This is a genomic window from Rhodopseudomonas palustris HaA2, assembly GCF_000013365.1.
GTDB lineage: Bacteria > Pseudomonadota > Alphaproteobacteria > Rhizobiales > Xanthobacteraceae > Rhodopseudomonas > Rhodopseudomonas palustris_J.
The window spans coordinates 398,607-454,230 of record NC_007778.1 but is presented as its reverse complement, the minus strand read 5'-3'; the positions used below and the strand labels follow the sequence as shown (position 1 = coordinate 454,230).

Genomic DNA, 55,624 nt, shown 5'->3' with positions numbered 1-55,624 from the left:
GGATCGACAGCAGCCGCGACATCGGCAGATAGATCTCCTCGACCTCGCTGAGGTCGAGCCGGTCGTGCAGCGAGCGCAGCGTCGAAACCTCGCCCGCGTCGAGCGTCATCGGCGTGTCCTGGCGAAGATTGGCCCATTCCGACCGCGAGAACACCCGATACGGGTTGTAGTGGTGCAGTTCCGACCTGGCATCCATCGCGTCGTCCTCGCTTCGTTTCTGGTTCTTGTTGCTTTTGCGGCCGTTGCGGCCGGTAGGAATTTCTCGGACGCGTTTCCAAGACGCGAACCGTTTTCGGTCCGCGCAAAAACGCCTAGTCGCGCTTGCGCGCCGCCTTCTCCTCCAGCCCCGACATTGCGGTGCGCTGCCCCAGCGCCGCCTCGACCTCGTCGAGCGTCACGCCACGCGCCTTCAACAGCACCAGCATATGGAACATCACGTCGGCGGCTTCGGCAATCAGGTGGTCGCGATCGTTCTCGACCGTCGCGATCACCAGCTCGACCGCCTCCTCGCCGAACTTCTTGGCGCAGTGCTGCGCGCCCTTGTCGAGCAGCTTTTTGGTGTAGGACGCCTCGCCGCCCGAGGCCGCGCGGGCCTCGATGGTGGCTTCGAGATCGTGAAGGGTGAAACGGGCCATACGCCTACTCTGCCGGTTTTGCCGGTGCGAGACTACCGCCTCCGCCGGCCCGAATCTAGGGATCGAGCCGCATCGGCAGCCCGCAGCGAACCATATGATCCTTGGCCTGACGAATGGTGTACTCGCCGAAATGGAAGATCGACGCCGCCAGAACCGCCGTGGCGTGGCCGTCGCGGATGCCGTCGACCAGATGATCGAGATTGCCGACACCGCCCGAGGCGATCACCGGGACCTGGATGCTGTCGGCGATCGCGCGGGTCAGCGGCAGATCGAACCCCGATCGCGTACCGTCGCGATCCATCGAGGTCAGCAGGATCTCGCCGGCGCCGAGCGACACTACTTCCTGCGCGAATTCGATGGCGTCGATGCCGGTGCCCTTGCGGCCGCCATGGGTGAAGATCTCCCAACGATCGCGGCCCGGTACGCGCTTGGCGTCGATCGCCACCACGATGCACTGGTCGCCGAATTTCTCCGCCGCTTCCTTGACGAACTCGCGGCGCGCCACCGCGGCGGAATTGATCGAGACCTTGTCGGCGCCGGAGCGCAGCAGCGTCTTGATGTCGTCGACGGTGCGGACACCGCCGCCGACCGTCACCGGCATGAAGCAGGCTTCCGCCGTGCGTCGCACCACGTCGAGCATGATGCCGCGGTTCTCATGGGTCGCGGTGATATCGAGGAAGCACAATTCGTCGGCGCCGGCGGCGTCATAAGCGATCGCAGCTTCCACCGGATCACCGGCGTCGCGCAGATCGACGAAGTTGACGCCCTTGACGACGCGGCCGTCCTTGACGTCGAGGCAGGGAATGACGCGGACCTTGAACATCGCTCGTCCTCAAGCCGCTCTGGCGGCGCCGATCAGCGCCAGCGCTTCCGCCGGGTCGAGCCGGCCGTCATACAGCGCACGGCCGGCGATCGCGCCTTCCAGTTTGTGAGCGCGCGGGCTCAGCATCGCCTTCACATCCTCGATCGAGGCGAGCCCCCCGGAGGCGATTACCGGAATACTGATGGCCTCGGCGAGCGCGATCGTCGCATCCCAGTTGATGCCCTTGAGCAGGCCGTCGCGGGCAATGTCGGTGAAGATGATCGCGGCGACGCCGGCGTCTTCGAAGCGTTGCGCAATTTCCAGCGCGGTGACCTGCGAGCTCTCCGCCCAGCCTTCGACCGCAACCTTGCCGTCGCGGGCATCTAGGCCGACCGCGACGCGGCCGGGGAACGACTTCGCAGCTTGCTTCACCAGCGCCGGATCCCGCACCGCCGCGGTGCCGATGATGACGCGGGCGATGCCTTTGGACAGCCAGGCCTCGACTGTCGCGAGGTCGCGGATGCCGCCGCCGAGCTGGACCGGCATCGACACGACTTTCAGCATCGATTCCACGGCCTGTGCGTTCATCGGCTTGCCGGCGAAGGCGCCGTCGAGATCGACCACATGGAGATACTGAAAACCCTGCGCCGCAAAGCTCTTCGCCTGCGCGGTCGGATCGAGGTTGAACACGGTGGCGCGCGCCATGTCGCCCTGTTCGAGCCGCACGCACTGGCCGTTCTTGAGATCGATCGCGGGGAAGAGAATCATGAATGGCAACCTGTTCCAGCGTTATCCTGAGGTGCGCGCCGCGCAAGCGGTGCGCCTCGAAGGATGCTGATCCGGTGTGCGCGGCCACCCTTCGAGGCCGTCGCTTCGCGACGGCACCTCAGGGTGACGGCTGTGTCCGGATGAAAGCGAAAGCCCATCACGGCTTCCACTTCAGAAAATTCGAGATCAGCGCCAGCCCGAAACGCTGGCTTTTCTCGGGGTGAAACTGGGTTCCCAGCATGGTGTCGCGGCCCACCACCGCGGTGACCGGGCCGCCGTAGTCGGCGCGGGCCAGCACGTCGGCTTCGCTGGTAGCGGCCAGATGAAACGAATGCACGAAGTACGCATGCAAGCCCTTCGGCCCGAGCGGCAGCCGCTCCAGCACCGGGTGCTCGCGCAACACGTCGAGCGTGTTCCAGCCCATATGCGGGATCTTCAGATCCTCCTGGTTCGGCGCGATCCTGACGACGTCGCCGGGAATCCAGCCGAGCCCGTCGGTGGTGACGTGCTCCTTGCCGCGGGTCGCCATCAGCTGCATGCCGACGCAGATGCCGAAGAACGGCCGCGCCTTGACCCGCACCGTCTCGTTCAACGCCTCGACCATGCCGTCGATCGCGTCGAGCCCCTTGCGGCAATCGGCGAAAGCGCCGACGCCCGGCAGCACCACGCGATCGGAGCGAAACACCTGCTCCGGATCGCGGGTGACGATGATCTTTTCGGGGACTTCCATGCTCCGCGCCGCACGCTCGAACGCCTTCGCGGCCGAGTGCAGATTGCCCGAGCCGTAATCGACGATGGCCACGCTCATCGCGACGATCCAGGGCGCGGGAACGAGCCGACGATGTCGCCATAGATCGACGACGACGGCATCGGGACGCTACGGGTCGGCGGCGGCGCGCCGCGGTCGAGCGGAAGAGAGAAGCTGACGGCCGTCGGCTGCCGGCTGGTCCAGCGGTCGAAGAAGCGACGCTCGGCGCTGGGCATATCGTCACCGATCACGACGTCGAGCTGGCGCCAGCCGCGCCGCCTCAACGTCCAGCGCCACAGGCTGGCGGCTTCGAGACCGAGCAGCAGCGCCATCAGCAGCATCACCGCGAAGCGCGGACCGGCGCCGACCCGCAGCGTCGCCAGCGCGACCGTCATCGCCACAACCACTACCAGATAGCCGAGCAGCGCCAGCCAGAGCCGGCGCGTCAGCAGCCACAGCGGCCCGAACACGAAGGCCCAAACATAGAACCCGTCGCGCACGAATACGAAACGGTCCGGTTTGGCGCTACGCTCGTCGTCGACCGGCGGCGGCGCGTGAACTGTGTAGACCGGCATTTTGCCTTCTCCGCCGATGGACGGCGCCCTAGCCGCCGAGCTGACCCTTGGTCGAGGGCACTTCGCCCGCCGCCTGCGGATCGATCGCCACCGCCGCGCGCAGCGCCCGCGCCAGACCCTTGAAGCAGGATTCCGCGATATGATGGCTGTTCTCGCCATATAGGGTTTCGACGTGCAGAGTCACGCCCGCATTCATGGCGAAAGCCTGGAACCACTCGCGCACCAGCTCGGTGTCGAATTCGCCGATCTTGTCACGCGGAAACTCCGCCTTGAACACCAGGAACGGCCGGCCCGAAACGTCGATCACCACCCGGGTCAGCGTCTCGTCCATCGGCATCAGCATGCTGGCATAGCGGATGATGCCCGCCATATTGCCGAGCGCCTGCCTGACCGCCTGGCCGAGCGCGATTCCGACGTCCTCGGTGGTGTGGTGGAAATCGACATGCAGGTCGCCCACAGCCTTCACCGTGATGTCGATCCGGGAGTGCTTGGCCAGCAGATCGAGCATATGGTCGAAGAAGCCGATCCCGGTCGCCGCATTGGACACGCCGGCGCCATCGAGGTTGACGGTCACCTCGATGTCGGTTTCCTTGGTTTTGCGCTTGATCGTGGCCGTGCGCATGAAGCGGGCTCTCCGGTAAAAAACGCCGTCCTTGTAACAGGCTGGTGACGCCTTCGCTACTGCGGGGGCTGCGGCCGCGCCCCGATCTTCGTCCTATGGTGACCGGATTTTGCGCTTGCAGCGCGGCCGAGCGCCCGCCGGTTTGCAAGCCGGCCGCACAGTGCCTAGATCAGCCCTCGCGAAAGGGGTCCTATGACGATGTATTCGGCTGCGGGTGAAAGCTCGCCTCAGATTTGGCACGGCACCACCATCCTGACCGTCCGTAAGGGCGGCAAGGTGGTGATCGGCGGCGACGGCCAGGTTTCGATCGGCCAGACCGTGATCAAGGCCAACGCCAAGAAGGTCCGCAAGCTCGGCAAGGGAGACGTGATCGGCGGCTTCGCCGGCGCCACCGCCGACGCTTTCACGCTGTTCGAGCGGCTCGAAGCCAAGCTCGAGCAATATCCCGGGCAGCTCACCCGCGCCGCGGTCGAGCTCGCCAAGGACTGGCGCACCGACCGCTATCTGCGCCGGCTGGAGGCGATGATGATCGTCGCCGACAAGGACGTCTCGCTGGTGCTGACCGGCACGGGCGACGTGCTGGAGCCGGAATACGGCGTGATGGCGATCGGCTCCGGCGGCAATTACGCGCTGGCGGCGGCGCGCGCGCTCGCCGACACCGACCAGGACGCCGAAACCATCGTTCGCAAGGCGCTCGATATCGCCGCCGACATCTGCGTCTACACCAATCGCAATTTGACCCTTGAGACGCTGACCGCGTGACCGGTTCTTCCCCTCTCCCCTTGTGGGAGAGGGTGCCCGAGCGAAGCGAGGGCGGGTGAGGGGCAGCCTCTCCGTCTCGCGACACCCCTCACCCGGCACGGACTTCGTCCGCGCCACCCTCTCCCACAAGGGGAGAGGGAAAGAAGTAGAATCATGACCGACTTCTCACCCCGCGAAATCGTTTCCGAACTCGACCGCTTCATCGTCGGCCAGGCCGACGCCAAGCGCGCGGTCGCCATCGCGCTGCGCAACCGCTGGCGGCGGCTGCAGCTCGAAGGCGCGCTGCGCGAAGAAGTGCTGCCGAAGAACATCCTGATGATCGGGCCGACCGGCGTCGGCAAGACCGAGATCGCGCGCCGGCTGGCCAAGCTCGCCAACGCACCGTTCCTCAAAGTCGAGGCCACCAAATTCACCGAGGTCGGCTATGTCGGCCGCGACGTCGAGCAGATCATCCGCGATCTGGTCGAAGTGGCGATCGCGCAGGTGCGCGAGAAGAAGCGCAAGGACGTCCAGGCCCGCGCCCAGATCGCCGCCGAGGAACGCGTGCTCGATGCGCTGGTCGGCCCGGGATCGAGCCCGGCGACGCGGGACTCGTTTCGCCGCAAGCTGCGGACCGGCGAGCTCAACGACAAGGAAATCGAAATCGAGACCCAGGCCGGCGGCGGCTCGCCGATGTTCGAAATTCCGGGCATGCCGGGCGGCCAGATCGGCGCGATTTCGATCGGCGACATCTTCGGCAAGATGGGTGGCCGCACCAAGACGCGCAGGCTCACCGTCGTCGATTCGCACGACATCCTCGTCAACGAGGAAGCCGACAAGCTGCTCGACAATGACCAGCTGGTGCAGGAAGCCATCAACGCCGTCGAGAACAACGGCATCGTGTTTCTCGACGAGATCGACAAGATCTGCGTGCGCGACGGCCGCAGCGGCGGCGAGGTCTCGCGCGAGGGCGTGCAGCGCGATCTGCTGCCGCTGATCGAAGGCACCACGGTCGCCACCAAGCACGGCGCGGTGAAGACCGATCACATCCTGTTCATCGCCTCCGGCGCGTTCCACATCGCCAAGCCGTCCGACCTGCTGCCGGAGCTGCAGGGCCGGCTGCCGATCCGGGTCGAGCTCAACGCACTCTCCCGCGACGACATGCGCCGGATTCTGACCGAGCCGGAAGCCTCGCTGATCAAGCAATATGTGGCGCTGCTGCAGACCGAAGGCGTGACGCTGGAATTCGGCGACGACGCCATCGACGCGCTCGCCGACGTCGCGGTCGCGGTCAACTCCACCGTCGAGAACATCGGCGCGCGGCGGCTGCAGACGGTGATGGAGCGCGTGCTCGACGACATCTCCTTCGGCGCGCCGGACCGAGGCGGCGAGACCATCCGGATCGACGCCGACTACGTCCAGAAGAACGTCGGCGATCTGGCGAAGAACACGGATTTGAGCCGGTTCATCTTGTAGTTGAGCGTCGGGCGTTCCTCTGCTCCCACGAACGCCACCACAAACACACACGTCATGCGCGGGCTTGACCCGCGCATCCATCGCTTTTCGCAAGACGATGGATTGCCGGGTCAAGCCCGGCAATGACGGGAGTGGTCGAAGTGGTGCAATGCGCCACAACTGACAAAGGTTTAGCGACGGCCGTTCTCCACCCTCTCCCGTCATCGCCCGGCTCGACCGGGCGACCCAGTATTGCAGGGCTTCTGCGGCTAGTAACAACCGCTCTGGGATACTGGGTCACCCGCTTTCGCGGGTGATGACGATCCGTAGTGCTGGTTCGGGCGGATTAACCGCGCGCCCGGCGCACCCGCACATACAGCGCGCCTTCGCCGCCGTGGCCGATCGCGGCTTCGTCGAAGCCGACGACGTAAGCGCGGAATTCCGGCAGGCTCAGCCAGAGCGGCACCTGGCGGCGCAGCACGCCGCGTTCGGGATCACCGCCGAGCCTCGCGCCCTTGCCGGTGATCACCAGCACGAAACTCAGCCCATCATGGCTGGCGCTTTGCAGAAAGCGCAACAGCGCGTGATGCGCGCGTGCCTGGGTCATGCCGTGCAGATCGATCCGGGCGTCGATGTCCTTGCGGCCGCGCGATAGATGCGAGCGCTCGCGCCGGCCGAGCGAGGCCAGCGGCGGCGGGCTCATCGGCGTCGCCAGCTTGACCGGGCGCTTGATCGGCTGCTGCGTTGCCGGCGGCGGCGGTTTCGCGACGGGCGTATCCGACGGAGCCGCCGGCAGTTCGATCCGGGTCAGTCGCGGGCGGCCGCGCAGCGGCTTGACCTGCTTGGCGACGCTGTCCCACAGCACGCGCTCGTCCTCGCTCAGGCTGCGCTTGCGGCGCGGGGCTGCGGGTGGATCGAGCGGTGGGGCGACGCGCTTCATCGTCGTCAGCGATGGCGTCGGTGATGACGATGCCGGTGAGGCCGGCGGTGCGTTCGCTTCGGTGAAGCGGCCGGCGCTGCATCGGGCCGCGCCTGTGGCGTCGGAACCGCCTGCGCCGAACCTTCCAACGGAGAAGCCGGCTTGGTGGCGGGCGTCGCCGTCGGCTTGGCGGCATCCGCTTCGACCGGCTTGTCTTTCGCGACCGGCGTCGGCGGAAACTGCTTGGCGATCCTGGCCGATGGCCGCGGTTCGGGCAGCGGCATGGTGCGGCCGCGCGCGACCGGATCGAGGCTGTTGGGCAGCAGCATCACGAAGCGGATCGGATGCCGCATCCGCCCAGCCACCGCGCCCGCCTCCGCGCCGGCGCCGAAATACAGATCCGCCCGCGCCGGGCCGATGATCGCCGAGCCGGTGTCCTGCGCGATCATCAACCGTCGGAACGGCGTCTTCGCCTCGGGAGCCTCGACCGGCAGTTCGCCGGTGATGAAGAACGGCGTGCCGTAGACGTGCAATCCCTTGTCGACCGCGATCGAGCGACCCGGCGTCAGCGGCACGCCCTGCGCGCCGACCGCCTCGTCGTCGTCTTTCAGCCTGACCTCGCGGAAGAACACGAAGGAGCGGTTGGCCCGCCGCAATTCCTTGGCGCCGTCCGGATTGGCGTCCATCCATTCGCGGATGCGCTGCATCGACATCTGCTCTTTCGGGATGATGCCGCGATCGATCAGGATGCGGCCGACCGGCGTATAGGGATAGCCGTTGTGGGCGTCGTAATTGATGCGCACGAAGCTGCCGTCCTCGAGCCTGACCCGGGCCGAGCCCTGAATCTGCGAGAACAAGAGATCGGTCTGGCTTTTCAGCCAGCAGATTTCCAGCCCGCGACCGGCGATGGCGCCGTCCTCGATCTCGGCGCGATCATAATACGGCACCAGCTTCCGCCGGCCGATCTTACGATACACCGGCCCGCCATTGGGCAGGCCGGCGCCCTGCGAATAGCCGCGCACGAACAGGTTGGACGGCCGCCGATACACCGGCACATTGTAGACGTCGGTCTGCACACGCGATCCGTCGACGATCGGCTCGTAATAGCCGGTGACGAAGCCTGCGTCCTCGCCGACCCGTGAGATCTGCAGCGGCAGGAAATGGCGTTCGAAGAAGCGGCGGGCCTGAGCGGCGTCGGAGATCTCGGCGACACGCGCCGCGCGGCACGGCGCGACCAACGACGACCCGAGCGCCTTGGTATCCGGCATCGGCTTGCGCCGGGCCAGAACCGGCCGGCAGCTGGCCTGAAACGTCTTGAAGGCGGCGAGCTGATCGTCGGAATCCCAGCCGGGGACCTGGTCCCAGCTCACGGGGGCATACTGCCCGCCGGGGATTTCGATCGGCCCGGCCGGCAGCCGATGCCGCTTGTGTGCGGCGGCGTGGTGGGGCTTGGCGTGATGGCCAGAGGAATGATGGCCAGAGGAGTGGTGGTGGCGCGGCCCGGCTTCGACGGCAGCCGGCGCGAACAGCAAGGCGGCGGCAAGCACGCCGCGCGCCCAGGCAGAGCGCGTTGCGCCCCGCGCGCTAGAGCTCGTTTCCGGTGCCAACCAGCTTCCAGTTCGGATCGCGCGAGCTGATATCGCGGGCGAAGGTCCAAACGTCGGTGATATCGGCGACCTTGTCGGGGCTGCCATCGACGACAGCGCCGGCCTTGTCGCGGGTGACCGAGATCATCTGCGACACGAACTTCACGGTGAGCTGGGCGACGTGGTCGCGCACTTCGGCGCCGAGCAGTTCGGCCTTCTCGATCGCGACGAAGCGTGTCTCGGTCTTCAGTTCGTTCTTCTCGCGATCCTTGATCGCCGCCTCGAAGCTCTCATAGACTTCGCTCGACAGCAGGTCCTTCAGCGCGCGGCGGTCGCCATTGGCGAACGCCATCACGATCATCTCGTAAGCGCCCTTGGCGCCCGAGAGGAAATGGTTGGCGTCGAACGACGAATCCTGGGTGAACACCGCATTGAGGCCGTGCTCCAGCGGCGAATCCGGCTCGGCGATGCCCTTCCAGCGATCCGACGGCGGAACGACGTCGGCGCTCGGAGCAATCGGGGACTGGTCGATCACCGAGCCCGGCATCGACACGACATTGGTGTCCTGCTTGCCCGGGATCATGTCCCGCGCCGCGGCGCGGTCGAACGGCGGACGCTCGCTGCCGGTCCGCTGCCCCAAGACGTTGCGCAGACGCAGGAAGATGAACACCGCAAGCGCAAGGAAGATGATGGTGTAGATATCCACGTCGCTTCACTTTCTCATCGGCGCCGGCCTGAAAGGTGCGGTCTGCACCCGCGGCTCGACGGCCCAGAATCACGATGCGGGCCGGCCCTCACATGTAGTGAGGAACCTGTCCCAGCCAATGGCGCGTTTTGGCACAGCCAACCCGGTTGGCAAGCCCCGTCGCGCCGCGGCCGGGCGTTGATGATCCGAATGTAGGCCGTTCGGCGCAACGGGGAAACCGGATCATTGTAAGAAAGTTCATTCCGCCAGCGATTTGGGCAAGATGCGGGTCCGCCCCGGGGGGCGGCGCCGCCCGCGGAATTCGCGGCGACCGCCCGGAGCGCGCAGGCTGCTGCTTCGGTCCACCTTGTGGATGGCCGCGGGCCTATGATAGCCACTCGCCGATACAATCACCCGCCCCTCGCGCGAAGGCCGCCGCATCACCGGCCGGAGCTTCCCGCACGCTTCAGGAGAGATTTCGATGACCAACGGAAACGGCACGCCTCCGGAAGCCGCCGCTCCGCCGCAGCTCAACGTGCTGGCGCAGTACACCAAGGATCTGTCGTTCGAGAACCCGAACGCCCCGGCGTCGCTGGCCCCGCAGCAGAGCCAGCCGGCGATCAACATCCAGATCAATGTCGGCGCCAACAACCTCGCCGAGAACGAGTTCGAGGTGACGCTGTCGATCGAGGGCAAGGCCGAATCCGGCAGCACCGTGCTGTTCAGCTTCGAGCTCGCCTATGCGGGCGTGTTCCGGATCGTCAACGTGCCGCAGGAGAATCTGCACCCGCTGATCATGATCGAATGCCCCCGGCTGCTGTTCCCGTTCGCCCGCGAGATCATCGCCAGCGCGGTCCGCGACGGCGGCTTCCCGCCGCTGATGCTCGACCCGGTCGACTTCGTCGGCCTGTACCGCCAGAACCTCGAGCGCGCCCAGCAGCAGGGCCAGCCGAGCTGATTCTCGGCTCGAACTGAGATCTGAAACGTCGTGATGGCCAGGCTTGTCCCGGCCATTGACGTTTTCAGGGTGGATGCATCGAGACGGGAATGCCCGGGACAAGCCCAGGCGTGTGGGCCGTGGGGATCCGCGCCGCTCAGGCGGCGGCCGTGTATTCGTTCCAGATCGCCTTGTCGCCCATCAGGGCGATGAAAGCGCGGTGGGCCTCGAGGTCCGCATCGGTGACGCGAGGCGTCAGCGCGATCGAACGCTGCCGGCGCGGCGTGTCGCCGCCGGCGCCGCTGCGCTCCGACGGAACTTCCGCCAGAATCAGTTGCGACTGCCGCGCGCCGATCAGATCGATATAGACTTCGGCCAGCAGCTCGGCGTCGAGCAGCGCGCCGTGCTTGGTGCGGCGCGAATTGTCGATCGCATAGCGCGAGCACAGATCGTCGAGCCGGTTCGACACGCCGGGATGCTTGCGCCGCGCCAGCAGCAGCGTATCGACCAGCCGCTCGCGCGGGATCGCCGCCCGCGACAGCCGCGCCAGTTCGGCGTTGATGAAGCCGATGTCGAACGAAGCGTTGTGGATCACCAGCGGCGCATCGCCGATGAAGTCGATGAACGCGTCGGCGACCTGCGCAAAGACCGGCTTGTCGGCCAGAAACTCGCTGGACAGCCCGTGCACCGCGAAGGCCTCGGCCGGCATGTCGCGCTCGGGATTGATGTATTGGTGATAGACCTGCCCGGTTGGCATCCGGTTGTAGATTTCGACACAGCCGATCTCGACCAGCCGGTCGCCGCGCAGCGGATCGAGGCCGGTGGTTTCGGTATCGAGAACGATTTCGCGCATTGCAGAAGGGCCGCCGGTTGTCGCCGGCGAATCACGGCCGCCGGCGAGGCATCCTAGCAGCCGCGTCGAGGATTTCGCGGATCTGCGCGCGCACCGGATCGAGTCCGTGCGAGGTATCCACCACGAAATCCGCGCGCCGGCGCTTTTCGGCGTCGGGCATCTGCCGCGCCAGGATGGCGTCGAGCTTTTCGGGAGTCATGTTCTCACGCGCCAGGATTCGCTCGCGCTGCACCTCGGGCGAGGTGGTGACGACGACGACCGCATCGACCCGCTTCTCGCCGCCGGTTTCGAACAGCAGCGGCACATCGACCACCGCGACCGGTGCGCCGGAGGCCTCGGCGTCGTCGAGGAAGTTCTGGTGATGGCTGCGCAGCATCGGATGCACGATTTGCTCCAGCCGCTTCATCGCATCGGAATCATGCACGACCTTCTCCGACAACAGCGCGCGGTCGACCTTGCCGTCGACCGTGGTGCCTGGAAACGCCGCTTCGATCGCCGGCACCGCTTCGCCTTCGTAGATCTGATGCACGGTGGCGTCGGCGTCGTAGACCGGCACCCCGGCCTCCCCGAACAGCTTCGCGGTGGTGGATTTCCCCATTCCGATCGACCCGGTGAGCCCGAGTACCAGCATTCCGCCCCTCCGCTTTTTGGCCGGCTCTCGTCAGAACGCCAGCAGTTTCTGGCTACGCAGAAAGCCGAGCAAGGGCAACAGCGGCAGGCCCAGAATGGTGAAATGGTCGCCGTGGATGCCGTCGAACAGATGCACGCCGAGACCCTCGACCTGATAGCCGCCGACGCTCGATGTCGCCTTGTCGCCGGCCAGGTCGAGATAGGCGGCGATCTCCTCATCGTTCAACGGCCGCATCGTCATCCGGGCGATCGACACATCGGCGAACAGCGTGACGCCGTTGCGCACCAGGGCGATCGCGGCATGGAGCTCGTGGCGGCGGCCGGCGAGTTCGCGCAATTGCTTTGCCGCCTCATTGCGGTCGGCCGGCTTGTTGAAGCCGCGCGCACCCAGCGCCAGCGTCTGGTCGGCGCCGAGCACCAGGCGGCCGGGGTGATGATTCGAGACGAACGCGGCCTTCTCCTGCGCCAGCAGCGCGGCGATCTCGCCGGGCGCCGACAGGCCGGAAGCTTTGGCGATGCCGCGCTCGTCGATGTCGGCCGGGATCGCGTCGAACGGAATCCCGGCATTGCTCAACAGCGCCTGCCGGGCGCGGCTCTGCGAGGCCAGCACCAGCGGCCCGGGGCCGAGCCACAGCGTCATTCGGACATCCTCTGGCGTTGCCGATCGGCGAGCAGCTTCATGATCGCGGCCGCGGTCTCCTCGATCGACCGACGGGTGACGTCGAGCAGCGACCAGCCGTATTTGGCGCTGAGCTTGCGCGCCAGCAACACCTCGTCGGTGACGGACTGGCGGTCGATATAGGAATCGTTGCCGGCGCCGGCGCCGAGGCTGAGCAGCCGGTTCTGCCGGACCTGGATCAGCCGTTCGGGCGAGGCGTGCAGGCTGACCACCAGCGGCTTCTTCAGGGTTTCGAGCTGATGCGGAATTGGTATCCCGGCGACCAGCGGCACGTTGGCGGTGCGAATGCCGCGATTGGCGAGATAGATCGAGGTCGGCGTCTTCGAGGTGCGCGATACACCGACCAGCACCACATCGGCCTCTTCGAGGCCTTCGACATGCTGGCCGTCGTCGTGCATCATCGAGTAGTTCAGCGCGTCGATGCGCTTGAAATATTCGGCGTTCAAAGTGTGCTGCGCGCCGACCCGGCCGGTGGTGGAGGCGCCGAGATAGGCCTCGAACAATTGCATCACCGGGCCGATGATCGACAGGCTCGGGCTGTTGATCTCCTGGCACTTGGCTTCGAGCCGGGCAACCAGTTCACCCTCCAGCAGGGTGAACAGCACGATGCCGGGCGATTCCTCGATCTCCTGCAGCACGCGGTCGAGCTGCTTCTGGCTGCGCACCAGCGGGTAGACGTGCTCCACCGCATTGACATTGGCGTATTGCGCCGCGACCGCGCGGGACACCGTGATCAAGGTTTCGCCGGTCGAGTCGGACACCAGATGGAGATGAAAATAGCTGCCGTCGGTCAGCATCATGACCCTGTGTATCCTGTGAACAACGGGGCGAAAGCCGCCGGATGGCGGCCCCGCGGCCGGCACGGGCGGGATAACCCGGTTTTTTCTTCACAGGCCTCGGGTGAGGAAATCGTCACGGGATGGTGTCGAGGTTAGCGGGTGAATGTGGATTTGTCTCTTGATAAAGAGACCGGATCACGGCGCGAGCGCCCGTGTTCAAAGGTCCAAGCCGTTTCAGGCAGACATCGCCCTGGGCTGTGCACATGTGGATGGTGCAAGGACAAGCCGCAGCGTCTGTTGCGCCGGCACAATCCCCCGACACTACGACTCAAACCCTAAGAATCTATAAATATTGTTTAGAGGAGTGGAGCTTGCGGAAAACTCCGTGATCGCGCATTCGAGTAACGCGCTGTGCGGGCGGTGCGTTCCAGATCGGCTCTGGAATTCCGCGCGGCCGGTGGGGCGACCGATGATCGACTGGACCGATATCTATCTTTGGGTGAAGACCCTGCACGTCGTCGCGGTGATCTCGTGGATGGCCGGAATGCTCTACATGCCGCGGCTGTTCGTCTACCACTGCAGCGCAGAGATCGGCTCGGTTCAGTCCGAGACCTTCAAGATCATGGAACGCCGGCTGTACAAGGCGATCATGAATCCGGCCATGATGGTCGCCTGGGCCGCCGGCCTGGTGATCGCCTGGGAGCAGAGCTATTTCACCTCCGGCTGGTTTCACGCCAAGCTCGGCGCGGTGGTGCTGATGACGGTGATCCACCTGATGCTGGGGCGCTACGTGCGCGATTTCGCCGCAGACCGGAACACGCGGACACATAAATTCTATCGGGTGATCAACGAGATACCCACGGTTCTGATGATCGCCGCAGTGATCTTTGTGATCGTCAAGCCGTTCTGATGGCGAAAAATCGGGCGATGGCGGGACACTGAACGCCTTGCGTGCGGCCTGACGATTTTCTATAGTTCGGCTGTCCCACCTAAAAGCAGGCGAATGTGGTTGCGATCTGGTTTTGTTTGAACCGGCCGCCGCATCGGGTTTGAAGCCTCTCCGCACCTTCCTTGCTCAAAGACGTCATCGACCCGAAGACCTGCGGCCTCTCTGTATTTTCCAGTCCCCCGCTCTCTTCCGCTGACGAATCCCCTCTCTCGGTTTTATTCCACAGGACCATCCCAATGCGGGAAATGAAACTTTCAGACCTCAAGGCCAAGACGCCGGCCGAGCTCGTCTCGTTCGCCGAAGAGCTGGGGGTCGAGAATGCCAGCACGATGCGCAAGCAGGAGCTGATGTTCGCCTGCCTGAAGCAACTGTCGGCCAAGGAAACCGATATCATCGGTGAAGGCGTCGTCGAGGTTCTGTCCGACGGCTTCGGCTTCCTGCGTTCGCCCGATGCCAACTATTTGCCGGGTCCGGACGACATCTACGTTTCGCCGTCCCAGATCCGCCGTTTTGGCCTGCGCACCGGCGACACCATCGAGGGCCACATCCGCAGTCCGAAGGAAGGCGAACGCTACTTCGCGCTGCTCAAGGTCAATACGCTGAACTTCGAGGACCCCGAGAAGTCCAAGCACAAGGTCAATTTCGACAATCTGACGCCGCTGTTTCCGGACGAGCGCTTCCGGCTCGAGATCGACGATCCGACCCGCAAGGATCTGTCGGCGCGGGTGATCGACATCGTGGCGCCGATCGGCAAGGGTCAGCGCGCGCTGATCGTGGCGCCGCCGCGCACAGGCAAGACCGTGCTGATGCAGAACATCGCGCATTCGATCACCGCCAATCATCCGGAATGCTATCTGATCGTGCTGCTGATCGACGAGCGGCCGGAAGAAGTCACCGACATGCAGCGCTCGGTGAAGGGCGAGGTGGTGTCCTCGACCTTCGACGAACCCGCGGTGCGCCACGTCCAGGTCGCCGAGATGGTGATCGAGAAGGCCAAGCGGCTGGTCGAACACGGCCGCGACGTCGTCATCCTGCTCGACTCGATCACGCGTCTGGGCCGCGCCTACAACACGGTGGTGCCGTCCTCCGGCAAGGTGCTGACCGGCGGCGTCGACGCCAATGCGCTGCAGCGGCCGAAGCGCTTTTTCGGCGCCGCGCGCAACATCGAAGAGGGCGGCTCGCTCACCATCATCGCCACCGCGCTGGTCGATACCGGCTCGCGCATGGACGAAGTGATCTTCGAAGAGTTCAAGGGCACGGGTAACAGCGAACTGATCCTCGACCGCAAGGTCTCGGACAAGCGCACCTTCCCGGCGATAGACATCTCGCGCTCCGGCACCCGCAAGGAAGAGCTGATCACCGATCCGCAACTCTTGAAGAAGATGTACGTGCTGCGCCGCATCCTCAATCCGATGGGCACCATGGACGCGATCGACTTCCTGCTCGACAAGCTGCGCAACACCAAGAACAACGCCGAATTCTTCGAGTCGATGAACACCTGATCGACCGCGGTTGGAAGCAAGTCTGCGAGGGCGCCCCGAAACGGGCGCCCTTTTTGCTGCGTGCGATTGAGCGTTGCGTCGGACGGTGGCACTCGGCAAGACAGACCGATGCATCCGAACGACCAGACCATCTTCGCCCTCGCGTCCGGCCGGCTGCCGTCGGCGCTGGCGATCGTGCGGGTGTCGGGCGCGCGCGCCAGGGACGTGCTGGCCGCGCTGACGGGGGCATTGCCGCCGCCGCGGACTGTGCGGCGGGTTCGGATTCGCGATGTAAATCATGAGCTTATCGACGACGCCGTGGTGCTGTGGTTCGCCGCGCCGGCGAGCGCGACCGGCGAGGATGTGGCCGAGTTTCACATCCATGGCGGCCGCGCGGTGCTGGCCGCGTTGGTCAAGGCTTTGGCTTCCTTCGACGATGTGCGGCCGGCGGAGCCGGGCGAGTTCACGCGGCGCGCATTCGAGAACGGCAAGCTCGATCTCACCGAAGCCGAAGGGCTCGACGATCTGATTCACGCCGACACCGAGGCGCAGCGACGGCTCGCGGTGCGGCAGCTCGGCGGTCTGCTCGGCGACAGGGCGCGGCGATGGCGGGCGCAGATCATCGAGGCGCTGGCACTGATCGAGGCCGGGATCGATTTCGCCGACGAAGGCGACGTGCAGGGCGAGCTGATGGCGCCGGCGCTGCGGACGATCGCGACGCTGCACGGCGAGATTGCAGAAGTGCTTGCGGCACAGGGCAAAAGCGAACGGCTGCGGGACGGGCTGGTGGTCGCGATCGCGGGGCCGCCGAATGTCGGCAAATCGACGCTGATCAATCGTCTGGCGCGCCGCGAGGTCGCGATCGTGTCGCCGCATGCCGGCACGACGCGTGATGTGATCGAGGTGCAGCTCGATCTCGGCGGTTATCCGGTGACGTTGATCGACACTGCGGGGATTCGTGAGAGCGAGGATTCGGTCGAGCAGGAGGGCGTGCGCCGGGCGAAGGCGCGAGCCGCGGAGGCGGACCTGGTGTTGTGGCTCGGCGCGGATGAGGCGATCGACGTAGCGGTCGAGGGCTCGGCGCCAGTCTGGCGGGTGCGGAACAAGATCGATTTGGTGCCGCAGGCCGATACCGTTGGAGCCGATTCTGGCGGCGCGGGTCTTGCGGCAAACCTGTGGCAAACCGAAGGCAACGTTGCCGCAAGGGAAGCGTTTGGGATTTCGGCGAAGCGGGGCGATGGCGTCGGCGATATGGTCGAGGCGCTGGCGGGATTCGCTGCGCAGTATTTTGCGGCGAGCGGGGAGGCCGCGGTGATCAGCCGGGAGCGGCATCGGCTTTTGCTGCAACAGGCCGAGGTCATGCTGCGGTGCAGCATGACTGTGGGCTTGGCACCGGAGTTGGTTGCGGAGGAACTCAGGCTGGCTGCGGGAGCGCTGGGGCGGCTGCTCGGCCGGGTCGATGTCGAAGACGTGCTCGGCGAGATCTTTGGCCGGTTCTGCATCGGCAAGTGAGATTGTCGAGAATATATAAATATAAATATATTCATTTCTTGATAGGTTCCGATCGAAGCCCGACCGGCAGGCCGAAACCGGATTTCGACTGCGATCTGGCGATGGCTGCGCCGTGGGCCGCTGCCGGGATTGTTTCACGTGAAACAAGCCTTGCGCGTCGATTGCTTGCAGCAGTTTGACCCTGACATGAAATTGAATCGTCATCTGGAGCGGTTTTGATGGAATCAGCGCTCGCGACCAAATGCCGCCGTCATCCTGAGGTGCCGCCGGGCCGCGCTGTGCGCGGCGCGGCGGCCTCGAAGGATGAGCCGCAGGCGCCTGGGCCGCATCCTTCGAGGCGCGCTACGCGCGCACTCAGGATGACAACTCTGCACGCGAGAAGGCCGCATTCCTTCAATCAGTCGATGAAGCGTTCTGAGGAGCCCGGCGAAGCCGGGCCTCTCGAAGGAGGGCGACCCATTCCCGTCCGCCCATGGTTCGAGACGGCGCTTCGCGCCTCCTCACCAAGGCGTTGTGCTGTGGTGACGAGGCGCGTCGCCGGGGCTGATTCCCGGAGACCAACGCACTCGCGTTTCACGTGAAACACGGCCGAATCCAATACCGCTTCAAAGCCGGGAAAAGCTGCGCTACAAGCCGGCCATGCGCAATTCCTACGATGTCATCGTCATTGGCGGCGGCCATGCCGGCTGCGAAGCCGCGGCTGCAGCGGCGCGGCTCGGCGCCGCCACCGCGCTGGTGACGCATCGCTTCGCCACTGTCGGCGCGATGTCGTGCAATCCGGCGATCGGCGGTCTCGGCAAGGGGCATCTGGTTCGCGAAGTCGACGCGCTGGACGGGCTGATGGGCCGGGTGGCCGATGCCGGCGGCATCCAGTTCCGGATGCTGAACCGGCGCAAGGGCCCGGCGGTGCGCGGACCGCGCGCCCAGGCCGACCGCAAGCTCTACGCCGCCGCGATGCAGGCCGCGATCCGCGCCACCGCCAATCTCCGCGTGATCGAGGGCGAGGCGGACACGCTGCTGAACGAGGCGGGCCGGGTCACCGGGATTCGTCTGGCTGACGGCCGCGAGCTTGTGGCCGGCGCGGTCGTCATCACCACCGGCACCTTTTTGCGCGGGCTGATCCATCTCGGCGAACAGTGCTGGCCGGCCGGCCGGATCGATGAGGCGCCGGCGCTCGGGCTGTCGGCCTCGTTCGAGGCGCTGGGTCTCGCGCTCGGCCGCCTCAAGACCGGGACGCCGCCGCGGCTCGACGGCCGCACCATCGACTGGGGCGCGGTCGAGATGCAGCCCGGCGACGATCCGCCGGAGCCGTTCTCGGTGCTGACGCCGGCGATCACCACGCCGCAGATCGAATGCGGCATCACCCGGACGCTGCCCGCGACCCACGAGGTGATCCGCGCCAATGTGCATCGCTCGCCGATGTATTCCGGGCAGATCCAGTCGTCGGGGCCGCGCTATTGCCCGTCGATCGAGGACAAGATCGTCAAATTCGGCGACCGCGACGGCCACCAGATCTTCCTCGAGCCGGAAGGGCTCGACGATCCGACCGTCTATCCCAACGGGATCTCGACCTCGCTGCCCGAAGAGGTGCAGCGCGCGATCCTGGCCACGATCCCGGGCCTGGAGCGCACCGTGATGCTGCGGCCGGGCTATGCGATCGAATACGATCATGTCGATCCGCGCGAGCTGGAGCCGACGTTGCAGACCAAGCGGTTGCGCGGGCTGTATCTGGCCGGCCAGATCAACGGCACCACCGGCTATGAAGAGGCCGCGGCGCAGGGCCTGGTCGCCGGGTTGAACGCGGCGCTGGCGGCCGGCGGCGGCGAGGGCGTCGTGTTCGACCGCGCCGACGGCTATCTCGGGGTGATGATCGACGATCTGGTGACCCGCGGTATCTCCGAGCCGTACCGGATGTTCACTTCCCGGGCGGAGTATCGCCTGACGCTGCGGGCCGACAATGCCGATCAGCGGCTGACCGACAAGGGTCTGGCGCTGGGCTGCGTCGGGACGGAGCGGGCGGCGTTCCACCGCGGCAAAATGGCGGCGCTGGCCGAGGCCAAGGCGCTGGCGCAGTCGCTGGCGATCACGCCGAACGAGGCGGCCAGGCATGGGCTGTCGCTCAATCGCGACGGCCAGCGGCGCTCGGCGTTCGATCTGCTGTCCTATCCGGAGATCGAATGGCCGCAGGTGAGGGCGATCTGGCCGGAACTGGCGGCGGTTTCGCCGTCGATCGCCGGGCATGTCGAGATCGACGCCAAGTATGCCGTCTATCTGGAGCGCCAGGTCGCCGACGTCGCCGCGTTCCGGCGCGATGAGGGCCTGCTGCTGACCGATGTCGACTATGCGCAGGTGCCCGGACTGTCGAACGAGGCGCGGGGCCGGCTGGAGCGGCACCGGCCACGCACGGTCGGGCAGGCGGGTCGCCTGGACGGTATCACCCCCGCGGCGCTCGGCATTCTGGCGGCCTATCTGCGGCGAGAAGCGCGGAAGCGGCCGGCGGTGGTGGACGGCGAAGGCTAGGCGAGGCCGCTGTTTCACGTGAAACAGCGCGCCGCCTCGTTTGCGGGGCCGGATCGGCTCGTTGGGCGCCTTGAAGCTCGTCGATCGACCGGCTTGGGCATCCGGTGAGGTCACCGGGTGATCGAACACAATCGCTGTGCCCGCGTCGCCCTCACCCCAGCCCTCTCCCGCAAGCGGGAGAGGGAGCCGGCAGTGCGGGTGGGACGTCCGTGCCAGAATGGGTGCCGGATCGAATAAAACACGCCACGGCATTGAAATGGTGATGTCTCAGCCCCGTGCCCGGGCTCCGAGCTTTGAACGAGGCGGTAGCCCCTCCACAGGCACGGCGCGCTCCCTCTCCTGCTTGCGGGAGAGGGTCGGGGTGAGGGCGACGCGGGTGGGGCGTCTGTGAGAACGGCCGCCACGTTCTGGACGAGCCTCTCGCAAGCGTCGGGCGTTGTTCCGGGCTCACATTGTTGGGGATCTGCCAACCGGCGCAAAAACTCATCGCAATCACTCCCGGCGCCCGACCAAACAGTGGCTGGAATCGCCGCGGCGGCTTATGTGTAATCCACACCGATCCTCGAACCCCCGAGACCCCGGCCGATGGCCTCGCGACATTCGCCGCAGACAGCCGCCCAGCCCGACGCTGCCGACAAGGCGCAGGCACTGAGGCTCACCCCCGTTTCACGTGAAACAGAGACGCGGCTCGATGCCTATCTGGATCTGCTCCGCCTGTGGCAGGCCAAGACCAATCTGGTGGCGCCGTCGACGCTGCCGCAGCTCTGGACCCGGCATGTCGCCGACTCGCTTCAGCTCCTTGCGCTCGCGCCGACGGCGCGGCGCTGGCTCGATTTCGGGAGCGGCGGCGGCTTCCCCGGCATCGTGCTGGCCTGCGCAATGGCCGAGCACGACGGCGGCCACGTCACGCTGGTCGAGCGCAACGCCAAGAAGGCCGCTTTCTTGCGCGAGGCGCTGCGCGTCACCGGCGCGCCGGGCACAGTTATGCTCGCGGACATTGGGGATAACGTGGATAGGTTCCCGCGGGCGCTCGATTGCATCACCGCGCGTGCCGTTGCTCCGCTACACCAGCTCATCGGTTTCGCCGCGCCGCTGATGACCGAGGGCAGCAAGGTGCTGTTTCTCAAGGGTCAAGATGTAGAAGCGGAATTGACGGAAGCTACTAAGTATTGGAAGATCGAGCCCCAATTGCACGCCAGCCTGACCGGCGGGCAGGGCTGGATCGTCGAACTCGACCGCATCGTCCGACACGCCCCCTCCACCACCAACCCAGAAGCCGCCGCGCATGACCGTCATTGATGAAATATTTCAAGGGGATAGGGCGATGACCGAGCCTGGACGCCCACGCATCATCGCGCTCGCCAACCAGAAGGGCGGGGTCGGCAAGACCACCACGGCGATCAATCTCGGCACCGCGCTGGCGGCGATCGGCGAGCGCGTGCTGATCGTCGATCTCGACCCGCAGGGCAACGCCTCGACCGGGCTCGGGATCGACCGCCGCGACCGCAATTGTTCGACCTACGACGTGCTGGCCGGCGAAGCGCCGCTGCGCGACGCCGTGGTGCCGACCGCAGTGCCGCGGCTGCACATCGCCGCCTCGACGATGGATCTGTCCGGCCTCGAACTCGAACTCGGCCACACCCGCGACCGCGCCTTCCGGTTGCGCGACGCGATCGCCGTGCTCAACAAGGACGTCGATCCGCCGCTCGACTACACCTATGTGCTGATCGACTGCCCGCCGTCGTTGAACCTGCTAACCGTCAACGCCATGGCGGCGTCGGACGCGATCCTCGTGCCGCTGCAGTGCGAGTTCTTCGCGCTCGAAGGTCTGTCGCAATTGCTGCAGACCGTCGAGCAGGTGCGCTCGACGCTGAACCCGGAGCTGACCATCCACGGCATCGTGCTGACGATGTTCGACAGCCGCAACAATCTGTCGAGCCAGGTGGTCGCCGACGTCCGACAGTTCATGGGCAAGAAGGTCTACGACACCATGATCCCGCGCAACGTCCGGATCTCGGAAGCGCCGAGCTACGGCAAGCCGGTGCTGGTCTACGATCTGAAATGCGTCGGCTCGGAGGCCTATCTCAAGCTCGCCACCGAAGTGATCCAGCGCGAGCGCGAACTGCGTACCACGCATTGAGGCTTGCGATGGCGCGCGGCGGGGGCCGTGCGCGGTCATCCTTCGAGGCGCGCAAGGAAGAGCGCGCACCTCAGGATGACGGAGAGGCATTGATCGTCTCGACAAGCACCACGTCATCCTGAGGTGCGAGGGGCGTAGCCCCGAGCCTCGAAGGATGGGCCACAGGCGCCGGGCGCAAGCGGCAAGTCACAACTCGGCGTCATCGGCGGATGACTTGATACAACAAAGCGTAACGCGGAGTGACGACGTGAATCCAAGGGAGCAGGCGATGGCCGACGAGCACCGTTCGCGACTGGGGCGGGGGCTGGCGAGTCTGATCGGGGACGTCGGCGGCGAGGCCGCGCATGTCGAGCGGCCGCGCGCGCAGCGCAAGGTGCCGATCGAATTCATCAAGGCCAATCCGCGCAACCCGCGCCGCAGCTTCACCGATGCCGAGCTCGGCGAATTGTCGGATTCGATCAAGCAGCACGGCGTGATCCAGCCGATCGTGGTGCGGCCCGTGAAGGGCACGAACGACCGCTTCGAGATCATCGCCGGCGAACGGCGCTGGCGCGCGGCGCAGCGCGCCGGCCTGCACGAAGTGCCGATCGTGCCGGTCGATGTCAGCGATGCGCTGGCGCTCGAGATCGCCATCGTCGAAAACGTGCAGCGCGAGAATCTCAATCCGCTGGAAGAGGCGCAGGGCTATCACGCGCTCGCCAACGAATTCAAACGCAGCCAGGACGAGATCGCGAAAATCGTCGGCAAGAGCCGCAGCCACGTCGCCAACATGATGCGGCTGACCAAGCTGCCCGACGACGTGCTCGAGCTGATCGCGGCCGGACAACTATCTGCCGGCCATGCGCGCGCGCTGATCGGCGTGCCCGATCCGTCGGCGGCGGCCAAGCGCATCGTCGCCGAGGGCCTCAACGTCCGGCAGACCGAAGCGCTGGCCCACGACGAAGGCGTGCCGGAACGCAAGCCGCAGAAGCCGCGCGCGTCTGCGAGCGCGAAGCCGGCCAAGGACGCCGACACGCTGGCGCTGGAAAAACGCGTCAGCGACGCGCTCGGCATGAAGGTGACGATCGACGACCGCGACGGCACCGGCTCGCTGCAGATCCGCTACGCCGATCTCGACCAGCTCGACGACATCATCCGCAGGCTCGAGGCGGGCGGTTAGTTGGGGTAGCGAGCGGTTAGTTGGGTTGGTGAGACGGCGCCCGTTCGCGCCTTGTAACAAGGACGACGTCATCCTGAGGAGCGCGCTGGGCCGCGCTGTGCGCGGCGCGGCGGGCCTCGAAGGATGGGCCGCCGGCACCCGTTGCCGCATCCTTCGAGGCGCGCAAGAGCGCGCACCTCAGGATGACGATGCCGGTGAGACGATGACGGTGATGCGAGGCCGGTGATGCGACGCCGCCCTCCCAACTAACTCCTTCGCCGCGCGCTTACCGCGATCGACAGCAGCGTGCGCTGGGCGATGGCGGCGCCGAGGGTGGCCTGGCGTCTCGTGTCGAGCGCGGCGGTGGCGAGCTGGTCGATGATCTGCGCCAGGCGCGATGGGCCGAGATTGCGCAGCGCCGTTTCGGACGCGGCCTTGCGCGAAAAATGCAATCGCGGAAAGCCGCTGTCGAGCGCTGTCGCGGCCGGCGTGCCGGCGTCGACCGCGAGGCTGGTCTTGTGCAGGAACGCGGCGTGGCGCTGCGCCGCGAGAATGATCTGCCCCGGATAGGTGCCGGCGACCATCGCCTTGGCGAATTCGCTTTCGACGACCTGCGGCTTGCCGGAGAACGCCGCATCCACAATGACGTCGAGCTTGAGGTCGGAGGCGTCCGACACGCAGGCGATCACGTCGTCGAGCGTGATCTCGCCCTGGCCGTGCGCATACAGCGCGAGCTTGCGGACTTCGTTGCGCGAGGCCTGGCGATCGCCGCCGAGCAGCGTCATCAGCACGCCGCGAGCGTCGCGGCCGATCTGCAATTGGGCCGCGCGGAGTTCGTCGTCGATCAGCTTGGCGAGATCGGCCTCGGCGTCCGGATAGCAGCCGATCGCCACCGCGCTTGCGGCTTTCTCGCAGGCCTTGCGCAGCGCGTTGTCCGGCTTGATGTCGCCGGCCTCGATCACGATCCGGCATTCCTTCGGCGGCGACGCGACGAGCGTCTCGACGCCGGCGACGAAGCTGCGCGAGCCGGCGCGGATGCGGATCGCGCGGCGGCCGCCGAACATCGGGATCGAATTCGCCTCGTCGACCAGCCGCGACGGCTCGGCCGCGAGCTCGTCGCCGTCGAGCCGCACCAGCGCGAACGGGTCGTTGGGATCGTCGAGCGCCGAGGCGATCAGCGCGTCGGCGCGTTCGCGTACCAGGCCGGCATCGGGGCCGAACAGCAGGATGATCGGCCGGCCCGGATCGGGGCGGGCCAGAAAGGAGGTGGCGTCTCGTCCACGCAGCGCGACCATGGCGATGTTAGACCGGCGATGCGGCGCGGGCGCGCACGACCGGCTCAGATGCCGGCGTAGAAATACGACGCCAGCCTGGTGTTGATGTTCTCGGCGATTTCCTGCGCGGCGCGATCCTCGGCGTCACGGCCGGCGCGGGTGCGGGCGAAGCGCTGGGTCTGGCCCGGCACGTCGTATTCGACGCGCGAGAAGGTGTTGCCGGACATCACCACCTTGCCGGTGGCGATCTCGATCAGCCGGTAGCTGGCGTCGATGCCGTAATTCTCGATGGTCGGCAGCGCGGTGGTCGGATCGACGATCAGCGACGAGCGCTGGGTGGTGAGGTTCATCTTCAGCGAATACAGCGGCGGCGCGCCGGTGGCGCTGCCGTACATCTTGAACATCAGCGCGTTGCGGATCTCGACGCCGAGCCGGGCGACGCGCGAGCCGTTCGGCACGTCGAGCGGCGGCACCTCGATGGCGGCGAGCTTGTCGCGCAGCGTCGGCGAGCCGTCGCCGCGGTCGGCATACATCGGCTGGAAGCATCCAGCCAGCGGCGCCGCCAGCATTGCGGCGAGCGCCAGCCTCGCGACCATCTTCGCCAATGCGGGCCTAACCGACGACATTCACGATCCTCTGCGGCACCACGATCACCTTGCGGACGGGCTTGCCGTCCAGCGCCTGTCTTACCGCATCGAGGGCCAAAACGGCAGCCTCAATTTCCTGGGTGTTGGCGTCCCTGGCCACCGTGATGTCCCCGCGTTTCTTGCCGTTGACCTGTACCGGCAGGGTGATGCTGTCTTCGACCAGCAAATCGCGTTCGATTTGCGGCCACAGCGCCTCGGAGACCAGGCCCGGCCGGCCCAGCGCCGCCCAGCATTCCTCGGCCAGATGCGGCATCATCGGGTGAAACAGTTGAACAAGGATGACCGCGGCCTCGCGGATCGCCCAGGCCAGATCCGGCGACGGCTGGCCCGGCTTCGCCAGCGCCTCGCCGAAGCTGTTGGCGAATTCGCGGATATGGGCGAGGCTGACATTGAAGGCGAGCCGTTCGATGCCGCTCAACACCTTGTCGAGCGCGCCATGCGCGGCCTTGCGCACCGCCAGCGCCTCGGGGCCGAACGTCGCCGGCCGCTCGGCCGGGGCCGAACGGGCGATGGCGGCGGCGTCATTCACCATCCGCCACAGCCGCTGCACGAAGCGCGATGCGCCCTTGACGCCTTCCTCGCTCCAGATCACGTCGCGGTCCGGCGGCGAATCCGACAGCATGAACCAGCGCGCGGTGTCGGCGCCGTAAGAGCCGATGATGTCGTCGGGATCGACGGTGTTGCGCTTACTCTTCGACATCTTTTCGATCGGGCCGATCTCGACCGGCGTGCCGCCGTCGAGCAGCGTGGCGCGGCGGCCGTCGCCCTCGGCCACGATCGCGACTTCGGCCGGCGAGGCGAAATGGCCGTCGGCGGTGCGGTAGGTCTCGTGCACCACCATGCCCTGGGTGAACATGCCGCGGAACGGCTCGTCCAGGCCGAGATGGCCGGTGGCCTTCATCGCCCGGGTGAAGAACCGGCTGTACAAGAGATGCAGGATCGCGTGCTCGACGCCGCCGATATATTGATCGACCGGCAGCATCCGGTTGACCACGTCGGGCGTGGTCGGCGCGGTCTCGTTCCACGGATCGGTGAAGCGCGCGAAGTACCAGGACGAATCCACGAAGGTGTCCATGGTGTCGGTTTCGCGCTGCGCTTTGCCGCCGCATTGCGGGCAGGGCACGTGCTTCCAGGTCGGGTGATGGTCGAGCGCGTTGCCGGGCTTGTCGAACGACACGTCCTCCGGCAGCACGACGGGCAGGTCCTTGTCCGGCACCGGCACGACGCCGCAGACCTCGCAATGGATCACCGGGATCGGGCAGCCCCAATAGCGCTGGCGTGAAATCCCCCAGTCGCGCAGGCGGAAATTGACCTTGCGCTCGCCGACCGGCGCATTGCCGAGCGTCGCTGTCTCCAGCCGCTTCGCCACTTCTTCCTTCGCGTCCGCGATGCTCATGCCGTCGAGGAAGCGCGAATTGATCAGGCGGCCGTCGCCGTCATAGGCCTCGTCGGTGATGACGAAGCTCAAAGGGTCCTGGCCCTCGGGGCACACAACGGGCGTATTACCAAGCTGGTACTTGTTGACGAAATCGAGGTCGCGCTGGTCGTGCGCCGGGCAGCCGAAGATGGCGCCGGTGCCGTATTCCATCAGCACGAAATTCGCCACATAGACCGGGATCTGCCAGGTCGGGTCGAACGGATGCAGCGCGCGGATGCCGGTGTCGATGCCCTGCTTCTCGGCGGTGTCGATCTCGGCCTGCGCGGTGCCGCGCTTCTTGCACTCCTCGACGAAGGCCGCGATCTTCTCGTTCTTGGCGGCCGCCGCCTGCGCCAGCGGATGATCCGGCGCGATCGCCATGAATTTGGCGCCGAACAGCGTGTCGGGCCGCGTGGTGAAAATCTTCAGCTCGGTCTCGCCGGCCGGCGTCGTCGCCGCATCCAGCGCGAACCGCACCAACAGGCCTTCGCTGCGGCCGATCCAGTTGCGCTGCATCAGCCGGACCTTGTCGGGCCAGCGGTCGAGCGTTTCCAGCGCGTCGAGCAGGTCCTGCGCGTAGCGGGTGATCTTGAACACCCACTGGTTCATCTCGCGCTGCTCGACCACCGCGCCGGAGCGCCAGCCGCGGCCGTCGATCACCTGCTCGTTGGCCAGCACGGTCATGTCGACCGGGTCCCAGTTGAGCTTGCGGGTTTCCCGTTCGGCCAGGCCGACCTTCAGGAAATCCAGGAACATCTTCTGCTGATGCTTGTAGTAGGTCGGATCGCAGGTCGCGAATTCACGCGCCCAGTCGAGCGACAGCCCCATGGTCTGGAGCTGCTTCTTCATTGAAGCGATGTTGTCGTAGGTCCAGGCCTTGGGCGCGACCTTGCGCTCAATCGCGGCGTTCTCGGCCGGCAGGCCGAACGCGTCCCAGCCCATCGGGTGCAGCACGTTGTGGCCGCGCGCCCGCATCGTCCGCGCCACCACGTCGCCCATGGTGTAGTTGCGGACGTGCCCCATATGGATGCGGCCCGACGGATACGGGAACATCTCCAGCACGTAATACTTTGGGCGCGGGTCGTCGTTCCGGGTGGCGAAAATTTTCGCCTCGTCCCATTTCGCCTGCCATTTCGGCTCGGATTCGCGGGCGTTGTAACGTTCGTTGCTCATGGAGATCAGTCAGGCTGGAGATCAGTCGGCCGGCCGGTTCGAGCGCTGTGCACATTCAAGGAAGCGCGAATGAGGTCGCAAACCGGTGCGGCTCAGGCGGAATTCGCGCGCAAGGCGCGCGGAATAGGCCACGAAACGCTGCGTCGGGTCAATGGGATGGGCGCAATTCCGCGGTCCGGCCGGGGCCCGGCGCGGGCGCCGCCTCAGCCCGCCATCGCCATTGGCGCGGGCGCATCGGCGCCGCGGACCAGGCCGTGTTCGGCGACCGTGTTGCGGCCGCCGTGTTTGGCGGCGTAGAGCGCGGCGTCGGCGGCCTCGAGCAGTTCGCGCGGCGCCGCGGTGTCGACCGGCAGAGCCGTCGCGACGCCGACGCTGACGGTGACGCGCTGAAACTCGCTGGTGCGATGCGGCACCCCAAGTCGCTCGATCGTGGCCCGAACCAATTCGCCGACATCGCGCGCGGCCGCCGCATCGGTATTCGGCAACAGGAGGCAGAACTCCTCGCCGCCGTAGCGCGCGGCGAAGCCGCCGGTCTCGTCGGCCACGCCCGCCAGCGCCTCGCCGATCCGCGACAGGCAGGCGTCGCCCTCCGGATGGCCATAGCTGTCGTTGAACGGCTTGAAATGGTCGACGTCGAGCATCAGCAGCGCCAGGCAATGGCCGGTCTGCTGGCCGCGCGCCCATTCGAAGTCCAGCCGGCTCTGGAAGCCGCGCCGGTTGGCCAGACCGCTCAGCATGTCCATCGACGCCATCACGGTGAGGTTGTTGTTGATCGCGACCAGCTCGCGCTCGCGCTGGCCGAGTTGCGCGGCCATCGCGTTGAAGGCGCGCGCCAGCGGCACGAATTCCGACGGCAGCCGGGCGCGCGCGGCGCGCGCCGACCAGTCGCCTTCGGCGAATCGCTTGGCAGTCGAGGTCAGCATCGAGATCGGCCGCACGATCAGCCGTTCGGCGGCGATCAGCGCGCCGAGCAGCACGAACACGCACACCAGCGCCAGTTGCAGATAGGCGGTGCGGATCTCGCGGTTGATGGCGGCCGCGACCACGCTCTCGTCGAGCGTCACCAGCAGCCGCGAATTGGTGCCCGGAATCCGCGAGACCGACAGCCTCCGTCCGGTGCCGTCCAGAGCTGCCAACGCCTCCCGCTGCGGCGGATTGGCGCCGAGGGCGAAGTCGAGCGTGGCCTGGTCGAGTTTCTGGCCGACCTTGCTGCGCTGGTCGGGCGGGGTGGCGAGCACGGTGCCCTCGCCGTCGATCAGCGCGACGCTGACGCCGGCGCGGTCGGCGAGATTGGCCATGATGTCCGACAGCCAGTCGAGGTTCATTCCGGCGATCATCACGGCCTGTTCGCCGGCGTCCACCGCCGACACCGGATAGGCCGCCAGAATGGTGCCCTTGCCGCTCTGCGCCCCGATCAGGAAATCGCTGACGACGAAATCATGGCTCTCCAGCGCCCGGCGGAAATAGGCGCGCTCGCTGACGTCGGCGCCGACGAACATCGCCGCGGTGGAGCAATGAATGATGCCGCGCGCATCCGCGATCGACAGCATCCGGATCGACGGCAGATCGACCCGCAGACTGGCGCGCAGAATGCTGCAGCTGCGGTCGACCTGGGCGGCTGCGGCATGGATGTAGGCGGCGGATTTCAGCACCGCCTCGACCGAGGAGATCACTTCGCGCTGGGCGTCGGCGGCGCGCTGCGCCAGCGTCGCTGCGGTGGCGGCGACCGCGGCGATCTCACTGCTGCGGGTGTGTTCGAGCAGGCGGACCCGGTCGAACATCAGCGGGCACACCAGAATCAGCGCCAGAATCACCAGCCGCGCGCGGATTCCGAGTAACCCCCGAAGCTTCGCTTTCTTGCGAATGATGGCGATGCGTGACATCGTGCCCCCCTCAACCCCCGCAAACAACCTAGGCCCAAGGGTTCAAGAACCCTTCCTCCAACTCGTTACAAATTGAATGAAAATACGACCTGCGAGTGCATTCGACTTCCGTTTCGCGTCGTTCGACCGTCCGTCACGCGCCGCCGCGGCGCGAAACCGCCGGGGAATGCGGTGAGCGCCGGCCCGGTTCAGGGGCTGGCCGCCGTCGAGCAGGAGATTGCCCGGGCCTGCCAGGAGGCGCGCCGCGACCGCGATTCGGTGACGCTGATCGCGGTGTCGAAGACGTTCGAGGCCGACGCCATCCTGCCGGTGCTGGCCGCCGGGCAACGGGTGTTCGGCGAGAACCGCGTCCAGGAGGCCAAGGCCAAATGGCCGCCGCTGCTGGAGAGCCATCCCGACACCGCGCTGCATCTGATCGGGCCGCTGCAATCCAACAAGGCCAAGGAGGCGGTCGCGCTGTTCGACGCGATCCATTCGGTCGATCGCGAGAGCCTGTGCGAGGCGCTCGCCAAGGTGTTGCCGGCCTCCGGCCGCGCGGTCGAATTGTTCGTCCAGATCAATACCGGCGAGGAGCCGCAGAAAGCTGGAATCGCGCCGCAGGACGCCGATGCGTTCATCGCCGCCTGCCGCGACCGCTTCGGGCTCACCATCGCCGGGCTGATGTGCATCCCTCCGGTCGACGAAGCCCCGGCGCCGCATTTCGCGCTGACGGCCAAGATCGCCAAACGCAACGGCCTGGCGAAACTGTCGATGGGCATGAGCTCCGACTTCGCCACCGCGATCGCATTCGGCGCCACGCATGTGCGGGTCGGTTCGGCGATCTTCGGGCATCGGTAGGGCGACAGTTCTCACGCCCGCCGCCCGGTGCCGCGGCGGCTCAGCTTTCAGCCGTCACCACCCGCGAAAGCACGCCCCGCACCGTATTCGGCCGTCATCTTGAGGTGCGCGCCCTTACGCGCCTCGAAGGATGTGCGACGGGCGCTTGCGGCCCATCCTTCGAGGCGCGCTCAAGGGAGCGCGCATCTCAGGATGACGGCGGAACTGGTGGCAGGTGGCGGAGGTGCCGGCGGCCGATCGCGGCGGAGGGCGCATGCACCTACCCGATCACGATCCTCGTCTTCGGCCCGAGCCGCGCCAGCAGGCGGAGCAGGTTGCCGCGGGTCATGGCGATGCAGCCGGCGGTGGGGCCGAAATTGTCGCGGGCCAGATGCAGAAACACCGCGCTGCCGCGGCCGGCGATCCGCGGCCTTGTGTTGTGGTCGATCTCGACGATGAAATCATACAGATGATCGTCGCGCCGCAAGCGGTCGCCGGGCTCGCCGGGGCCGCGGCGCATCGGCCGGTTGTAGTGCCGGCTCGACGGATCCTCGCACCAGGCGTCGGCGGCGGTGATCGCCCGCACCGGGAGACGGGTGCGCGGCTGCGGCCAACGGTCCGCCCGCCACCACAGCCGCAGCGGACGAAACGTGCCGCGCGGGGTGCCGCCGTCGCCTTCGCGTTTGTTGGCCAGAATACCGCCACGGCCGAGCGCGACCGGGATCGTCAGCCCATCCGCCGTCAGCCAGCCGCGGCTGGGCCGGCCGGGCGCCGGGCGGACGCGCACCATCCGGCTTGGGCGGCATCCCGCGGCGGTCGGATAAGAATCTGAATTTAAGACTGTTTTCACGTCTGGCGCGGCTCTTTGGAGGCGATTGTCGGCAATTTTAGCATGCCACTGTTCAAATCTGCAGAATCGATCCCTATTTGCTGATCTGCGATACAATCGCGCTCGATTGCTGCGCATGATTTGGAAAGGCGCCCTCCGCCGCCCCGGCTGGAGCCGCGCGCAAGACCCGAAGGACATCGCCTATGCCGAACGCCCGCAAGATCCTGATCGTGGACGACGACACCGATCTGCGAGACGCGCTGGTCGAGCAATTGTCGCTGCACGAGGAGTTCGAGGCCTCCGCGGTCGACACTGGCGCCAAAGGCGTGCAGTCGGCCAAGGCGAATTCGCCCGACCTGGTGCTGATGGATGTCGGCCTGCCCGACACCGACGGCCGCGAGGTGGTGCGCAGCTTGCGCAAGGGCGGCTTCAAGGCGCCGATCATCATGCTGACCGGGCACGACACCGACTCCGACACGATTCTCGGGCTGGAGAGTGGCGCCAACGACTACGTCGCCAAGCCGTTCCGCTTCGCCGTGCTGCTGGCGCGGATCCGCGCCCAGCTGCGCCAGCATGAAGCCAGCGAGGACGCGGTGTTCACCGTCGGCCCCTACAGCTTCCGCCCCGGCTCCAAGATGCTGACCGGCGCCAACGCCAAGAAGGTGCGGCTGACCGAGAAGGAAACCGCGATCCTGCGCTTCCTGTACCGCGCCGGTCAGGCGCCGGTGTCGCGCGAGACGCTGCTGCAGGAAGTCTGGGGCTATAATTCCGGCGTGACCACCCACACGCTCGAGACCCACATTTACCGACTTCGCCAAAAGATCGAGAAGGATGCGGCGAATCCGGAGATTCTGGTGACCGAGGCCGGTGGCTACAAACTCGTGCCGTGATACCAATAGGGGCCGAATCGTCGCCATAGCCTTGGCGCGTCCCGTTCTCTGACCGGTCCCTGATGTCGATCGAAGATGATGTTGCCCTGCTCGAGCGCGTCCCGACGCTGCGGCTGTTGGGCGACACCTCGTTGCGGATGCTGGCGATCGGCTCGGATCAGCGCGACTTCGCGCGCGGCGACGTGCTGTTCAACGCCGGCGATGCGTCGGACGCCGGCTATGTGGTGCAGAGCGGCGCGTTCCAGGTGACGTCGGAGGACGGCGGCCCGCACGAACTGATCGCGCGGCCGGGCGACCTGATCGGCGAACTGGCGCTGGTGCTGCCGATGCCGCGGCCCTCCAGCGCGGTGGCGCTGGAATATTCCTCGGTGATCCGGATCGCCCGCAGCCTGTTTCAGCGCGTGCTCGAAAGCGACCCCGCCGCGGCGAAGCGCCTGCGCGACGAATTCGCCGCCCGCACCACCACCATCGCCCGCGACATCCTGCGCGCCGGCGCCAAGCTGACGTAGCGGCGGGTCAGCGTAGCAGCGGTCAGCGACTCGCGTCGCCCTCACCCCAACCCTCTCCCGCAGGCTGGAGAGGGAGCGCGCTGTGCTTGTTGTCGGTTCGCGGATGAACGCGCTGCGGCTCACAGCTCCATCGTCACCGTCACCGGGACGTGGTCGCTCGGGCGTTCCCAGCTGCGGGCGTCGCGCAGGATCTTGAAGTCGGTGACGCGGGCGCGCAGCGCTTCGGAGACCCAGATGTGGTCGAGCCTGCGGCCGCGGTCGCCGATCGTCCAGTCGGCGGCGCGGTAGCTCCACCAGGTGTAGATCTTCTCCGACAGCGGAATCCGCTCGCGCGCGACGTCGACCCAATTGCCGGCGGCCTGCACCGCGAGCAGCTTGTCGCATTCCACCGGGGTGTGCGACACGACTTTAAGTAACTGCTTGTGCGACCAGACGTCGTGCTCGTGCGGCGCGACGTTGAGGTCGCCGACCAGAATGTGCCGCGCGTCGCCCGACGGATGCAGCGGCGCGCAGGCCCGCATCTCGTCGAGGAACGACAGCTTGTGTTTGAATTTCGGATTGGCCTCGGGATCGGGAATGTCGCCGCCGGCGGGCACGTAGAAATTATGCAGCAGCAGCGGCGGATCGGCCGCGCCGGTCTGCAGCGACACCGAGATGTGGCGCGAGTCGATATTGTCGCAGAAGGTGCGGATGTCGGTGGCGAGAAACGGGATCTTCGAGATCACCGCGACGCCGTGATAGCCCTTCTGGCCGTTGAGCGCGATGTGCTCGTAGCCGAGCCGCTTGAAGCGCTTCGCCGGAAACGCGTCGTCCGGGCATTTGGTCTCCTGAAGGCACAGCACGTCTGGCCGCTGCGCCTTGAGGAATTTCGCCACCAGCTCGATGCGTAGCCGCACCGAATTGATGTTCCAGGTCGTGAGCGTGAAGGACATGGGGGGCCGGGATGTTGCGGGCGCGGCACCGTCATCCTGAGGTGCGCGCTCTTTCTTGCGCGGCGGACGATCGGACGCAAGCCGCTGATGTGTACAACCCGCCCGGCGTGCGCCGTGGCGTCTTGCGAAGTGGATGGATTGCCGGGTCAAGCCCGGCAATGACGGTCTTGAAGAGACGGTCTGCGACTGACGGGGCGATCAAGCACAGCGTCATGCGCGGGCTTGACCCGCGCATCCATCGTCCGCGAAGCGGATCACCGAAACAATAAGAAGGACAGCCTCAGCCCGGCGGGGTGCCGTAGTCGGTGAAGTCGATCTTGAACATCGACGGGTCGGGGCGGCGGGTGGTGTCGAGATTGTAGATCGCCACCGTGGTGTCGTAGCCCTGCGGATCGGTGACGGTCCATTGCTTGAGCTGGCCGTCCTTGACGCCGAGCATCAGCATCAGCCGGCTGGTGCCGATCACCGCGTTGCGCTCCTCGATGATGATGCTGATGTAGAGCTCGTCCGAGCTGATCGCGACCACATTGGTGTCGCGCAACAGATCGATGCGGTCGCTGAGCAGATAGCGCAGCGGCGTCTGCGACAGCGGATAGACGTCCTGGGTCGCGAGCTTGCGGTCGCGCACCGCCAGCGACTGGCCGTCCGAGACCATCGAGACCGGGCTCGGCTCGTCGTATTCGAACCGCACCTTGCCGGGCTTCATGATGTAGAAATCGCCCTGGAGCCGGCTGCCGTCGGGCCCGACCTGAACGAAATTGCCGACCAGCGTCGACAGCGACGACAGATAGGCGCTGACCTTCGCGGCATCCGCCTTCTGCTTGGCGTCGAAGGTGGTGAAGATCGAGGCCGGCACGTTGCGGCGCGGATCGGGGATCACCGGCTCGGGCGGCGTGGTCAGCTTCGCGACCGGCGGCGCCGGCTGTTGCGGCGGTCGCTGTTGCGGCCGGTTCGGCTCGGCGGCGCTGAGCAGCCGCTCGCCGCCCTTCGGCGACGGTTTCGGCACCGGCACGGTTTCGGCGGCGGCGAATGGTGCGGTGACGGCCAGCAGCAGCCCGATGCCGGCCGCGATGGCGCCGCGTAGCCCTTGAGGGATCGCCGGTCTCGGCGCCAAACCATTGAAATCAATCGACAATGCAATGTCCTGCGCAGGTGCGGCGGATCCGGCACTCAGCTTCCCAGCGGCTACCTTGGCGCTGTGGCGATTTCGCGACTCCGCTCCGGACAATTCCATCACGCTGATCATCCTGCCGGTCAAAAGTCGGAGTCTTCTTCGGCCACCAGGATCTCACGCTTGCCGGCGTGGTTGGGCTGGCCGACGATGCCTTCGAGTTCCATGCGCTCGATCAGAGAGGCGGCGCGGTTGTAGCCGATCTGCAGACGGCGCTGAATATAGCTGGTCGAGGCCTTGCGGTCGCGCTTGACGATGGCGACCGCCTGCTGGAACAGGTCGCCGCCGCCGTCGCCGCCCATGCCGGTGGCGTCGAACACGGCGCCGTCCTCGCCCTCGGCCGGCTCTTCGGCGGTGACCGCCTCGAGATATTCCGGCTGGCCCTGCGTCTTGAGATGCTTGACGACCTTCTCGACTTCCTCGTCGGAGACGAACGGGCCGTGGACGCGCGAGATGCGGCCGCCGCCGGCCATGTACAGCATGTCGCCCTGGCCGAGCAGCTGCTCGGCGCCCATTTCGCCCAGGATGGTGCGGCTGTCGATCTTCGAGGTGACCTGAAACGAGATGCGGGTCGGGAAGTTCGCCTTGATGGTGCCGGTGATGACATCGACCGAGGGCCGCTGCGTGGCGAGGATGACGTGCAGGCCGGCGGCGCGCGCCATCTGGGCCAGCCGCTGCACCGCGCCTTCGATGTCCTTGCCGGCGACCATCATCAGGTCGGCCATCTCGTCGACGATGATGACGATGTAGGGCAGCGGCTCGAGGTCGAGCTTCTCGTCCTCGTAGATCGCCTTGCCGGTTTCCTTGTCGAAGCCGGTGTGCACGGTACGGGTCAGTTCCTCGCCGCGCGCCTTGGCTTCGGAGAGCCGCGTATTGTAGCCGTCGATGTTGCGGACGCCGAGCTTGGCCATGCGCTTGTAGCGCTCCTCCATCTCGCGCACCGCCCATTTCAGCGCGACCACCGCCTTCTTCGGATCGGTGACGACCGGCGTCAAGAGATGCGGGATGCCGTCATAGACCGACAGTTCGAGCATCTTCGGATCGACCATGATCAGCCGGCACTGATCCGGCCGCAGCCGGTACACCAGGCTGAGGATCATGGTGTTGATCGCGACCGATTTGCCCGAGCCGGTGGTGCCGGCGATCAGCATATGCGGGGTGCGGGCGAGATCGATGATGATCGAATCGCCGCCGATGTTCTTGCCGAGACACAGCGGCAGCTTGTGCACGGTCTCGTTGCCGTCCTTCACGCTGAGCAGTTCGCGCAGATACACCTTCTCGCGATGCGCGTTGGGCAGTTCGATGCCGATCGCGTTGCGGCCGGGCACCACGGCGACGCGCGCCGACAGCGCGCTCATCGAGCGCGCGATGTCGTCGGACAGGCCGATCACGCGCGACGATTTGATGCCGGGCGCAGGCTCCAGTTCGTACAGCGTCACCACCGGGCCGGGGTTCGCCTTGACGATTTCGCCACGCACGCCGAAATCCTGCAGCACGCCTTCCAGCGCGCGCGAATTGGCTTCGAGCTCGGCCTTGTTGAGCGGCTGGCGGTCGGACGCCTTCGGCGCCGTCAGCACGTTGACCGAGGGCAGCTCGAACTTGCCGGGCTTTTTCGCCGTCGGCTTCGGCGCCGCCTTCTTGCGCGGCGCGCGGGCGACCGGCTCGTCCTCTTCCTCGTCGTCGATCGCATCGGCAGATTCGAGGTCGAGCGGCTCGTCGTCGTCGCGCTCGTCGCGCGGAACGATCGGCGGCGAAGTCCGGCCGCTGCCGAGCTTCGGCTCCTGGCGCTCGAACGCCGCGGCGGAGCGGCCGGCGGAGGCGCCGCTGCTGACCAGGCCGCGATAGCCGAGCTTCATCAGCCGCCACAGCCGCGCCCTGGCCGAGAGCACGGCGTGGGCCATCCAGCCGAGCGAGACCGAGCCCTCGTCGCGATCCTCGTCTTCGTCGAGCGGCACGTCGTCGGCGATCGCTTCGACCGGGTCGGGCTCGCGCGAGCCGTAGCCGCTGGCCATCACGAAGCACGCCACCATCGCGCCGCCCAGCACGATGCTGAGGATGATGCGGAAGATCAGCCCGGGGCCGAAGATCAGCGACGGCGCGCGCACCAGCGCATCGCCGACCACGCCGCCGAGGCCGGTCGGCAGCGGCCAGGCGCTGTCATGCGGAAACGACGAGGCGAAGCCGGCGGCGAGGATGGTGCAGAGAATCCAGGCCCCAAACCGCAAGGCGCGGCGATCGAACGGCCGGTGGTTGATCATCCGCCAGCCCCAGGTCGCGACCGGCAGCAGCAGGCCGATAGCGCCGAGGCCGAGGATCTGCATCGCCAGATCGGCGCCGATCGCGCCGGGATAGCCGATCAGATTGTGGATCTTGCGCGAGGTGGCGTGGCTCAGGCTCGGGTCCTGCACCGACCAGGTCGCCAGTGCCGCGGCGGCCATGACGGCGATGCTGATCAGGCCGAAACCGGCGAGCTCGCGCAGCCGCCGCGCCAGCGCATCGCGCAGCGATGTCGGCAGGTGCCCGACCAGGGGGATGACGCGTTCGATCGCCGGCATGCTCAACTTTCAGCCCCGCGACTCACTCGAGAATCCGCACCAGACGGTGCAGCGCTTCGGCGGTGGTCTCACTGTCCTGCACCATCGCGACGCGAATGTAGCCGGCGCCGGGATTGCTGCCGTCGGCCTGCGGCCGCGCCAGATAGCTGCCGGGAATGACGCGGACGCCGCCGTGCTTGAACAAATTGATCGTCGCGGCTTCGTCGCCGCCCTGCGCGGCGACGTCGAGCCACAGGCAGAAGCCGCCGGCGGGGCGCTGATAACCGTAGCGCGCGCCGATGATCTGGTCGGCGAGATCGAATTTCAGCCGGTACAGCCGCCGGTTCTCCTCGACATGCGCCTCGTCCGCATAGGCGGCGACCGCGACGTGCTGTAGCGGCACCGGCACCTGCGGCGCGGCGACGTTGCGCAGCTCGTGATAGGCCGCGAGGAAATCGGCGTCGCCGGCGACGAAGCCGACGCGCATGCCCGGAAGGTTCGAGCGCTTCGACAGCGACTGGAACACCGCGATGTTGCGGAAATCGGGGCCGGCCGCCTGCAGCGCGCTGCCGGGCGCATCGCGGGTGTAGATTTCCGAGTAGCACTCGTCGGCGAGGATCAGGAAGCCGTGGCGATCCGCCAGCGCCTTCAACTTCGCGAAGTAACCAGTCGAGGCCACCGCGCCCTGCGGATTGGCCGGCGAGGCGATGTAGATCGCCACCGTGCGCTTCAGCGTCGCGGCGTCGAGCGCATCGAGATCGGGCAGGAAGCCGTTGGCGGGATTGGTCGGCAGGAACACCGCCTCGCAGCCCGCCGCGCGGGCGCCCGCCGCATAGGCCGGATAGAACGGATTCGGCATCAGGATCGCCGGCGTGCCGTCGCGCGGGCCGACATAGCGCGCGGCCGCGACCGCGGCGAGGAACAGGCCCTCGCGGCTGCCGTTCAGCACCAGCACTTGCGTCTCGGGATCGGGCGCGCGCGGCAGCGCGAAGCGTTTCGTCAACCAGGCCGCGGCGGCCTGGCGGAACGGGGCGATGCCCTTGGCCATCGGATAGCGGCCGAACTCGGCGGTATGCCGCGCCAGCACCGGGCCGACGAAATCCGGCACCGGATGCTGCGGCTCGCCGACCGACAGATTGATCAGCCGCTCGCCGGGCTGATACGGCGCCAGCAATTCGGTGAGGCGCGCGAATGGCGAGCGCTCGCTGCCCGCGGCAGCGTGAGCACTGCCGACAGCGTGCGCTGATGCGGAGGAGGCGGGCACAGCCATTCGAAAACGCCAGTTTTGCAAGGCGCCCGGCCGCATTCCGGCGCGGGCGACAACAGATCAGCCACCATAGATACGGCGAGGTTAAGACGCGATTAACCATCGACGGGCGGCGGCGGCGTGCCTCGATGCGTGTGCGGGGGAACCGGAGACTGAAGCTTGTCTGCGAGCTCCCGGCTCACCGCCGCTCTCAGTGCGGGCAAGGCGCGATGCACCGTGTCCCATACCATCTGGGCCGCGACATCTTCGTAGTCGTGACGATAGACATTGCCCGCGGCTGCGATCTGTCTCCAACCGATCGACGGATGGCGTATCTTGACGTCGTTCGCGACGCGACGTGACGCCTCCGAGATGATCTCGAGACATCGCGTTACGGCATACAGAGTACGCAGATCGTTCTTGAAAACCACGAGGTCGGTGTTGGCGACGAACTCAGTCGCCAGATCGATGTGATGCAGAATGTCGCGGAGTGCGAGATCTGTGATCTCAGAACGCATAGACCGCGTCGGCTTCGGCGCTCGGCGCGACGTGCGCCTTGAGCTGGTCGCGGTTCACCACGTCGACCGGGCGATCGAACAGGCCCGCGATGTAGTCTTTGAGGTCCACATACTCGAACGCCGTGACATGGGCGTCGGGGTCGATCTCGATCATGATGTCGAGATCGCTATCGGGTCGTTCGCTGCCCCTGGCAACCGATCCGAACAGCGCGATGTGGCGGACGCCGCGTTCGTGCAGCGCCGTTTGCGATCGTCGGAGGATGTCGAGCGCACCGATCCGGTCCATGGCCGAATATAGCACGAACCGGCGGGTTTGCGATGCCTCGGTCAGGCGCGGTGCGAACCACCGCGCCAAAAAGAAAGGGGCCCCGGCTTGCGCCAGGACCCCTCGACGGTTCGGACAGTGCCGGGTATCTGCCCGAACCGTAGTCCTGGGCGCGGCCTTCCTGGAGGAAGAACGCCGCGCCCCTCGGGAGAGCTCACATGTTGTAGGCGCGCTCGGTGTGCTCGACGAGGTCGAGGCCTTCGCGCTCGACTTCGACCGGGGCACGCAGGCCGACGATGACGTCGACGACCTTGAACAGGATCGCCGAGCCGATGCCGGACAGCAGGATGGTGGTGCCGACGCCCCAGCACTGGGCGATCATCTGGGTGCCGAAGTCGTAGTCGGCGACCTTGCCGGCGACGTAGTCGTAGACGCCGGTGCCGCCGAGCGCCGGGTTCACCAGGATGCCGGTGCCGAGCGCGCCGATGATGCCGCCGACGCCGTGGACGCCGAACACGTCGAGCGAGTCGTCATAGCCGAGCGCGTTCTTCACCACGGTGCAGAAGAACAGGCAGACCACGCCGGCGACCAGGCCGAGCACGATCGCGCCCATCGGGCCGGCGAAGCCCGCCGCGGGGGTGACCGCGACCAGACCCGCGACTGCGCCGGACAACGCGCCGAGCAGCGAGGGGTGACCCTTGAAGATCCACTCCGCAAACATCCAGCCCATCGCCGCCGCCGCCGTGGCGACGAAGGTGTTGGTCATGGCGAGACCGGCGACGCCGGTGGCTTCGAGATTCGAGCCGACGTTGAAGCCGAACCAGCCGACCCAGAGCAGCGCCGCGCCGATCATGGTCATGGTCAGCGAGTGCGGAGCCATCAGCTCCTTGCCGTAGCCGGTGCGCTTGCCGATCAGCAGGGCGCCGACCAGGCCGGCGATGCCGGCGTTGATGTGCACCACGGTGCCGCCCGCGAAGTCGAGCGCGCCCTTCTTGAAGATGAAGCCCGCGTCCGCATTGATCTCGTCGAGCTTGGCCTGCGCGGCCGCCTTGGCGGCATCGTCAGTGGCTGCGGCGAGCGCCTTGGCGGCGTCGGTGATCAAATCCGGACCCGGCCAGTACCAGACCATGTGGGCCATCGGGAAGTAGATCAGCGTCACCCACAGCGGCACGAACAGCGCGACCGCGGCAAAGCGGGTGCGTTCGGCGAAGGCGCCGACGATCAGCGCCGGCGTGATCGCCGCGAAGGTCATCTGGAAGCAGATGTAGATCAGCTCCGAGACGTTGGCGTCGACGCTGAACGACGCGACCTTGGAGTCGGGGGTGACGCCGGCGAGGAATGCCTTGGAGAAGCCGCCGATGAAATCGGAGCCGCCGGTGAAAGCCAGGCTGTAGCCGTAGACCGCCCAGATCACGATCACGATCGAGAAGGTGTAGAACACCTGCGCCAGCACCGAGAGCATGTTCTTGGAGCGCACCAGGCCGCCGTAGAACAGCGCCAGGCCGGGGATGGTCATCAGCACGACCAGAACCGTGGAGGTCATCATCCAGGCGTTGTCGCCCTTGTTGACCGTGGGCTCGGCGTAGGCGGCAGTCGCGGCGAACAGGCCGGCTGCCAGGGCGGCCAGTCCCGCGCCGTAGGGACGTTTGAACGTCATTTGTCGTCTCCTGAGTGGAAGAAAGTTGGGTGAGCGGGAAATCTTAGAGAGCTGCTGCGTCGGCTTCGCCGGTGCGGATGCGCACGGCGTGGTCGAGGCCGATGACGAAGATCTTGCCGTCGCCGATCTGGCCGGTCTTGGCGGCGCTGGTGATCGCCTCGATGGTCTTCTCGACCTGATCGGTGGCGATCGCGACCTCGATCTTGATCTTGGGCAGGAAGCTCACCGCGTATTCGGCGCCGCGATAGATTTCCGTGTGGCCTTTCTGGCGGCCATATCCCTTGACTTCCGTCACCGTCAAACCGTGAACGCCAATGGCGGTCAGGGCATCACGGACTTCTTCCAGTTTGAATGGCTTGATGATCGCCATAACAATTTTCATAGGTCCTATCCCCGCTAGGGCCCGGCCAAAATGGTCGGGGCATGAACTCGACTGAAAATCCCCACGCGGAGAGCATCACTACGCGGGCACAGCCACGCCGCTTAGAATCAAATGCCGTGCCAGTCCGCCGGCGTGCTGAAATCGTTCACGAATCTGAAACTTTGGCGGGCGACCGCACTGCAGCACCGGCTGCGCCATTCCGTCGCGCTCATTCCTTGGGCAGTTCTGAGCAAAATGAGGGCATGACAGCGCGCTGACACAATCGTGCTCAGCCGACGGGCAGTCCGTGAGGTAGAATATTACGGCAGGTGGCTAATCCGGCGCCGCGCCATGCTCCGAAATGCCGAGACGCCCATTTCGGCATCGCCCGCCGCGCCGCTCCAACTGCCTCGATCGCCGGCTCAGAGCGCGTCGGAATCGGTCTCGCCGGTGCGGATCCGCAGCGCGTGGTCGATCGGGGTGACGAAGATCTTGCCGTCGCCGATCTGGCCGGTGCGGGCGCCGCGGGTGATGACCTCGACCGCCTTGTCGGCGAGCGCGCTATCGACCGCGATCTCGATCCGCAGCTTGGGCAGGAAGTTCACGATATACTCGGCGCCGCGATAGATCTCGGTGTGGCCGCGCTGACGGCCGTAGCCCTTGACCTCGGTGACGGTCATGCCGTGCACGCCGATCTCGGTCAGCGCCTGACGCACCTCGTCGAGCTTGAACGGTTTGATGATGGCGACGACGAGTTTCATGCAGCAGCCCCAATTTCTTCACGCAAAGCGATCGGCACCGCGCGACGCGGCGTTTCGTCATGTATATGCCGGGTTTAGCGGCAATGCGCGCAGAAAATAAGCGGATTGACGTCGGCGAGGGAGCTGCCGATCGAAGCTACGTCCGCGGCAGGTCTCGTCGCTGCCGCACCGAGCCCTCCTGGGCGACCGAGGCCACCAGGGTGCCGTCGGCCTTGTAGATCATGCCGCGGGTCAGGCCGCGGCCGCTCTGGGCGGACGGGGAGTCCTGAACGTAAAGCAGCCATTCGTCGGCGCGAAACGGGCGGTGGAACCACATCGCGTGGTCGAGGCTGGCCGGCATCATCCGCTTGTCGAACAGCGTGCGGCCGTAGCGTGCCATCACCGCGTCGAGTAGCGAGAAGTCCGACGCATAGGCCAGCGCGCACATATGCAGCGCCGGGTCGTCCGGCAGCTTGGCGGCGGTGCGAATCCAGACGTGGATGCGGCCGTCTTCGATCTTCTGGCCGAAATAGCGCGACAGCTCGACCGGGCGCAACTCGATCGGCCGGTCGCTCTCGTAGTAGCGCTTGATGAAGTCCGGCATCTCCTTGAAGAACGGCTGCTTGACGATCTCTTCGGCCGACAGCGCCTCCGGCGGCGGCACGTCGGGCATCTTGTCCTGATGGTCGAACTCGGTCTCCTCGTCGTCGTGGAACGACATCATCAGCGAGAAGATCGCCTGGCCGTGCTGGATCGCGGTGACGCGGCGGGTGGTGTAGCTCTTGCCGTCGCGCAGCCGCTCGACCTCGTAGATGATCGGCACCGCCGGATCGCCCGGCAGGATGAAATAGCAGTGCAGCGAATGCGGCAGCCGGTTTTCGACGGTGCGGCAGCCGGCGACCATCGCCTGGCCGATCACCTGGCCGCCGAACACCCGCTGCCAGCTGGTCTGCGGGCTGGTGCCGCGGAACAGGTTCACCTCGAGCGGTTCGAGATCGAGGATCGAGATCAGGTCGATCAGGCTTTTGGACACCGACAGGCGCTCCTTTAAGGCGTTTTCAAGCGAAGTGGGCACCGGTTCGCGTGAAGGCAACGCGTCGAAATAGTCGGCCAGTGGCGCGTGATTTCCCAGCGCCGTCGAGGTCTGGTAGAACCGGGCGGCAAGCCATGGCTGTTCCTGCTTGTTTCGCCCACCTCCAGCCATGGCGCAAGAACACAGACAAGCGACTCTGGCGCACGAGTGAGAAAAATGACCGCACCGCGAAGCATTGTGATCGGAGGCGGCGCCTTCGCCGGTCTGGCGCTGGCGCTGGCGCTGCGCCAGGGGCTCGGCCCCGAGGTCCCGATTGTTGTCGCCGACCCGGCGCTGGCGATGCGGCCGTCGCGCGATCCGCGCGCCACCGCGATCGTCGCCGCCTGTCGCCGGCTGTTCGAGGCGCTCGGCGTCTGGGACGAGGTGGCGCCGACGGCGCAGCCGATCATCGACATGGTGGTGACGGATTCGGCGCTCGAGGACGCGACCCGGCCGGTGTTCCTGACCTTCGCCGGCGAAGTCCAGCCGGGCGAGCCGTTCGCCCATATGGTCGAGAACAAATATCTCAACGAGGCGCTGGCCAGCCGCGCCGAGGCCGCCGGCGTCGAGCTGCGCGCCACGCCGGTGACATCGTACCAGGCGGGCGATGACGCGACCCGCGTCACGCTCGGCGATGGCAGCGTGATCGACGCCAGCCTGCTGGTCGCCGCCGACGGCGCCAAGTCGAAGCTGCGCGAACGCGCCGGCATTGCCACCTATGGCTGGGACTACGACCAGTCCGGCATCGTCGTCATGGTCGAGCACGAGCGCGACCACCATGGCTGCGCCGAGGAGCATTTTTTGCCCGCGGGGCCGTTTGCGATCCTGCCGCTGACCGGCCGCCGCTCGTCGCTGGTGTGGACCGAAAGCCGCGCCGACGCGGCCAAGATCGTGGCGCTGTCCGCCAAGGAATTCCAGGCCGAGCTGGAGACGCGGTTCGGGCTGCGGCTCGGCGAGGTCAAGCCGCTGGATGCGCCCAAGGCGTTTCCGCTCGGCTATTTCGTGGCGCAATCCTTCATCGCGCCGCGGCTGGCGCTGATCGGCGACGCCGCCCATGTGATTCACCCGATCGCCGGGCAGGGCCTCAATATGGGCCTGCGCGACGTGGCGGCGCTGGCCGAAGTGGTGGTCGATGCGGCGCGGCTCGGGATCGATCCGGGACAAGCCGACGTGCTGGAGAACTACCAGCGCTGGCGGCGGTTCGACACCATGGCGATGGGCGTCGCCACCAACGGGCTGAACCTGCTGTTCTCCAACAAATCGCCGCTGCTGCGCAGCGTCCGCGACATCGGCCTCGGCATCGTCGACCGGCTGCCGCCGCTGAAGGACGTCTTCATCCGCCAGGCCGCCGGTCTCACCGGCGACACCCCGCGCCTGCTGAAGGGCGAGGCGCTGTAGACGGCTCTGCGGGCCGAACCATCAGGTCGCGGCCGAAAACTGGACCATGGACCGGTCGACCGGCGCCTGTGAGCTCCTGGCGGCCTCTTGTTGTCCCAGAAAGAATTTCCATATATTCTTTCTCAGGCAAGACGGAGGCGGAGATGATCGCAGCGTCAAATCCAGAACGTTTGGTTTCGCCCATGAACACCGAGGTCGACGCCGGGGTGGTCCTGACCAAGGCCACCGTCAGAGCGGCCGAACGGCTAGGGCTGTCGCAGAAGGTGCTGAGCAACGTCATCGGCCTGTCCGAGTCGGTGATCTCGCGGATGAAGAGCGGCGATTACGTGCTCGACCGCGGCAAGGCCTTCGAACTCGCCGCACTGTTCGTTCGGCTGTATCGCTCGCTGGACGCGATCGTCGCCGGCGACGAGACCGCCGCGCGCAAATGGATCAAGGCGGAGAACCTCGCGCTGCGGGGAACGCCAGTCGAACTGATCCAGAAAGTCCAGGGCCTGTTTCATGTCGTCCAGTACCTGGATACGCGACGCGCTCCGGTCTGAGGCGGCCCGGCTCTCCGGCCGGTTCTGGCGGATCGTCGAGGCGCAGCATCAGTCGGCGACGATGAAGCTGACGGATTCGCTCGACGAGCAGGCGCTGCTGGAAGACATCATCGAGGACACCAAGCCGCCGATCCCGCCGGATTGCGACGGTCTCGACTTCCTGCTGATGACGCCGTTCCGCTACAGCGCCACAAACCCCTGGGGTTCTCGCTTTCGCCGCCCGAACGCCGATACGGGCGTGTTCTACGCCTCCGGGCACCCCGCCACGGCGATCGCCGAAGCGGTGTTTCATCGCCTGCGGTTCTTTGCGGAGTCGCCCGACACGCCGTGGCCGCAAAACCCGGCCGAGCACACCGCCTTCGCCGTCCTGCTCGAATCCGACCGCGCGCTCGATCTGGCTACGCTACCGCCACCCGAGCTGGCGCCGCTGATGCGACGCGACGACTACGCCGCCGCGCAATCGTTCAGCGACGCGGCGCGGGCCGCTGGGGCGGACATCATCAAATACCCGTCGGTGCGTGATCCGCAGGGCGGCGCCAATGTCGCGGTGCTGTCGCCCCGCGCCTTCCATAGTAAGGCGCCGGTCGATCGCCAGACCTGGCGCATCCATTTCGACCGCAACGGCGCCCGCGCCTTCTGCGAAGCGCCGCGCGGCTCGCTCGCGTTCGGCCGCGATGCCTTCGATGCCGATCCCCGGATGCGCGGGTTCGTGTGGGATCGCTGACCGGCAACTCCGCGTCGGCCGGCTCACGCCTTGCTGCGGCGCAACAGCTGGTGCGCCAGGCCGGGACCTCGCCGCCCGATCAACTCCCGCTGAGAACGCGGCCTCCGGAGAACGCCGCATTGCCTGCACCCGTCCATCCCATTATCAGGGATGCCATGACGCTGACCGAACTCGCCAACCCGACCCGGTTCCTGACGCTGGCTGGCCGCCTGCTGCCGTGGCTGGCGGGTGCCACCGCGCTGTTGCTGACCGTCGGGCTGGTGCAGTCGATGCTGGCGCCGGACGACTACCAGCAGGGCGCCACCGTCAAGATCATGTTCGTGCATGTGCCGAACGCCTGGCTGTCGATGTTCGTCTGGGGGGTGATGAGCGTCGCGGCGCTCGGTACACTGGTGTGGCGGCATCCGCTCGCCGACGTCGCCGCCAAGACCGCCGCCCCGATCGGCGCCGCCTTCACCTTCCTGGCGCTGCTCACCGGCTCGCTGTGGGGCCGGCCGATGTGGGGCACCTATTGGGAATGGGACGCCCGGCTGACCTCGATGCTGATCCTGTTCCTGATGTATCTCGGCCTGATCGCGCTGTGGCGCGCGGTCGAGGACCCGTCGCGGGCGGCGCGCGCCGCCGCGGTGCTGACGCTGGTCGGCGCGATCAATCTGCCGATCATCAAATTCTCGGTCGATTGGTGGAATACGCTGCACCAGCCGGCCTCGGTGGTGCGGATGGGCGGGCCGGCGCTGGACCAGTCGTTCCTGATTCCGCTACTGGTGATGGCGCTCGGCTTCTCGCTGCTGTTCCTGACCCTGCACGTCGCCGCGATGCGCAACGAGATCCTGCGCCGCCGGGTGCGCACGCTGCAGATGCTGCAGGCCAGCCGCGCCGAGGCGGCGTGATGTTCGGTCGCTATGCGGAGTTCATCGTCTCGTCCTACGCCGCGGTCGCGATCGTGGTCGTGCTGCTGATCGTCTGGGTGGTGCTCGATTATCGCCGCCAGAAGGCGCGGCTGCGTGAGCTCGAGGCGCGCGGCGCCACCCGGCGCTCCGGCCGCAGCGCAACGGATCTGTCATGAGCACGCCCGTCACCGACACCCCCTCGCCGACGCGGCGCTCCCTGATGGTGGCGCTGCCGCTGCTGGTGTTCGCGGGACTCGCGGCGCTGTTCTGGATCCGGCTCGGCGACCGCGACATTTCCAAGATCCCTTCGGCGCTGATCGGCCGCGAGGTACCGCAGACCGAGCTGCCGGCGCTCGACGCGCTCACGCGCGACGGCGCGGCGGTGCCGGGGCTGGGGCCGGCGCAGTTCAAGGGCAAGGTCAGCGTCGTCAATGTCTGGGCGTCGTGGTGCGTGCCGTGCCACGACGAGGCGCCGCTGCTGACTGCGCTCGGCGACGACAAGCGCTTCCAGATCGTCGGCATCAACTACAAGGACAGGCCCGACAACGCCCGCCGCTTCCTCGGCCGCTACGGCAATCCGTTCGCCGCCGTCGGCGTCGACGCCAGCGGTCGTGCCGCGATCGAATGGGGCGTCTACGGCGTGCCGGAGACCTTCGTGGTCGGCCGCGACGGCAAGATCGCCTACAAGCTGGTCGGCCCGATCACGCCGGACAATCTCGACAAGGTGTTGAAGCCGGAAATCGAGAAGGCGCTGGGAAAGTCCTAGAGTAGCCGCGTTCATCCGCAGCCCCTCCCCCACCGCAGCGAACTCCCTCTCCCGCCTGCGGGAGAGGGCTGGGGTGAGGGCGACGCGAGCACGGACTCAGTGATGCGTTGATAGGAGTGCCCTCACCCGCCGCGCTTCGCGCGTCGACCTCTCCCGCAAGCGGGAGAGGTGCGCCGTGCCGCGCCGATAGCTCATCCCCGCAAATAATCATCAGCGTTTATCGGCGGTTCATGTGGCGGCCATGGCCCCGCCATGAATCGACGGCTAGCTTCGAGGCGTTACTAACAACGTCCGTGGAGGACACCCCGATGCGACCTTTGAATTTGCGCCACCTCACCCTCGCCCCGCTCGCCGCCGCGCTGGCCTTCGGCCTGCTCGCCAGCGGCCCCGTGATGGCTCAGGGCACCCAGACCGCGCCCGCCGCCGACAAGATGGCGCCGCCGGCGGCGACCAAGACCTCGCCGACCGCAGGTGCCAAGACCGAACTGCTGGACATCAACACCGCCACCGCCGACCAACTCGACGCGCTGCCCGGGGTCGGCAAGGCCTATTCCGCCGCGATCATCAAGGGCCGCCCCTACAAGGCCAAGGACGAGCTGGTGTACAAGAAGATCCTGCCCGAGAAGACCTATGAGGGCATCAAGGACAAGATCATCGCCAAGCACAAGAGCTGAGCGAACTACTCTCGGCCCACTGGTCGACGACAAGCCTCGTGCTTGCACAACGAGTCATTGCCGGGCTCGACCCGGCAATCCATCTTCTTCAGAAGGATGGATGCCCGGGTCGAGCCCGGGCATGACGGCGGTGGAGTTGGCGATGCCGGGTCATGCCCGGCAATGACGGCCCAAAACTACCGTCCCGAAACTACCGCCCCGAGACGTCGCCTTCCTCGGCGGCGCTCTGCTCCAGCGTCGCGGGGGCGACCTGGTAGCGCTTGGTCAGCGGCATCTGCGCGAAGGCAAACAGCATGGTCAGCGGGATCATGCCGAACACCTTGAAGTTGACCCAGAAGTCGGTCGACTGCGTGCGCCACACCGCCTCGTTGAGCACCGCCATCGCGAGGAAGAACAGCGCCCAGCGCAGCGTCAACTTGCGCCAGCCTTCCGGCGTCAGGTTGAACACCTGATCGAACATGATGGCGATGAAGGAGCGGCCGAACAAGAGCCCGCCGCCGAGCACCGCGCCGAACAGCGCGTAGACGATGGTCGGCTTCATCTTGATGAAGGTCTCGTCGTGCAGCACCAGCGTCAGCGTGCCGAACACCAGCACCACGACGGCGGTGACGATCGCCATCAGCGGCACGTGTTTGGTCACCACATAGGACGCGATGATCGCCGCGATCACCGCCACCATGAAGGCTCCGGTGGCGGCGAACAGATGCCACTTCGCATTGACGACGAAGAACACCAGCAATGGCCCAAGCTCGGTGGCGAGCTTGAACAGCGGATGCGGCTGGTTGTTCGGCAGGGTCTCGTTGGTCATGTGGTCTCCGTGCCGGCGATCGCCTGGGCGAAATCGCGCGCGGTGAACGGCGCCAGATCCTCGACGCCTTCGCCGACGCCGATGAAATGCACCGGCAATTTGTGCTTCTCGGCGATCGCGACGAGAATCCCGCCGCGCGCGGTGCCGTCGAGCTTGGTCATCACCAAGCCCGTCACGCCGGCGGTCTTGGTGAAGGCCTCGACCTGCGACAGCGCGTTCTGGCCGACGGTGGCGTCGAGCACCAGCAGCACCGCATGCGGCGCGGTGTCGTCGACCTTCTTGATCACCCGCACCACCTTGCCGAGTTCGTTCATCAGCTCGGTGCGGTTCTGCAGCCGGCCCGCGGTGTCGATCAGCAGCACGTCGCGGGCTTGTTCTTTGGCCGTGGTCAGCGCGTTGAACGCCAGACTGGCCGAATCCGAGCCCTGCGCGCCGGCGATCACCGGCGTGCCGGTGCGCTCGCCCCAGACCTTGAGCTGCTCGATCGCCGCGGCCCGGAAGGTGTCGCCCGCCGCCATCATCACCTTGTGGCCTTCGGCCGCATAGCGCGCCGACAGCTTGCCGATCGTGGTGGTCTTGCCGGAGCCGTTGACGCCGACCACCAGCACCACGAACGGCTTCTTGGCGCGGTCGATCACCAGGGGCTTGGCTACCGGCGCCAGCACCTTCTCGACCTCGGCGGCGACGATCTCCTTGACGTCGCCGGCCGAGATCATCTTGTCGTAGCGGCCCTCGCCGACCGCGTCCGAAATCCGCGTCGCCACCTCGGTGCCGAGGTCGGCGCGCAGCAGCACGTCCTCGATCTCGTCGAGCATCGCCCGGTCGAGCTTGCGCTTGGATATGAATTCGGACAGCGCCGTGCCGATCGAGCTCGACGTGCGCTTCAGTCCGCTGGACAGCCGCCGCCACCAGCTCGGTTTCGCATTTTCCGGAGTGTCACTCATCAGGGCGCTGTGTTAGCCGTTTCGCGTCATGAACGAAAGCCACACCGATCAATTCGACGTGCCGGAACTGTCGGCGGAGGACATTCAGTCGCGGGTGCTGCATCGCGACGGGCTGATGCTGGTGATCGACAAGCCGCCCGGCCTGCCGGTGCATCGCGGCCCGAAGGGCGGGCCCAATCTGGAAACCTCGTTCGAGTTCCTGCGGTTCGGCCTGCCGCGCCCGCCGGTGCTGGCGCATCGGCTCGACCGCGACACCTCCGGCTGTCTGGTGCTCGGCCGCCACCGCAAGGCCACCGCCACGCTGGGGCTGCTGTTCAAGCACAGCAAGATTTCCAAGACCTATTGGGCGATCGTGGAGGGCGGGCCTCTGGAGGACCAGGGCACCATCGACCTGCCGATCGGCCGCCTCAACGCCGAGCGCGGCTGGTGGCAGAAGATCGATCCGGAAGGCCTGCCGTCGCTGACGAAATGGACGGTGCTGGGGAGGTCCTTCTCCCCTCCCCCTTGCGGGGCGGGAGCCTGCCCCGGACTTGATCCGGGGGCGGGGGTCGACAACGGGAGCCTCGCTTCGGGGCACCCTCACCCCAACCCTCTCCCGCAAGCGGGAGAGGGGGCTCGCAGTGCTGGGGGCGCTGCTGCGGCCTCATCTCCGGCGCAGGCAGAAGACCCGCCGCCTCTCACCTGGCTCGCGCTGGAGCCGATCACCGGGCGGACGCATCAATTGCGGGTGCATTGTGCGGCGATGGGCTGGCCGATCTTCGGCGACAACATCTACGGCAACGGCCCGCGCTTCGGCGAGCCGAAGTTGCATCTGCACGCCCGCGAGATCACCATCCCGCTGTCGCGCAACAAGCCGCCGGTGGTGGTGACGGCGCCGCCGCCGCCGCACATGCATCCGCGGCTGGCGGCCTGCGGGTGGACGGGCGTGTAGTTCGAAGTGGTTAGTACGAGGACCAACCGTCATCCCCGCGAAGGCGGGGATCCAGTATTCCAGGGCGCTGCTAGTTACTAACAGACGGCTGCTCTGGGATACTGGGTCGCCCGGTCGAGCCGGGCGATGACGTGGGAATGCGGGGAGACGCAGCGGCTCATCGCTCAGCATGACAAGCGCTAAACAATCAGTCGTACTCCATCGTGCCCGCGGATCGCCATCGTCCGCACGTCGCCCGGCGCCACGCCCGCAATCGCCACCGGGATGAAATGCTCGGTGCGGCCTTGCGCAGCACTTTCGATCAGCACGGCGCGGGTGGCGCCGATCTCCGCCGCAAGGCGTTTCTGCAACGCCGCCTCGCCGGCGGCGCGGAGTTGCGCGGCCCGTTGGCGCACGACGCGGCCGTCGAGCTGCGGCATCCGGGCGGCCGGGGTGCCGGGGCGTTTCGAATAGGGAAATACGTGGAGGAAGGTCAGGCCGCACTCCGCGACGAGATCGAGTGAGCGTTGGAACATCGCGTCGGTCTCGGTCGGGAAGCCCGCGATCAGATCGGCGCCGAGCGCGATGTCGGGGCGCAGCCGGCGGACCTCGTCGCAGAAATCAATTGCATCCTGCCGCGCGTGCCGCCGCTTCATCCGCTTCAGGATCAGATCGTCGCCGGCCTGTAGCGACAGATGCAGATGCGGCATCAATCGCTCTTCGCTGGCGAGCGCATCGAGCAGGTCGCGATCGGCCTCGATGGAATCGATCGAGGAGATCCGCAGCCGCCGCAGTTCGGGGACGTGGCGCAGCACCTTCTTCACCAGCGTGCCGAGCTTCGGTGTGCCCGGCAGGTCGGCGCCGTAGCTGGTGAGATCGACGCCGGTCAGCACGATCTCGGCATGGCCGCGTTCGGCCAGCGCGCGGACCTGATCGACCACCGCGCCGACCGGCACCGAGCGGGAGTTACCACGACCATAGGGGATGATGCAGAAGGTGCAGCGATGGTCGCAGCCGTTCTGCACCTGCACGAACACCCGCGGCAGGCCGCTCTGGTAACCGTCCACGAGATGCGGCGCCATCTCGCGCACCGCCATGATGTCGGCGACCGCGATTTTCTCTTCATTGCCGAGCCCGAACGCATCGGCGTCGAACGCCGCGCGCGCTTCGCGCCAGGCCTCCGTGCGGATCTTGTCGTCATTGCCGATGACGCGATCGACCTCGTCCATCGCGGCGAAGGTCGCCGGTTCGGTCTGCGCCGCGCAGCCGGTGACGACGATGCGCGCGTCCGGCCGCGCGCGCTTGAGCTTGCGGATCGACTGCCGCGCCTGCGCCACGGCCTCATTGGTCACGGCGCAGCTATTGACGACGATCGTCTCGGTAAGGCCGGCGCCCTCCGCCTCGCGGCGGATCACTTCGGATTCGAAGGCGTTGAGGCGGCAGCCGAAGGTGACGATCTCGACCGGCATCAGGCGGCGGTCGTGTCACACGCGCCGACGAACAGCGCCGGATCGAACCGGCCCTCGAATTCGAGCTCGGCGCCGCCGGTCATCAGCACGTGATCGTCGCCCTCGCGCCATTCGATCGTGAGCTTGCCGCCCGGCAGCGTCATCTCGACGATTCGGTCGGTCCGCCGCAGCCGCGCGGCGGCGACCGCGGTGGCGCAGGCGGCCGAGCCGCAGGCGCGGGTCAGCCCGGCGCCGCGCTCCCAGGTCCGCATCGTGATGTGCTGGCGATCGACGATATGGGCGAGCGTGATATTGGCGCGCTCCGGAAAGATCGGGTGATTCTCCAGCAGCGGTCCGAATTGGCCGAGATCGTAGGCGTGGATGTCGTCGACCCAGAAGATCGCATGCGGATTGCCCATGCTGACCACCGAGGGCGTGTGCAGGATCGGCGCGTCGATCGGGCCGATCTGCAGTTCGATGCCGCGGGTGTCGCGGAATTCCTCGGCGAGCGGAATGTCCTGCCAGCCGAATTTCGGCGCGCCCATGTCGACGGTGAACAGGCCCTCGGCGGGGCCGCGCCAGCAATTGAGCAGGCCGGCGCGGGTCTCGAAGGTCAGGCCCTGCTGGTCGGAGCCGGCGAACAGCTGCCGCGCGACGCAGCGCATGCCGTTGCCACAAGCGCCGGATTCGGAGCCGTCATTGTTGTAGATCCGGACGAAGGCTTCGGTGCCGGGCAGCCGCGCCGGCTGCAGCAACATCAGTTGATCATAAGGCACATGCGCCGCCACCGCGCGGGCATCGTCCGGCGTCACCGGCGCGGGCTGGTCGCGCAGATCGACCACGACGATCTCGTTGCCGATGCCGTTCATCTTGGCGAAAAGGCGATTGTCCAGCGCGCTCATGATCCGGTCCTTGTCGGGGCCTATATGGCGAAGCACGGCGGTTTTGACCAGTCCGGCGGCGCGCGTCGGCAGACCGCCACAGTCAGGCCACACGCCGATCGCAAGGGACGAAAGCGGCTGCCGGATGTTATGAAGGACGCCGGGATCGCGATCCGCCGGGCGTCGAGGATCGCAGGGACAGGGCCATCCGCTCGCGGCCAGGGAGACATTGGAATGAACCGCCCCCGCTTGTTTCACGCCAGCCTGCGCGGGCTGGCATCGGCCGCCGCGCTGATGCTGGTCACGGCCGCCGCGTCGGCGCAGACCGAGACCAAACCCGCCGATCCGGCGCCGCCGCCTGCCGCCACGACGCCCGCACCTGAAGCCGCGCCGGCCCCCGCGACTCCTGCGCCGGCGCCTGCGCCGCCCGCGACCGAAACTCCGGCGCCGCCGCCGCCCGCGGCCGAGGCGCCTGCGGTGCCGCCGGTGTCGAAGGTGCAGAGCGCCGATCCGTTCGGCGAGGAGATCACGCTGGAGCCGAAGACCGCGGTGATCCTCAAGGGCAAGGCCAATTGGGACAACGCGTTCGAGAGTCTGATCGAGGCGTTCAAGTCAGTGACGGCGCTGCTCGCCAAGCAGGGCATCAAGTCGAACGGCAATCCGATGATCGTCTACACCTCGACCGACGACAACGGCTTCACCTTCCAGGCCGAGATCCCGGTGCCCGAAGCGCCGAAGAATCTGCCCCAGACGATGAGCATGGGGACGACGCCCGACGGCAAGGCGCTGAAATTCGTCCATCGCGGCTCCTACGACAACATGGACAACACCTACGAGGCGATCACCAACCATCTCGACGAGAAGAAACTGGAAGCCAAGGACACCTTCGTCGAGGAATACACCACCGATCCGCTGACCACCGCGGAAGACAAGCTCGTGATCAACGTCTATGTGCCGATGAAATGACGATGCCGTTCCGTTCTGTGATCGCCGCCGCTCTGGTCGTCTCCGCTCTGGTTGTCGCCGCGCCGGCTTCGGCCCAATCCGCACCACCGTCCCCGCCATCGATCACCGTGACCGGCGAGGCGCAGAAATCGGTTGCGCCGGATATCGCCCAGATCGAGGCCGGCGTGTCCAATATGGCGAAGACCGCCCGCGCCGCCGCCGAGGCCAACAACGTCGCGATGGGCAAGGTGCTGCTCGAATTGAAGAACGCCGGCGTCGACGGCAAGGACACCCAGACCTCGCGGCTGTCGATCCAGCCGCAATATGCGTCGAACCGCTCGGGGCCGAGCGAGATCAACGGCTATCTGGCCAGCAATCTGGTGACCGTGAAGGTGCGCGACATCGCGCGGGTCGCCGGGCTGGTCGATACGCTGGTGACCGCCGGCGCCAACGAGATCCGCGGCATCGGCTTCCGGGTCGCCGATCCGTCGAAGCTGCTCGACGACGTCCGCGCCGAGGCGATCGCCGACGCCCGCCGCAAGGCCGAGGTCTATGCCCGCGCCGCCGGCGTCACGCTCGGCGCGCCGCTGCTGATCTCGGAGGACACGCAGCAGGGCATCGCGCCGATGCGCAAGATGGTGGCGATGCAATCCGCCGCCACGCCGGTCGCCCCCGGCGAGGAGACGCTGAGCGTCAGCGTGACGGTGAGTTGGGCCATCAAGGCGCCGTAGTCTCATCGGCTATCGGCAGCTATCGGCGAAGAGGTTTTTATGATTCCGTCATTGCGAGCGCAGCGAAGCAATCCAGTTTGGCGAGCGCCGTCTGGATTGCTTCGTCGCGGAGCCTGTGCTCGGACGGCGCGGAGCGCCGATCCGGGTGCTCCTCGCAATGACGAGAGCGTATCCCTCGCCCAGTGCAATCGAATTTCCGTCAGATTTCGAAAACCTGCCCCGGCTTCAGCACCGGAAAGCGCTCGCGCGGCACCGCAGCGGCGTCGAGCGCCGCATACAGTTCCAGCTCCGGCGCATCGATCGCCTCGTCGGTGAGCTGGAAGGTGCCGTGATGGTTCGCCAGCGCCTGCCGGGCGCCGCAATCCGCCAGCGCCATCACGGCGTCGGCGGGGTTCATGTGCTGGTCCTTCATGAACCAGCGCGGCGCATAGGCGCCGATCGGCAGGATCGCCAGCCGCAGCGGCGCGTGCGCCTCGCGGACGTTACGGAAGTGCCGGCCGTCGCCATAGCCGGAATCGCAGACGACGTAGATCCTGCCGGCCGGCGTCTCCAGGACGAACGACGCCCACAGCGCGCGATTGCGGTCGAACGGGCCGCGCGCGGTCCAGTGCCGGGTCGGCACCAGCGTCACGGCGACGCCGGGCCCGAGCTCGACGCGGTCGCGCCAGTCATAGGCCTCGGCGCGGATCGCGCTGTCGTGCGAAGCCATCGTCAGATCGTTGCCGAGCGGCGTGATCACCCGCGGTGCATGCTGCGCGGCGAGCCGCGACAGCGTCGCCAGGTCGAGGTGATCGTAGTGGCCGTGCGACACCAGCACGATGTCGATCTTGGGCAGCTTGTCGAACGCGATGCCGGGATCGTTGTGCCGCTTGGGG

57 protein-coding genes (2 of these 57 only partly in view) are annotated in these 55,624 nt (G+C 66.8%); 23 read left to right on the top strand and 34 right to left on the bottom strand.

Features of this window, described 5'->3' with window-relative positions:
• The 7 genes from coaA to hisB form a co-directional block, all read right to left on the bottom strand.
• Positions 1-196, bottom strand: partial view of a type I pantothenate kinase gene (gene coaA / locus RPB_RS02085; protein ID WP_011439312.1) — the start only. It extends 761 nt beyond the left edge of the window; only the first 196 of its 957 coding nucleotides appear in the window; it begins with the start codon at positions 194-196; its stop codon lies off the left edge, out of view.
• Between the two features lie 115 nt (positions 197-311).
• Positions 312-635, bottom strand: coding sequence for a phosphoribosyl-ATP diphosphatase (locus RPB_RS02080; RefSeq protein ID WP_011439311.1), 324 nt, complete (start codon positions 633-635; stop codon positions 312-314).
• A 55-nt stretch (positions 636-690) separates the two neighbouring features.
• Positions 691-1,458: an imidazole glycerol phosphate synthase subunit HisF gene (gene hisF / locus RPB_RS02075; protein ID WP_011439310.1), complete on the bottom strand. Its 768-nt coding sequence runs from the start codon at positions 1,456-1,458 to the stop codon at positions 691-693.
• Positions 1,459-1,467: 9 nt separating this feature from the next.
• Positions 1,468-2,205 (bottom strand): 1-(5-phosphoribosyl)-5-[(5-phosphoribosylamino)methylideneamino]imidazole-4-carboxamide isomerase, encoded by a 738-nt coding sequence (gene hisA / locus RPB_RS02070; protein WP_011439309.1) that lies wholly within the window; start codon positions 2,203-2,205, stop codon positions 1,468-1,470.
• Positions 2,206-2,362: 157 nt separating this feature from the next.
• Positions 2,363-3,013 carry an imidazole glycerol phosphate synthase subunit HisH gene (hisH, locus tag RPB_RS02065; protein WP_011439308.1) on the bottom strand — a complete coding sequence of 217 codons (651 nt, stop codon included), beginning with the start codon at positions 3,011-3,013 and terminating at the stop codon, positions 2,363-2,365.
• Positions 3,010-3,528: a DUF2628 domain-containing protein gene (locus RPB_RS02060; RefSeq protein WP_011439307.1), complete on the bottom strand. Its 519-nt coding sequence runs from the start codon at positions 3,526-3,528 to the stop codon at positions 3,010-3,012. The genes hisH and RPB_RS02060 overlap by 4 nt, the downstream gene beginning before the upstream one ends.
• 28 nt (positions 3,529-3,556) lie before the next feature.
• Positions 3,557-4,150, bottom strand: coding sequence for an imidazoleglycerol-phosphate dehydratase HisB (gene hisB / locus RPB_RS02055; protein WP_011439306.1), 594 nt, complete (start codon positions 4,148-4,150; stop codon positions 3,557-3,559).
• Between the two features lie 192 nt (positions 4,151-4,342).
• Between hisB and hslV the strand changes: the two genes are divergently transcribed.
• A complete protein-coding gene (hslV, locus tag RPB_RS02050) occupies positions 4,343-4,912 on the top strand; it encodes an ATP-dependent protease subunit HslV (protein WP_049824645.1) in 570 nt (189 codons plus the stop codon).
• Between the two features lie 153 nt (positions 4,913-5,065).
• Positions 5,066-6,367, top strand: a complete 1,302-nt coding sequence (gene hslU, locus RPB_RS02045) for an ATP-dependent protease ATPase subunit HslU (protein ID WP_011439304.1) — start codon at positions 5,066-5,068, stop codon at positions 6,365-6,367.
• 325 nt (positions 6,368-6,692) lie between these two features.
• Here the strand turns inward: hslU and RPB_RS02040 are convergent, their stop codons facing one another.
• The 3 genes from RPB_RS02040 to RPB_RS02030 are packed head-to-tail and all read right to left on the bottom strand — an operon-like array spanning position 6,693 to position 9,557.
• Positions 6,693-7,286 carry a Smr/MutS family protein gene (locus tag RPB_RS02040; RefSeq protein WP_011439303.1) on the bottom strand — a complete coding sequence of 198 codons (594 nt, stop codon included), beginning with the start codon at positions 7,284-7,286 and terminating at the stop codon, positions 6,693-6,695.
• Between the two features lie 5 nt (positions 7,287-7,291).
• The gene (locus tag RPB_RS02035; protein ID WP_011439302.1) at positions 7,292-8,812 is read right to left on the bottom strand and encodes an MltA domain-containing protein; all 1,521 of its coding nucleotides are present in this window, start codon (positions 8,810-8,812) and stop codon (positions 7,292-7,294) included.
• Positions 8,813-8,849: 37 nt separating this feature from the next.
• Positions 8,850-9,557 (bottom strand): Tim44/TimA family putative adaptor protein, encoded by a 708-nt coding sequence (locus RPB_RS02030; RefSeq protein ID WP_011439301.1) that lies wholly within the window; start codon positions 9,555-9,557, stop codon positions 8,850-8,852.
• Between the two features lie 460 nt (positions 9,558-10,017).
• On the opposite strand from RPB_RS02030, the gene secB reads away from it, so the two are divergent.
• On the top strand, positions 10,018-10,494 hold the full coding sequence (secB, locus tag RPB_RS02025) for a protein-export chaperone SecB (protein ID WP_011439300.1): 477 nt from the start codon (positions 10,018-10,020) through the stop codon (positions 10,492-10,494).
• Positions 10,495-10,630: 136 nt separating this feature from the next.
• On the opposite strand, the gene dnaQ is transcribed toward secB, so the two are convergent.
• From dnaQ to RPB_RS02005, 4 genes are read right to left on the bottom strand one after another with little or no spacing between them, the layout of a single operon-like run.
• Positions 10,631-11,326: a DNA polymerase III subunit epsilon gene (gene dnaQ / locus RPB_RS02020; protein ID WP_011439299.1), complete on the bottom strand. Its 696-nt coding sequence runs from the start codon at positions 11,324-11,326 to the stop codon at positions 10,631-10,633.
• A 31-nt stretch (positions 11,327-11,357) separates the two neighbouring features.
• A complete protein-coding gene (coaE, locus tag RPB_RS02015) occupies positions 11,358-11,957 on the bottom strand; it encodes a dephospho-CoA kinase (RefSeq protein ID WP_011439298.1) in 600 nt (199 codons plus the stop codon).
• 30 nt (positions 11,958-11,987) lie between these two features.
• Positions 11,988-12,596, bottom strand: coding sequence for a Maf family protein (locus RPB_RS02010; RefSeq protein ID WP_011439297.1), 609 nt, complete (start codon positions 12,594-12,596; stop codon positions 11,988-11,990).
• Positions 12,593-13,432, bottom strand: coding sequence for a pyruvate, water dikinase regulatory protein (locus RPB_RS02005; protein WP_011439296.1), 840 nt, complete (start codon positions 13,430-13,432; stop codon positions 12,593-12,595). Before RPB_RS02005 ends, RPB_RS02010 begins: the two co-directional genes overlap by 4 nt.
• Positions 13,433-13,883: 451 nt before the next feature.
• Here RPB_RS02005 and hemJ point away from each other — a divergent pair, with 451 nt between their 5' ends.
• The 7 genes from hemJ to RPB_RS01970 all read left to right on the top strand — a co-directional run bounded on the left by hemJ (position 13,884) and on the right by RPB_RS01970 (position 23,175).
• A complete protein-coding gene (gene hemJ, locus RPB_RS02000; protein ID WP_011439295.1) occupies positions 13,884-14,324 on the top strand; it encodes a protoporphyrinogen oxidase HemJ in 441 nt (146 codons plus the stop codon).
• A gap of 275 nt (positions 14,325-14,599) precedes the next feature.
• A complete protein-coding gene (gene rho / locus RPB_RS01995) occupies positions 14,600-15,865 on the top strand; it encodes a transcription termination factor Rho (RefSeq protein WP_011439294.1) in 1,266 nt (421 codons plus the stop codon).
• A 108-nt stretch (positions 15,866-15,973) separates the two neighbouring features.
• Positions 15,974-17,356, top strand: a complete 1,383-nt coding sequence (gene mnmE, locus RPB_RS01990; protein WP_011439293.1) for a tRNA uridine-5-carboxymethylaminomethyl(34) synthesis GTPase MnmE — start codon at positions 15,974-15,976, stop codon at positions 17,354-17,356.
• A 639-nt stretch (positions 17,357-17,995) separates the two neighbouring features.
• Entirely contained in the window at positions 17,996-19,876 is a 1,881-nt protein-coding gene (gene mnmG, locus RPB_RS01985) for a tRNA uridine-5-carboxymethylaminomethyl(34) synthesis enzyme MnmG (protein ID WP_011439292.1), read from the top strand.
• A 585-nt stretch (positions 19,877-20,461) separates the two neighbouring features.
• Complete coding sequence (gene rsmG / locus RPB_RS01980; RefSeq protein WP_011439291.1) at positions 20,462-21,175, top strand: 16S rRNA (guanine(527)-N(7))-methyltransferase RsmG; 714 nt, start codon at positions 20,462-20,464, stop codon at positions 21,173-21,175.
• A complete protein-coding gene (locus RPB_RS01975; protein ID WP_041797874.1) occupies positions 21,162-22,016 on the top strand; it encodes a ParA family protein in 855 nt (284 codons plus the stop codon). The genes rsmG and RPB_RS01975 overlap by 14 nt, the downstream gene beginning before the upstream one ends.
• A 268-nt stretch (positions 22,017-22,284) precedes the next feature.
• A complete protein-coding gene (locus RPB_RS01970; protein WP_011439289.1) occupies positions 22,285-23,175 on the top strand; it encodes a ParB/RepB/Spo0J family partition protein in 891 nt (296 codons plus the stop codon).
• Positions 23,176-23,420: 245 nt separating this feature from the next.
• Here RPB_RS01970 and holA read toward each other — a convergent pair whose 3' ends face one another.
• The 4 genes from holA to RPB_RS01950 all read right to left on the bottom strand — a co-directional run bounded on the left by holA (position 23,421) and on the right by RPB_RS01950 (position 29,548).
• The gene (gene holA / locus RPB_RS01965; RefSeq protein ID WP_011439288.1) at positions 23,421-24,449 is read right to left on the bottom strand and encodes a DNA polymerase III subunit delta; all 1,029 of its coding nucleotides are present in this window, start codon (positions 24,447-24,449) and stop codon (positions 23,421-23,423) included.
• A gap of 44 nt (positions 24,450-24,493) precedes the next feature.
• The gene (lptE, locus tag RPB_RS01960; RefSeq protein WP_011439287.1) at positions 24,494-25,054 is read right to left on the bottom strand and encodes an LPS assembly lipoprotein LptE; all 561 of its coding nucleotides are present in this window, start codon (positions 25,052-25,054) and stop codon (positions 24,494-24,496) included.
• On the bottom strand, positions 25,041-27,665 hold the full coding sequence (gene leuS / locus RPB_RS01955) for a leucine--tRNA ligase (RefSeq protein ID WP_011439286.1): 2,625 nt from the start codon (positions 27,663-27,665) through the stop codon (positions 25,041-25,043). The genes lptE and leuS overlap by 14 nt, the downstream gene beginning before the upstream one ends.
• A gap of 203 nt (positions 27,666-27,868) precedes the next feature.
• Positions 27,869-29,548 carry a GGDEF domain-containing protein gene (locus tag RPB_RS01950; protein ID WP_011439285.1) on the bottom strand — a complete coding sequence of 560 codons (1,680 nt, stop codon included), beginning with the start codon at positions 29,546-29,548 and terminating at the stop codon, positions 27,869-27,871.
• 171 nt (positions 29,549-29,719) lie between these two features.
• On the opposite strand from RPB_RS01950, the gene RPB_RS01945 reads away from it, so the two are divergent.
• Positions 29,720-30,385: a YggS family pyridoxal phosphate-dependent enzyme gene (locus RPB_RS01945; RefSeq protein WP_011439284.1), complete on the top strand. Its 666-nt coding sequence runs from the start codon at positions 29,720-29,722 to the stop codon at positions 30,383-30,385.
• A 259-nt stretch (positions 30,386-30,644) separates the two neighbouring features.
• Here RPB_RS01945 and RPB_RS01940 read toward each other — a convergent pair whose 3' ends face one another.
• Positions 30,645-31,154, bottom strand: a complete 510-nt coding sequence (locus tag RPB_RS01940) for a L,D-transpeptidase family protein (RefSeq protein WP_085978146.1) — start codon at positions 31,152-31,154, stop codon at positions 30,645-30,647.
• A 242-nt stretch (positions 31,155-31,396) separates the two neighbouring features.
• Here RPB_RS01940 and RPB_RS01935 point away from each other — a divergent pair, with 242 nt between their 5' ends.
• Together RPB_RS01935 and RPB_RS01930 are read left to right on the top strand one after the other, a co-directional pair.
• On the top strand, positions 31,397-32,083 hold the full coding sequence (locus tag RPB_RS01935) for a response regulator transcription factor (RefSeq protein ID WP_011439282.1): 687 nt from the start codon (positions 31,397-31,399) through the stop codon (positions 32,081-32,083).
• A gap of 62 nt (positions 32,084-32,145) precedes the next feature.
• Entirely contained in the window at positions 32,146-32,592 is a 447-nt protein-coding gene (locus RPB_RS01930) for a cyclic nucleotide-binding domain-containing protein (RefSeq protein WP_011439281.1), read from the top strand.
• A gap of 119 nt (positions 32,593-32,711) precedes the next feature.
• Here RPB_RS01930 and RPB_RS01925 read toward each other — a convergent pair whose 3' ends face one another.
• The 10 genes from RPB_RS01925 to tesB all read right to left on the bottom strand — a co-directional run bounded on the left by RPB_RS01925 (position 32,712) and on the right by tesB (position 43,049).
• Positions 32,712-33,524, bottom strand: coding sequence for an exodeoxyribonuclease III (locus RPB_RS01925; protein WP_011439280.1), 813 nt, complete (start codon positions 33,522-33,524; stop codon positions 32,712-32,714).
• 280 nt (positions 33,525-33,804) lie between these two features.
• Positions 33,805-34,758: an outer membrane lipoprotein carrier protein LolA gene (locus RPB_RS01920; RefSeq protein WP_011439279.1), complete on the bottom strand. Its 954-nt coding sequence runs from the start codon at positions 34,756-34,758 to the stop codon at positions 33,805-33,807.
• A gap of 20 nt (positions 34,759-34,778) precedes the next feature.
• A complete protein-coding gene (locus RPB_RS01915; RefSeq protein ID WP_011439278.1) occupies positions 34,779-37,256 on the bottom strand; it encodes an FtsK/SpoIIIE family DNA translocase in 2,478 nt (825 codons plus the stop codon).
• A 16-nt stretch (positions 37,257-37,272) separates the two neighbouring features.
• Positions 37,273-38,499, bottom strand: coding sequence for an aminotransferase class I/II-fold pyridoxal phosphate-dependent enzyme (locus RPB_RS01910; protein WP_041797873.1), 1,227 nt, complete (start codon positions 38,497-38,499; stop codon positions 37,273-37,275).
• Positions 38,500-38,591: 92 nt separating this feature from the next.
• Positions 38,592-38,993: a HepT-like ribonuclease domain-containing protein gene (locus tag RPB_RS01905; protein ID WP_011439276.1), complete on the bottom strand. Its 402-nt coding sequence runs from the start codon at positions 38,991-38,993 to the stop codon at positions 38,592-38,594.
• Entirely contained in the window at positions 38,983-39,348 is a 366-nt protein-coding gene (locus RPB_RS01900) for a nucleotidyltransferase family protein (RefSeq protein ID WP_011439275.1), read from the bottom strand. Before RPB_RS01900 ends, RPB_RS01905 begins: the two co-directional genes overlap by 11 nt.
• A 124-nt stretch (positions 39,349-39,472) precedes the next feature.
• Positions 39,473-40,915: an ammonium transporter gene (locus RPB_RS01895; RefSeq protein WP_011439274.1), complete on the bottom strand. Its 1,443-nt coding sequence runs from the start codon at positions 40,913-40,915 to the stop codon at positions 39,473-39,475.
• 43 nt (positions 40,916-40,958) lie between these two features.
• Positions 40,959-41,297, bottom strand: a complete 339-nt coding sequence (locus RPB_RS01890; RefSeq protein WP_011439273.1) for a P-II family nitrogen regulator — start codon at positions 41,295-41,297, stop codon at positions 40,959-40,961.
• A 401-nt stretch (positions 41,298-41,698) separates the two neighbouring features.
• Positions 41,699-42,037, bottom strand: a complete 339-nt coding sequence (locus RPB_RS01885; protein WP_011439272.1) for a P-II family nitrogen regulator — start codon at positions 42,035-42,037, stop codon at positions 41,699-41,701.
• A 136-nt stretch (positions 42,038-42,173) separates the two neighbouring features.
• A complete protein-coding gene (tesB, locus tag RPB_RS01880) occupies positions 42,174-43,049 on the bottom strand; it encodes an acyl-CoA thioesterase II (RefSeq protein ID WP_011439271.1) in 876 nt (291 codons plus the stop codon).
• Between the two features lie 216 nt (positions 43,050-43,265).
• On the opposite strand from tesB, the gene RPB_RS01875 reads away from it, so the two are divergent.
• From RPB_RS01875 to RPB_RS01845, 7 genes are all read left to right on the top strand, one after another.
• Positions 43,266-44,486 carry a ubiquinone biosynthesis hydroxylase gene (locus tag RPB_RS01875; protein WP_011439270.1) on the top strand — a complete coding sequence of 407 codons (1,221 nt, stop codon included), beginning with the start codon at positions 43,266-43,268 and terminating at the stop codon, positions 44,484-44,486.
• A gap of 182 nt (positions 44,487-44,668) precedes the next feature.
• Complete coding sequence (locus RPB_RS01870; protein ID WP_041797871.1) at positions 44,669-45,028, top strand: antitoxin Xre-like helix-turn-helix domain-containing protein; 360 nt, start codon at positions 44,669-44,671, stop codon at positions 45,026-45,028.
• Positions 44,988-45,752 carry an RES family NAD+ phosphorylase gene (locus RPB_RS01865; protein WP_011439268.1) on the top strand — a complete coding sequence of 255 codons (765 nt, stop codon included), beginning with the start codon at positions 44,988-44,990 and terminating at the stop codon, positions 45,750-45,752. Before RPB_RS01870 ends, RPB_RS01865 begins: the two co-directional genes overlap by 41 nt.
• A gap of 155 nt (positions 45,753-45,907) precedes the next feature.
• On the top strand, positions 45,908-46,642 hold the full coding sequence (locus RPB_RS01860; RefSeq protein WP_011439267.1) for a heme ABC transporter permease: 735 nt from the start codon (positions 45,908-45,910) through the stop codon (positions 46,640-46,642).
• Positions 46,642-46,818: a heme exporter protein CcmD gene (gene ccmD, locus RPB_RS01855; RefSeq protein WP_041797870.1), complete on the top strand. Its 177-nt coding sequence runs from the start codon at positions 46,642-46,644 to the stop codon at positions 46,816-46,818. Before RPB_RS01860 ends, ccmD begins: the two co-directional genes overlap by 1 nt.
• Positions 46,815-47,408, top strand: coding sequence for a DsbE family thiol:disulfide interchange protein (locus RPB_RS01850; protein WP_011439266.1), 594 nt, complete (start codon positions 46,815-46,817; stop codon positions 47,406-47,408). Before ccmD ends, RPB_RS01850 begins: the two co-directional genes overlap by 4 nt.
• A gap of 308 nt (positions 47,409-47,716) precedes the next feature.
• The gene (locus RPB_RS01845) at positions 47,717-48,082 is read left to right on the top strand and encodes a ComEA family DNA-binding protein (RefSeq protein WP_011439265.1); all 366 of its coding nucleotides are present in this window, start codon (positions 47,717-47,719) and stop codon (positions 48,080-48,082) included.
• 190 nt (positions 48,083-48,272) lie between these two features.
• On the opposite strand, the gene RPB_RS01840 is transcribed toward RPB_RS01845, so the two are convergent.
• Together RPB_RS01840 and ftsY are read right to left on the bottom strand one after the other, a co-directional pair.
• Positions 48,273-48,875, bottom strand: coding sequence for a septation protein A (locus tag RPB_RS01840; protein ID WP_085978178.1), 603 nt, complete (start codon positions 48,873-48,875; stop codon positions 48,273-48,275).
• 11 nt (positions 48,876-48,886) lie between these two features.
• Positions 48,887-49,834 carry a signal recognition particle-docking protein FtsY gene (gene ftsY, locus RPB_RS01835; RefSeq protein WP_011439263.1) on the bottom strand — a complete coding sequence of 316 codons (948 nt, stop codon included), beginning with the start codon at positions 49,832-49,834 and terminating at the stop codon, positions 48,887-48,889.
• A gap of 28 nt (positions 49,835-49,862) precedes the next feature.
• On the opposite strand from ftsY, the gene RPB_RS01830 reads away from it, so the two are divergent.
• The gene (locus tag RPB_RS01830) at positions 49,863-50,765 is read left to right on the top strand and encodes a pseudouridine synthase family protein (RefSeq protein WP_011439262.1); all 903 of its coding nucleotides are present in this window, start codon (positions 49,863-49,865) and stop codon (positions 50,763-50,765) included.
• A gap of 179 nt (positions 50,766-50,944) precedes the next feature.
• On the opposite strand, the gene mtaB is transcribed toward RPB_RS01830, so the two are convergent.
• Positions 50,945-52,213, bottom strand: coding sequence for a tRNA (N(6)-L-threonylcarbamoyladenosine(37)-C(2))-methylthiotransferase MtaB (mtaB, locus tag RPB_RS01825; protein WP_011439261.1), 1,269 nt, complete (start codon positions 52,211-52,213; stop codon positions 50,945-50,947).
• Positions 52,213-53,094 carry a diaminopimelate epimerase gene (dapF, locus tag RPB_RS01820; protein WP_011439260.1) on the bottom strand — a complete coding sequence of 294 codons (882 nt, stop codon included), beginning with the start codon at positions 53,092-53,094 and terminating at the stop codon, positions 52,213-52,215. Before dapF ends, mtaB begins: the two co-directional genes overlap by 1 nt.
• A gap of 213 nt (positions 53,095-53,307) precedes the next feature.
• Between dapF and RPB_RS01815 the strand changes: the two genes are divergently transcribed.
• Positions 53,308-54,039: a GyrI-like domain-containing protein gene (locus RPB_RS01815; protein ID WP_011439259.1), complete on the top strand. Its 732-nt coding sequence runs from the start codon at positions 53,308-53,310 to the stop codon at positions 54,037-54,039.
• Positions 54,036-54,749 (top strand): SIMPL domain-containing protein, encoded by a 714-nt coding sequence (locus RPB_RS01810; protein ID WP_011439258.1) that lies wholly within the window; start codon positions 54,036-54,038, stop codon positions 54,747-54,749. The genes RPB_RS01815 and RPB_RS01810 overlap by 4 nt, the downstream gene beginning before the upstream one ends.
• A 199-nt stretch (positions 54,750-54,948) precedes the next feature.
• Here RPB_RS01810 and RPB_RS01805 read toward each other — a convergent pair whose 3' ends face one another.
• Positions 54,949-55,624, bottom strand: the 3' portion of a protein-coding gene (locus tag RPB_RS01805; protein ID WP_011439257.1) for an MBL fold metallo-hydrolase. It continues 386 nt past the right edge of the window; the window shows 676 of its 1,062 coding nt (coding positions 387-1,062); its start codon lies off the right edge, out of view; its stop codon occupies positions 54,949-54,951.

Excerpts from the sequence above, each read along its gene's own strand:
- RPB_RS02080 (WP_011439311.1), bottom strand. The coding sequence starts at position 635 with ATGGCCCGTTTCACCCTTCACGATCTCGAAGCCACCATCGAGGCCCGC.
- hisF (WP_011439310.1), bottom strand. The coding sequence starts at position 1,458 with ATGTTCAAGGTCCGCGTCATTCCCTGCCTCGACGTCAAGGACGGCCGC.
- hisA (WP_011439309.1), bottom strand. The coding sequence starts at position 2,205 with ATGATTCTCTTCCCCGCGATCGATCTCAAGAACGGCCAGTGCGTGCGG.
- hisH (WP_011439308.1), bottom strand. The coding sequence starts at position 3,013 with ATGAGCGTGGCCATCGTCGATTACGGCTCGGGCAATCTGCACTCGGCC.
- RPB_RS02060 (WP_011439307.1), bottom strand. The coding sequence starts at position 3,528 with ATGCCGGTCTACACAGTTCACGCGCCGCCGCCGGTCGACGACGAGCGT.
- hisB (WP_011439306.1), bottom strand. The coding sequence starts at position 4,150 with ATGCGCACGGCCACGATCAAGCGCAAAACCAAGGAAACCGACATCGAG.
- hslV (WP_049824645.1), top strand. The coding sequence starts at position 4,343 with ATGACGATGTATTCGGCTGCGGGTGAAAGCTCGCCTCAGATTTGGCAC.
- hslU (WP_011439304.1), top strand. The coding sequence starts at position 5,066 with ATGACCGACTTCTCACCCCGCGAAATCGTTTCCGAACTCGACCGCTTC.
- RPB_RS02040 (WP_011439303.1), bottom strand. The coding sequence starts at position 7,286 with ATGAAGCGCGTCGCCCCACCGCTCGATCCACCCGCAGCCCCGCGCCGC.
- secB (WP_011439300.1), top strand. The coding sequence starts at position 10,018 with ATGACCAACGGAAACGGCACGCCTCCGGAAGCCGCCGCTCCGCCGCAG.
- dnaQ (WP_011439299.1), bottom strand. The coding sequence starts at position 11,326 with ATGCGCGAAATCGTTCTCGATACCGAAACCACCGGCCTCGATCCGCTG.
- coaE (WP_011439298.1), bottom strand. The coding sequence starts at position 11,957 with ATGCTGGTACTCGGGCTCACCGGGTCGATCGGAATGGGGAAATCCACC.
- RPB_RS02010 (WP_011439297.1), bottom strand. The coding sequence starts at position 12,596 with ATGACGCTGTGGCTCGGCCCCGGGCCGCTGGTGCTGGCCTCGCAGAGC.
- RPB_RS02005 (WP_011439296.1), bottom strand. The coding sequence starts at position 13,432 with ATGCTGACCGACGGCAGCTATTTTCATCTCCATCTGGTGTCCGACTCG.
- hemJ (WP_011439295.1), top strand. The coding sequence starts at position 13,884 with ATGATCGACTGGACCGATATCTATCTTTGGGTGAAGACCCTGCACGTC.
- rho (WP_011439294.1), top strand. The coding sequence starts at position 14,600 with ATGCGGGAAATGAAACTTTCAGACCTCAAGGCCAAGACGCCGGCCGAG.
- mnmE (WP_011439293.1), top strand. The coding sequence starts at position 15,974 with ATGCATCCGAACGACCAGACCATCTTCGCCCTCGCGTCCGGCCGGCTG.
- mnmG (WP_011439292.1), top strand. The coding sequence starts at position 17,996 with ATGCGCAATTCCTACGATGTCATCGTCATTGGCGGCGGCCATGCCGGC.
- rsmG (WP_011439291.1), top strand. The coding sequence starts at position 20,462 with ATGGCCTCGCGACATTCGCCGCAGACAGCCGCCCAGCCCGACGCTGCC.
- RPB_RS01975 (WP_041797874.1), top strand. The coding sequence starts at position 21,162 with ATGACCGTCATTGATGAAATATTTCAAGGGGATAGGGCGATGACCGAG.
- RPB_RS01970 (WP_011439289.1), top strand. The coding sequence starts at position 22,285 with ATGGCCGACGAGCACCGTTCGCGACTGGGGCGGGGGCTGGCGAGTCTG.
- holA (WP_011439288.1), bottom strand. The coding sequence starts at position 24,449 with ATGGTCGCGCTGCGTGGACGAGACGCCACCTCCTTTCTGGCCCGCCCC.
- lptE (WP_011439287.1), bottom strand. The coding sequence starts at position 25,054 with ATGTCGTCGGTTAGGCCCGCATTGGCGAAGATGGTCGCGAGGCTGGCG.
- leuS (WP_011439286.1), bottom strand. The coding sequence starts at position 27,665 with ATGAGCAACGAACGTTACAACGCCCGCGAATCCGAGCCGAAATGGCAG.
- RPB_RS01950 (WP_011439285.1), bottom strand. The coding sequence starts at position 29,548 with ATGTCACGCATCGCCATCATTCGCAAGAAAGCGAAGCTTCGGGGGTTA.
- RPB_RS01940 (WP_085978146.1), bottom strand. The coding sequence starts at position 31,154 with ATGGTGCGCGTCCGCCCGGCGCCCGGCCGGCCCAGCCGCGGCTGGCTG.
- RPB_RS01935 (WP_011439282.1), top strand. The coding sequence starts at position 31,397 with ATGCCGAACGCCCGCAAGATCCTGATCGTGGACGACGACACCGATCTG.
- RPB_RS01930 (WP_011439281.1), top strand. The coding sequence starts at position 32,146 with ATGTCGATCGAAGATGATGTTGCCCTGCTCGAGCGCGTCCCGACGCTG.
- RPB_RS01925 (WP_011439280.1), bottom strand. The coding sequence starts at position 33,524 with ATGTCCTTCACGCTCACGACCTGGAACATCAATTCGGTGCGGCTACGC.
- RPB_RS01920 (WP_011439279.1), bottom strand. The coding sequence starts at position 34,758 with ATGGAATTGTCCGGAGCGGAGTCGCGAAATCGCCACAGCGCCAAGGTA.
- RPB_RS01910 (WP_041797873.1), bottom strand. The coding sequence starts at position 38,499 with ATGGCTGTGCCCGCCTCCTCCGCATCAGCGCACGCTGTCGGCAGTGCT.
- RPB_RS01905 (WP_011439276.1), bottom strand. The coding sequence starts at position 38,993 with ATGCGTTCTGAGATCACAGATCTCGCACTCCGCGACATTCTGCATCAC.
- RPB_RS01895 (WP_011439274.1), bottom strand. The coding sequence starts at position 40,915 with ATGACGTTCAAACGTCCCTACGGCGCGGGACTGGCCGCCCTGGCAGCC.
- RPB_RS01890 (WP_011439273.1), bottom strand. The coding sequence starts at position 41,297 with ATGAAAATTGTTATGGCGATCATCAAGCCATTCAAACTGGAAGAAGTC.
- RPB_RS01885 (WP_011439272.1), bottom strand. The coding sequence starts at position 42,037 with ATGAAACTCGTCGTCGCCATCATCAAACCGTTCAAGCTCGACGAGGTG.
- RPB_RS01875 (WP_011439270.1), top strand. The coding sequence starts at position 43,266 with ATGACCGCACCGCGAAGCATTGTGATCGGAGGCGGCGCCTTCGCCGGT.
- RPB_RS01870 (WP_041797871.1), top strand. The coding sequence starts at position 44,669 with ATGAACACCGAGGTCGACGCCGGGGTGGTCCTGACCAAGGCCACCGTC.
- RPB_RS01865 (WP_011439268.1), top strand. The coding sequence starts at position 44,988 with ATGTCGTCCAGTACCTGGATACGCGACGCGCTCCGGTCTGAGGCGGCC.
- RPB_RS01860 (WP_011439267.1), top strand. The coding sequence starts at position 45,908 with ATGACGCTGACCGAACTCGCCAACCCGACCCGGTTCCTGACGCTGGCT.
- ccmD (WP_041797870.1), top strand. The coding sequence starts at position 46,642 with ATGTTCGGTCGCTATGCGGAGTTCATCGTCTCGTCCTACGCCGCGGTC.
- RPB_RS01850 (WP_011439266.1), top strand. The coding sequence starts at position 46,815 with ATGAGCACGCCCGTCACCGACACCCCCTCGCCGACGCGGCGCTCCCTG.
- RPB_RS01845 (WP_011439265.1), top strand. The coding sequence starts at position 47,717 with ATGCGACCTTTGAATTTGCGCCACCTCACCCTCGCCCCGCTCGCCGCC.
- ftsY (WP_011439263.1), bottom strand. The coding sequence starts at position 49,834 with ATGAGTGACACTCCGGAAAATGCGAAACCGAGCTGGTGGCGGCGGCTG.
- RPB_RS01830 (WP_011439262.1), top strand. The coding sequence starts at position 49,863 with ATGAACGAAAGCCACACCGATCAATTCGACGTGCCGGAACTGTCGGCG.
- mtaB (WP_011439261.1), bottom strand. The coding sequence starts at position 52,213 with ATGCCGGTCGAGATCGTCACCTTCGGCTGCCGCCTCAACGCCTTCGAA.
- dapF (WP_011439260.1), bottom strand. The coding sequence starts at position 53,094 with ATGAGCGCGCTGGACAATCGCCTTTTCGCCAAGATGAACGGCATCGGC.
- RPB_RS01815 (WP_011439259.1), top strand. The coding sequence starts at position 53,308 with ATGAACCGCCCCCGCTTGTTTCACGCCAGCCTGCGCGGGCTGGCATCG.
- RPB_RS01810 (WP_011439258.1), top strand. The coding sequence starts at position 54,036 with ATGACGATGCCGTTCCGTTCTGTGATCGCCGCCGCTCTGGTCGTCTCC.